This is a genomic window from Nonomuraea pusilla (genome assembly GCF_900109355.1).
GTDB lineage: Bacteria > Actinomycetota > Actinomycetes > Streptosporangiales > Streptosporangiaceae > Nonomuraea > Nonomuraea pusilla.
In genome coordinates, this window is sequence record NZ_FOBF01000018.1 from 1 (window position 1) to 55,815 (window position 55,815).

The 55,815-nt window shown below is 70.8% G+C and carries 55 protein-coding genes (1 of these 55 only partly in view); 21 read left to right on the top strand and 34 right to left on the bottom strand.

All coding sequences use genetic code 11. The features are described from left to right. Nucleotides 1-495 precede the first annotated feature (495 nt). From BMX74_RS30515 to BMX74_RS30530, 4 genes are all read right to left on the bottom strand, one after another. Nucleotides 496-924, bottom strand: a complete 429-nt coding sequence (locus tag BMX74_RS30515; RefSeq protein WP_091104106.1) for a phosphatase domain-containing protein — start codon at nt 922-924, stop codon at nt 496-498. 583 nt (nt 925-1,507) lie between these two features. Further along, nucleotides 1,508-2,953 carry an outer membrane protein assembly factor BamB family protein gene (locus BMX74_RS30520; RefSeq protein ID WP_091104108.1) on the bottom strand — a complete coding sequence of 482 codons (1,446 nt, stop codon included), beginning with the start codon at nt 2,951-2,953 and terminating at the stop codon, nt 1,508-1,510. Between the two features lie 753 nt (nt 2,954-3,706). Beyond that, complete coding sequence (locus tag BMX74_RS30525; protein WP_143078814.1) at nt 3,707-5,167, bottom strand: hypothetical protein; 1,461 nt, start codon at nt 5,165-5,167, stop codon at nt 3,707-3,709. A gap of 57 nt (nt 5,168-5,224) precedes the next feature. Further along, on the bottom strand, nt 5,225-5,689 hold the full coding sequence (locus BMX74_RS30530; RefSeq protein WP_055505335.1) for an Lrp/AsnC family transcriptional regulator: 465 nt from the start codon (nt 5,687-5,689) through the stop codon (nt 5,225-5,227). A 130-nt stretch (nt 5,690-5,819) separates the two neighbouring features. On the opposite strand from BMX74_RS30530, the gene BMX74_RS30535 reads away from it, so the two are divergent. Then, on the top strand, nt 5,820-6,707 hold the full coding sequence (locus BMX74_RS30535; RefSeq protein ID WP_055505334.1) for a phenylalanine 4-monooxygenase: 888 nt from the start codon (nt 5,820-5,822) through the stop codon (nt 6,705-6,707). 33 nt (nt 6,708-6,740) lie between these two features. After that, nucleotides 6,741-7,664 (top strand): serine hydrolase, encoded by a 924-nt coding sequence (locus BMX74_RS30540; protein ID WP_256257355.1) that lies wholly within the window; start codon nt 6,741-6,743, stop codon nt 7,662-7,664. On the opposite strand, the gene BMX74_RS30545 is transcribed toward BMX74_RS30540, so the two are convergent. The 5 genes from BMX74_RS30545 to pstS are packed head-to-tail and all read right to left on the bottom strand — an operon-like array spanning nt 7,633 to nt 12,118. Continuing rightward, complete coding sequence (locus tag BMX74_RS30545) at nt 7,633-8,331, bottom strand: winged helix-turn-helix transcriptional regulator (protein ID WP_063792200.1); 699 nt, start codon at nt 8,329-8,331, stop codon at nt 7,633-7,635. The genes BMX74_RS30540 and BMX74_RS30545 overlap by 32 nt on opposite strands. 26 nt (nt 8,332-8,357) lie before the next feature. Then, nucleotides 8,358-9,134, bottom strand: coding sequence for a phosphate ABC transporter ATP-binding protein PstB (gene pstB, locus BMX74_RS30550; RefSeq protein WP_055505332.1), 777 nt, complete (start codon nt 9,132-9,134; stop codon nt 8,358-8,360). Nucleotides 9,135-9,149: 15 nt separating this feature from the next. Continuing rightward, nucleotides 9,150-10,025 (bottom strand): phosphate ABC transporter permease PstA, encoded by an 876-nt coding sequence (gene pstA / locus BMX74_RS30555; protein ID WP_091104111.1) that lies wholly within the window; start codon nt 10,023-10,025, stop codon nt 9,150-9,152. Beyond that, nucleotides 10,022-11,002 (bottom strand): phosphate ABC transporter permease subunit PstC, encoded by a 981-nt coding sequence (pstC, locus tag BMX74_RS30560; RefSeq protein ID WP_055505330.1) that lies wholly within the window; start codon nt 11,000-11,002, stop codon nt 10,022-10,024. The genes pstA and pstC overlap by 4 nt, the downstream gene beginning before the upstream one ends. A gap of 6 nt (nt 11,003-11,008) precedes the next feature. Further along, nucleotides 11,009-12,118, bottom strand: a complete 1,110-nt coding sequence (gene pstS, locus BMX74_RS30565; RefSeq protein WP_055505329.1) for a phosphate ABC transporter substrate-binding protein PstS — start codon at nt 12,116-12,118, stop codon at nt 11,009-11,011. Nucleotides 12,119-12,237: 119 nt separating this feature from the next. Between pstS and BMX74_RS30570 the strand changes: the two genes are divergently transcribed. Both BMX74_RS30570 and BMX74_RS30575 read left to right on the top strand, forming a co-directional pair. Further along, nucleotides 12,238-12,720 carry a low molecular weight protein-tyrosine-phosphatase gene (locus tag BMX74_RS30570; RefSeq protein WP_055505328.1) on the top strand — a complete coding sequence of 161 codons (483 nt, stop codon included), beginning with the start codon at nt 12,238-12,240 and terminating at the stop codon, nt 12,718-12,720. After that, nucleotides 12,698-13,492: a fructosamine kinase family protein gene (locus BMX74_RS30575; RefSeq protein ID WP_055505327.1), complete on the top strand. Its 795-nt coding sequence runs from the start codon at nt 12,698-12,700 to the stop codon at nt 13,490-13,492. The genes BMX74_RS30570 and BMX74_RS30575 overlap by 23 nt, the downstream gene beginning before the upstream one ends. Here the strand turns inward: BMX74_RS30575 and hisN are convergent. Further along, nucleotides 13,489-14,271, bottom strand: coding sequence for a histidinol-phosphatase (hisN, locus tag BMX74_RS30580; RefSeq protein ID WP_082535245.1), 783 nt, complete (start codon nt 14,269-14,271; stop codon nt 13,489-13,491). The two genes, BMX74_RS30575 and hisN, sit on opposite strands and share 4 nt — an antisense overlap. Nucleotides 14,272-14,357: 86 nt before the next feature. Between hisN and BMX74_RS30585 the strand changes: the two genes are divergently transcribed. Continuing rightward, entirely contained in the window at nt 14,358-14,798 is a 441-nt protein-coding gene (locus BMX74_RS30585; RefSeq protein ID WP_091104112.1) for a DUF4442 domain-containing protein, read from the top strand. A gap of 22 nt (nt 14,799-14,820) precedes the next feature. On the opposite strand, the gene rsgA is transcribed toward BMX74_RS30585, so the two are convergent. Together rsgA and aroA are read right to left on the bottom strand one after the other, a co-directional pair. Next, nucleotides 14,821-15,888: a ribosome small subunit-dependent GTPase A gene (gene rsgA / locus BMX74_RS30590; RefSeq protein ID WP_055505325.1), complete on the bottom strand. Its 1,068-nt coding sequence runs from the start codon at nt 15,886-15,888 to the stop codon at nt 14,821-14,823. A gap of 184 nt (nt 15,889-16,072) precedes the next feature. Further along, the gene (gene aroA / locus BMX74_RS30595) at nt 16,073-17,371 is read right to left on the bottom strand and encodes a 3-phosphoshikimate 1-carboxyvinyltransferase (protein WP_091104114.1); all 1,299 of its coding nucleotides are present in this window, start codon (nt 17,369-17,371) and stop codon (nt 16,073-16,075) included. A gap of 88 nt (nt 17,372-17,459) precedes the next feature. Here aroA and BMX74_RS30600 point away from each other — a divergent pair, with 88 nt between their 5' ends. Both BMX74_RS30600 and BMX74_RS30605 read left to right on the top strand, forming a co-directional pair. Continuing rightward, nucleotides 17,460-18,203, top strand: coding sequence for an SOS response-associated peptidase (locus tag BMX74_RS30600; protein ID WP_091104211.1), 744 nt, complete (start codon nt 17,460-17,462; stop codon nt 18,201-18,203). A 115-nt stretch (nt 18,204-18,318) separates the two neighbouring features. Then, nucleotides 18,319-18,651 (top strand): TraR/DksA family transcriptional regulator, encoded by a 333-nt coding sequence (locus BMX74_RS30605; RefSeq protein WP_055505322.1) that lies wholly within the window; start codon nt 18,319-18,321, stop codon nt 18,649-18,651. A gap of 16 nt (nt 18,652-18,667) precedes the next feature. On the opposite strand, the gene BMX74_RS30610 is transcribed toward BMX74_RS30605, so the two are convergent. Next, nucleotides 18,668-19,408: a class I SAM-dependent methyltransferase gene (locus BMX74_RS30610; RefSeq protein ID WP_055505321.1), complete on the bottom strand. Its 741-nt coding sequence runs from the start codon at nt 19,406-19,408 to the stop codon at nt 18,668-18,670. 231 nt (nt 19,409-19,639) lie between these two features. Here BMX74_RS30610 and BMX74_RS30615 point away from each other — a divergent pair, with 231 nt between their 5' ends. From BMX74_RS30615 to BMX74_RS45925, 7 genes are all read left to right on the top strand, one after another. Beyond that, nucleotides 19,640-20,245, top strand: a complete 606-nt coding sequence (locus BMX74_RS30615) for a sigma-70 family RNA polymerase sigma factor (RefSeq protein WP_055505320.1) — start codon at nt 19,640-19,642, stop codon at nt 20,243-20,245. Beyond that, nucleotides 20,242-20,508 carry a mycothiol system anti-sigma-R factor gene (gene rsrA / locus BMX74_RS30620; protein WP_055505319.1) on the top strand — a complete coding sequence of 89 codons (267 nt, stop codon included), beginning with the start codon at nt 20,242-20,244 and terminating at the stop codon, nt 20,506-20,508. The genes BMX74_RS30615 and rsrA overlap by 4 nt, the downstream gene beginning before the upstream one ends. 10 nt (nt 20,509-20,518) lie before the next feature. After that, entirely contained in the window at nt 20,519-21,457 is a 939-nt protein-coding gene (locus BMX74_RS30625) for an NAD-dependent epimerase/dehydratase family protein (RefSeq protein ID WP_055505318.1), read from the top strand. A 232-nt stretch (nt 21,458-21,689) separates the two neighbouring features. Beyond that, nucleotides 21,690-23,045: an HD-GYP domain-containing protein gene (locus BMX74_RS30630; protein ID WP_055505317.1), complete on the top strand. Its 1,356-nt coding sequence runs from the start codon at nt 21,690-21,692 to the stop codon at nt 23,043-23,045. Next, nucleotides 23,042-24,328, top strand: a complete 1,287-nt coding sequence (locus BMX74_RS30635) for an HD-GYP domain-containing protein (RefSeq protein ID WP_055505316.1) — start codon at nt 23,042-23,044, stop codon at nt 24,326-24,328. Before BMX74_RS30630 ends, BMX74_RS30635 begins: the two co-directional genes overlap by 4 nt. A gap of 180 nt (nt 24,329-24,508) precedes the next feature. Beyond that, the gene (locus tag BMX74_RS30640; protein WP_055505472.1) at nt 24,509-25,888 is read left to right on the top strand and encodes an acetyl-CoA carboxylase biotin carboxylase subunit; all 1,380 of its coding nucleotides are present in this window, start codon (nt 24,509-24,511) and stop codon (nt 25,886-25,888) included. Nucleotides 25,889-25,923: 35 nt separating this feature from the next. Then, a complete protein-coding gene (locus BMX74_RS45925; RefSeq protein WP_143078815.1) occupies nt 25,924-26,136 on the top strand; it encodes a biotin/lipoyl-binding carrier protein in 213 nt (70 codons plus the stop codon). Here BMX74_RS45925 and BMX74_RS30650 read toward each other — a convergent pair. Further along, a complete protein-coding gene (locus BMX74_RS30650; protein ID WP_055505315.1) occupies nt 26,126-26,506 on the bottom strand; it encodes a thioesterase family protein in 381 nt (126 codons plus the stop codon). The two genes, BMX74_RS45925 and BMX74_RS30650, sit on opposite strands and share 11 nt — an antisense overlap. Before the next feature lie 261 nt (nt 26,507-26,767). Between BMX74_RS30650 and BMX74_RS30655 the strand changes: the two genes are divergently transcribed. Beyond that, nucleotides 26,768-28,453, top strand: coding sequence for a serine/threonine-protein kinase (locus BMX74_RS30655; RefSeq protein WP_055505314.1), 1,686 nt, complete (start codon nt 26,768-26,770; stop codon nt 28,451-28,453). A gap of 1 nt (nt 28,454) precedes the next feature. Here the strand turns inward: BMX74_RS30655 and BMX74_RS30660 are convergent, their stop codons facing one another. From BMX74_RS30660 to BMX74_RS30675, 4 genes are read right to left on the bottom strand one after another with little or no spacing between them, the layout of a single operon-like run. Then, a complete protein-coding gene (locus tag BMX74_RS30660; RefSeq protein ID WP_091104115.1) occupies nt 28,455-30,101 on the bottom strand; it encodes an acetolactate synthase in 1,647 nt (548 codons plus the stop codon). A 40-nt stretch (nt 30,102-30,141) separates the two neighbouring features. Next, entirely contained in the window at nt 30,142-30,912 is a 771-nt protein-coding gene (locus BMX74_RS30665; protein ID WP_091104117.1) for a DUF4097 family beta strand repeat-containing protein, read from the bottom strand. After that, nucleotides 30,909-31,562, bottom strand: a complete 654-nt coding sequence (locus BMX74_RS30670; RefSeq protein WP_055505311.1) for a response regulator — start codon at nt 31,560-31,562, stop codon at nt 30,909-30,911. The genes BMX74_RS30665 and BMX74_RS30670 overlap by 4 nt, the downstream gene beginning before the upstream one ends. Continuing rightward, complete coding sequence (locus BMX74_RS30675; RefSeq protein ID WP_091104118.1) at nt 31,553-32,713, bottom strand: sensor histidine kinase; 1,161 nt, start codon at nt 32,711-32,713, stop codon at nt 31,553-31,555. The genes BMX74_RS30670 and BMX74_RS30675 overlap by 10 nt, the downstream gene beginning before the upstream one ends. A 163-nt stretch (nt 32,714-32,876) precedes the next feature. On the opposite strand from BMX74_RS30675, the gene BMX74_RS30680 reads away from it, so the two are divergent. Next, entirely contained in the window at nt 32,877-33,449 is a 573-nt protein-coding gene (locus tag BMX74_RS30680; RefSeq protein ID WP_091104120.1) for a hypothetical protein, read from the top strand. 73 nt (nt 33,450-33,522) lie between these two features. Here the strand turns inward: BMX74_RS30680 and bioD are convergent, their stop codons facing one another. Together bioD and BMX74_RS30690 are read right to left on the bottom strand one after the other, a co-directional pair. Further along, entirely contained in the window at nt 33,523-34,239 is a 717-nt protein-coding gene (bioD, locus tag BMX74_RS30685; RefSeq protein WP_091104121.1) for a dethiobiotin synthase, read from the bottom strand. 71 nt (nt 34,240-34,310) lie between these two features. Further along, nucleotides 34,311-35,030, bottom strand: a complete 720-nt coding sequence (locus BMX74_RS30690; RefSeq protein WP_055505307.1) for a GntR family transcriptional regulator — start codon at nt 35,028-35,030, stop codon at nt 34,311-34,313. Nucleotides 35,031-35,473: 443 nt separating this feature from the next. Between BMX74_RS30690 and BMX74_RS30700 the strand changes: the two genes are divergently transcribed. Then, on the top strand, nt 35,474-36,943 hold the full coding sequence (locus BMX74_RS30700; RefSeq protein ID WP_055505306.1) for a PAS domain-containing sensor histidine kinase: 1,470 nt from the start codon (nt 35,474-35,476) through the stop codon (nt 36,941-36,943). A 49-nt stretch (nt 36,944-36,992) separates the two neighbouring features. On the opposite strand, the gene BMX74_RS30705 is transcribed toward BMX74_RS30700, so the two are convergent. Then, nucleotides 36,993-37,247, bottom strand: coding sequence for a WhiB family transcriptional regulator (locus tag BMX74_RS30705; protein ID WP_055505305.1), 255 nt, complete (start codon nt 37,245-37,247; stop codon nt 36,993-36,995). A 282-nt stretch (nt 37,248-37,529) separates the two neighbouring features. Then, the gene (locus BMX74_RS30710) at nt 37,530-38,495 is read right to left on the bottom strand and encodes a diacylglycerol/lipid kinase family protein (RefSeq protein WP_055505304.1); all 966 of its coding nucleotides are present in this window, start codon (nt 38,493-38,495) and stop codon (nt 37,530-37,532) included. A gap of 109 nt (nt 38,496-38,604) precedes the next feature. Here BMX74_RS30710 and BMX74_RS30715 point away from each other — a divergent pair, with 109 nt between their 5' ends. Next, nucleotides 38,605-38,994: a hypothetical protein gene (locus tag BMX74_RS30715; RefSeq protein WP_055505303.1), complete on the top strand. Its 390-nt coding sequence runs from the start codon at nt 38,605-38,607 to the stop codon at nt 38,992-38,994. 23 nt (nt 38,995-39,017) lie between these two features. Here the strand turns inward: BMX74_RS30715 and BMX74_RS30720 are convergent, their stop codons facing one another. The 3 genes from BMX74_RS30720 to sodN all read right to left on the bottom strand — a co-directional run bounded on the left by BMX74_RS30720 (nt 39,018) and on the right by sodN (nt 40,770). Beyond that, nucleotides 39,018-39,797: an RNA polymerase sigma factor SigF gene (locus tag BMX74_RS30720; RefSeq protein ID WP_176573444.1), complete on the bottom strand. Its 780-nt coding sequence runs from the start codon at nt 39,795-39,797 to the stop codon at nt 39,018-39,020. Between the two features lie 17 nt (nt 39,798-39,814). Beyond that, entirely contained in the window at nt 39,815-40,240 is a 426-nt protein-coding gene (locus BMX74_RS30725; protein ID WP_055505302.1) for an ATP-binding protein, read from the bottom strand. Between the two features lie 128 nt (nt 40,241-40,368). Then, nucleotides 40,369-40,770, bottom strand: a complete 402-nt coding sequence (sodN, locus tag BMX74_RS30730; protein ID WP_055505301.1) for a superoxide dismutase, Ni — start codon at nt 40,768-40,770, stop codon at nt 40,369-40,371. Between the two features lie 90 nt (nt 40,771-40,860). Here sodN and BMX74_RS30735 point away from each other — a divergent pair, with 90 nt between their 5' ends. Continuing rightward, nucleotides 40,861-41,157 (top strand): S24/S26 family peptidase, encoded by a 297-nt coding sequence (locus tag BMX74_RS30735; protein ID WP_055505300.1) that lies wholly within the window; start codon nt 40,861-40,863, stop codon nt 41,155-41,157. Nucleotides 41,158-41,267: 110 nt separating this feature from the next. Here the strand turns inward: BMX74_RS30735 and BMX74_RS30740 are convergent, their stop codons facing one another. From BMX74_RS30740 to BMX74_RS30755, 4 genes are all read right to left on the bottom strand, one after another. Then, a complete protein-coding gene (locus BMX74_RS30740) occupies nt 41,268-41,705 on the bottom strand; it encodes a CGNR zinc finger domain-containing protein (RefSeq protein ID WP_055505299.1) in 438 nt (145 codons plus the stop codon). 75 nt (nt 41,706-41,780) lie between these two features. Beyond that, a complete protein-coding gene (locus tag BMX74_RS30745) occupies nt 41,781-42,581 on the bottom strand; it encodes an amino acid ABC transporter ATP-binding protein (RefSeq protein WP_305728676.1) in 801 nt (266 codons plus the stop codon). A gap of 8 nt (nt 42,582-42,589) precedes the next feature. Further along, entirely contained in the window at nt 42,590-43,489 is a 900-nt protein-coding gene (locus BMX74_RS30750) for an amino acid ABC transporter permease (protein WP_055505298.1), read from the bottom strand. Then, nucleotides 43,486-44,391: an ABC transporter substrate-binding protein gene (locus tag BMX74_RS30755; RefSeq protein WP_055505297.1), complete on the bottom strand. Its 906-nt coding sequence runs from the start codon at nt 44,389-44,391 to the stop codon at nt 43,486-43,488. Before BMX74_RS30755 ends, BMX74_RS30750 begins: the two co-directional genes overlap by 4 nt. A gap of 293 nt (nt 44,392-44,684) precedes the next feature. On the opposite strand from BMX74_RS30755, the gene BMX74_RS30760 reads away from it, so the two are divergent. Both BMX74_RS30760 and BMX74_RS30765 read left to right on the top strand, forming a co-directional pair. Next, on the top strand, nt 44,685-45,896 hold the full coding sequence (locus tag BMX74_RS30760; protein ID WP_055505296.1) for an NAD(P)-dependent malic enzyme: 1,212 nt from the start codon (nt 44,685-44,687) through the stop codon (nt 45,894-45,896). Between the two features lie 227 nt (nt 45,897-46,123). After that, nucleotides 46,124-47,482, top strand: a complete 1,359-nt coding sequence (locus tag BMX74_RS30765) for an NsdA family TPR-like regulatory protein (protein ID WP_091104123.1) — start codon at nt 46,124-46,126, stop codon at nt 47,480-47,482. A gap of 210 nt (nt 47,483-47,692) precedes the next feature. On the opposite strand, the gene BMX74_RS30770 is transcribed toward BMX74_RS30765, so the two are convergent. The 5 genes from BMX74_RS30770 to BMX74_RS30790 form a co-directional block, all read right to left on the bottom strand. Beyond that, on the bottom strand, nt 47,693-49,234 hold the full coding sequence (locus BMX74_RS30770) for a trypsin-like serine peptidase (RefSeq protein WP_091104124.1): 1,542 nt from the start codon (nt 49,232-49,234) through the stop codon (nt 47,693-47,695). 190 nt (nt 49,235-49,424) lie between these two features. Further along, the gene (locus BMX74_RS30775) at nt 49,425-51,038 is read right to left on the bottom strand and encodes a trypsin-like serine peptidase (protein ID WP_055505293.1); all 1,614 of its coding nucleotides are present in this window, start codon (nt 51,036-51,038) and stop codon (nt 49,425-49,427) included. Nucleotides 51,039-51,444: 406 nt separating this feature from the next. Continuing rightward, a complete protein-coding gene (locus tag BMX74_RS30780) occupies nt 51,445-53,046 on the bottom strand; it encodes a trypsin-like serine peptidase (RefSeq protein ID WP_091104126.1) in 1,602 nt (533 codons plus the stop codon). A 458-nt stretch (nt 53,047-53,504) separates the two neighbouring features. Next, entirely contained in the window at nt 53,505-54,668 is a 1,164-nt protein-coding gene (locus tag BMX74_RS30785) for a trypsin-like serine peptidase (RefSeq protein ID WP_055505291.1), read from the bottom strand. Between the two features lie 198 nt (nt 54,669-54,866). Next, nucleotides 54,867-55,815, bottom strand: partial view of a trypsin-like serine peptidase gene (locus BMX74_RS30790; RefSeq protein WP_055505290.1) — the 3' portion only. 137 nt of this gene lie beyond the right edge of the window; the window shows 949 of its 1,086 coding nt (coding positions 138-1,086); its start codon lies off the right edge, out of view — the gene reads right to left on this strand; the stop codon is at nt 54,867-54,869.

Below are 55,815 nucleotides of genomic sequence, written 5' to 3' on the forward strand. Positions count from 1 at the left end.
GTTTAGAGGCGTTGGATGTTGGGGCCGCGGCAGCGGTTGCGGGTGTCGAAGATGAAGGTGCATACCTGTTCGGCCAGGTGGTAGTCGAAGCAGTCGTGGTCGGTGAGGACCACCACGGCGTCCGCGGTCGCCGGGCACTTTGAGTCGCCGGGCACTTTGAGGCGGCGGCAGTGGCGGCGGTTGCTTGGTTGCCGGCTGGTCCGCCGGGTTGGCGTGCCGGTTGCTGGGGTGCTGGGTGGTTGCCAGGCAGGGTGGTGTGTGGTGGCTCGGTTGTTTGGTGGGTGGCCGGATTCGGTAGTTCGACGCTTGGTTGGGGTGCTGGCCTCGTCGAGCGCGCGGGTTTTGTTGGATTGGCGGGCTCTGGTGGTCTTGTGGGGCTGGCCGGTTCTGGCGTCTGGCCTGGTTCTGGTGGCTTGAATTCAGTACTGCTGGTTTGGTTGTTTGGGGCCGCCCGTTGGGGTGGCCCTTTTGCGTTTGTCGGGTGGTGATTTCTGGTCAGGAGAAGTGGGTGACGTAGCGGCGTTGCCAGGGGGTTTCCACTGCGTGTTTGGAGTAGTGCTCGCGGACGTACTTCACGGCTTCGCTGTTCGGGACGCCGTCGAGGACGGCTAGGCAGGCGAGGGCCGTTCCAGTGCGTCCCCGGCCGCCGCCGCAGGCCACCTCGACGCGCTCGCTCGGCGCGCGTTCCCATGCTTCGCGCAGCGCTTCGCGTGCGGCGGCGCGGTCGGAGGGAAGCCAGAAGTCGGGCCAGCAGATCCAGCGGGAGTCCCAGGGGACGGCGGTGGGTTCACGGCCCAGGAGGTAGAGCGCGAAGGTGGGCGTGGGGCCGTCCGGGAGCGGGTTCCTGAGACCGCGGCCGCGTACGAGACGACCGGAGGGCAGTCGCAGGACGCCGGGGGTCGTGGGGTCCCATGGTGTCGTCACGGGGCAGGAGCGTAATGGGTGGGCTGCTCCGATGGCGGGTTGCGGCTGTGGGACCTGCCGAACTTCGCGATCAGCGAAGGGCGAAGGGCGAAGGGCGAAGAGGGGCACGGCCGCTGTTCGGTCAGGGCGGGCCCCCTCGTGTGGCTCGGCATGGCCGCGTCGTGTGGCTCGGCATGGCGGCCGCGTGTGCCTCGGCCTTGCGGCCCGTTCGCGCAGTGCGACCGCCTCGGTCTTGCGGGTGTCCCCGCCGTGCGGCTGTCTCGGCCTTGTTCTTCGGGCTGTGGTCCTGCCGCGACCGCCGCCGCGTGTCTGCCGGGCGGTGCAGGCGCGCTGCGGCGCCCGGAAGCCGACACCTCCGGGCTGCCACCGTCTCGGGGCTGCGCCTCCTGGCTGCCATCGTCTCGGCGGTGGGACTGTGTCGGTGCTGCGGGTTGCGACCGCCCGCGTAGTGCGATCGGCTGGGCGGAACGGTCGCTTTCACGGTGCGACGGCATCCACAGGGTGAGCGCAGTGCATTCCGGGGAGGCGCCGGGCCTGCGTTCCCGTGCGGAGGAGGTTCTGGCGGGTGTTGCTCTGCTGAGGGTCAGTTCTCCTTGGTGTTGACGTAGGTGACGGCGTATTTGCTGGTCACTGAGGTCCAGGGGACGATGATGACCACACCGTTCCGTTCGAAGACGCGGGCGTGCTCGGCCTCCGTGCCGTACTGCTGGGGGAGGGTGGCGATCTCCTCGGCCTTGCCGGTGGCGGCGTTCAGGCGGACCAGGCGTGGGGGGAGGTCGCGGCGGTCGCCGGTCTCCAGGGCGAGCAGGCCCTGGTCGTCGGCACGGACGTAGGTGAGCATCGTGTCCTTCGTGCCGGACGACTCCCACAGCTGCTTGCCGGTCTTGAGGTCGAAGGCCAGCGCCTTGTTGCCGCTGCGCAGCTTCCCCTTGACGTTCTCGGGGAAGGTCGCGAGGTACAGGCGGTCGCCGTGGACGGCGTAGCGGTGCTGCTCGAACATGCCCCTGATGAAGGCGACGGTGTTCATGGCCAGCATGTCCACCTTGCCGGAGGTGAATTCGGCGGTCTTGCCGCTCTTGTCGAAGACGGTGAAGTGGCTCTTGTCGCCGCTCTCCTCGCGCTGGACGACGATCGGGTCGGCGGACAGGACCGTGCTCATGAGGCTGATCTCGCCTATGGGGAAGCGGGCGACCCGCCGGCCGGTGGCCGGGTCGAACGTGGCGACGCCGGTGCCCTTCGTGAAGGCGCAGTCGACGAGGGCGACCACCTGGGTGGGCGCGGCGTTCGTGTCCTTGAGGTGGCAGCCGTCGTCGAGGGAGATGGTCCACTGCTTGCGGCCGTCGGAGAGGCGGTAGCCGGACATGACGTCGTTCAGCTGGACGATCGCGATGTCCTTCGTGGTCATGATGCGGGGGACGTCGAGGGAGTTGGCCAGACGGGACTTCTCCGCAGGGATCTTCGTCTTCCAGGTCAGCTTGCCGGTGGCGGTGTCGATGCCGGCCAGGTGGTCGCACAGGTGGGTGCTGCCGTAGGCGATGGCGGCCTTGCCGCCGGAGAGGTCGGGTGTCGCGCCGCACACCTGCTGGCCGGGGGCGGGGATGCCCCAGGCGCGCTTGCCGGACGCGAGGTCGTAGGCGAGCACGCCGTCTCTCTGGACGCGGATCACCACCTTGTCCGTGAGCCAGCTGCCGTATGCGAGGCCGCTGGTGAAGTCCATGGTGTCGGCGTTGGCCAGGGGGACGGTCCACTCTGCGGAGCCTCCGCCGCCGGAGGCGGACGTCCCGGTGTCACCCATGCCCGCGACGAACCAGGCCGTGCCGGTGCCCACGGCCAGGAGCACCACGACGGCGCCGGCGATCAGCAGCGCGGTCAGGCCCTTGCTGCGGCGGGGCGGCGCCTGGGGTGGCTGGGGTGGCTGGGTGGCGTACGGCTGGGCGTCACCCGGGTGGGCGGCGTGGTACGGCTGGCTCTGGGGCTGCTGCGGCTGGCCGGGGACGGGCGGTGTGCCGTGGGGCGGTGGGGGCTGCACGAGGGTGTCGCCGGGGATCGGGTGAGGCGGCGTCGGCGGTGCCGTTGGGGGGTAGCCGGGGTTGAAGGTCCCACCCGCCTGGTGCGGTGCCGCGGGCGGGTAGGGGGGCTGCGGTCCAGAGGGTGGGATGGGGTAGGGGCTCTGCGGCCCAGGAGGCGGGGCTGCGGCCTGTCCTGGGAACGGGGCGGAGGACGGGCTGTACGGGGTCTGCTGGGGTGACTGGAAGGGCTGGGGGGACGCTGGGCCTGTCGGATAGGCCGCCGTGTGCTGCGGGCCCGGGGTGGCCGGGGGGTATTGGCCGCCGGGCGCCGGGTGCTGCGGGTTCGGAGTGGCCGGGAGGTGTTGGTTGGCGGCGGCCTGGTAGTGCGGGCCCGGGATGGCGGCGGTGGGCGCCGGCTGATGGGCGCCTGGGGTGGCCGGCGGTTGTTGGTTGGCGGATGCCGGGTGCTGCGGGTTCCAAGGGGTGGTGGGTGCTGGGTGACCGGCCCCGGTGGCTGTTGGGTGCTGCGGGTGTGTGGGCGGCAGCGGGTGTTGGGTCGCCGGGGTCGGGGGCGTGGGGTGGCCGTGGGGGGAGCCCGGGGTGGGGGGCCAGGAAGGGGGCTGAGGCGGGCCGTAAGGGGTGGAGTTGTAGGACGGGGCCGGGGTGTACGGGGAGGGTTCGCCCGAGCCGTACGCCGACGGCTGAGGTCCTGGGGCGCTGTTCGGGGCAGGGGCGCCCGACGAGGTGGGGTGGTCGGTCATGGTGGTCTCCGGTTACCCGAGCTGCTCGCGGACGTACGACGCCCACTGCCGTTCGAAGGCGGCCTTGGTCGTCCCGAGGGTCTTGAAGAGGGCGGCTTCGCTGCTGTCACCTGGCGCGCTGTAGGCGGCGAGGACGCCGGCGGCGAGTTTCTCCTCGCCGTACTCCTGCGCGATGTGGCGCATGGCGAGGTGGCCCATGAGGTAGTTGATGCTGACCATGCCCTTGAAGTCCCAGAGGGCGTTGGTGGGCAGTTCGCCGCGGAAGGGCACGGCGAGCTGCCCGGCCAGGTACGCGCGGCCTTCCTGGTAGCGGAGGTTCGAGGTGATGGGGCGTCCGCGGTTGGCGACGTACTCGGCGAAGCCTTCGACGATCCAGTTGGCCTTGCCGAAGAGGGAGAAGTCGGCGCTGTCGAGGCCGGCGACGAGCGCGTGGGCGATTTCGTGCGTGGAGACCTCGAGGATGCCCGCCTGGGTGGCGAAGAAGGGTGAGCGGGTGTCGAGGACGATGCGGCTGCCGCCGACCTTCACGGGGTCGCCGCCGCCTCCCCAGGTCGGCATGGGGATGGTGACGCCTTCCTCGGTGGCCTTCGACTGGCGGAACAGGCCGCCGAGCTGGGCCTTGCCCGCGGTCAGCGCGACCAGGAAGCCGGAGGGGACGGGCGCGGAGCTGTCGCCGTTGGCCTGCCAGTAGCCGAGGGCGCTGCGGGCGGCCCGTGAGACGGTGGGGGCGACGCGGCGGGCGAGGGCGGCGTCCTGCGGCCTGGCCAGGACGAGGCTGGCGCCGGCCTTGACGACGGCGATGTCGGGCCAGATGTCCCAGGGGCCCGGGTAGTACATGGTCTTGGAGCCCTCGTCGTCGCTGATCGGGGGCGGCGCGCCGCCGACCTTGGTGACGACGAGCGGCGCGTTCGCGGACGCCTTGCGCAGGGTCCAGCGGTACCACTCGGACACCGGGCGCAGGTCGATCCCGGCGAACTTGTGGACGAACGCGATGTCCTGGGTGAACGTCACGCCGCGTCCGAAGCTGTCCTCGGCGCGGCCTTCGCGCTGCAGCGTCTTGTACGACACCTCGGCGAGCGGCACTTTGCGCAGGTTGGTGAACACCCTGGTCTGCTGGCGGACGAGGGCGGCGTTCTTCTGGTCGAAGATCGAGGTGAACGCCTTCACGTCGCCGGAGGCGAGGGCCTTGCTGTGGCCGGCGACGAGTTGCGCGATCTCCTGGTCGGTGACGACGACGGTGCCCGGCTCGCCGGACGGGGTGGCGCCGACGGCCTGCTGCTGGCCGGCGCGCTGGCTCCTGATGACGAGGCCGACGCCGGCCCCGACGGCGACGACCAGCACGAGCGAGACGACGCCCAGGGTGACCCACAGCCCCGTCCTGCGTTTGGGGGGAGGCGGCGGGGGCGGGGGAGCCTGCCAGGGCTGCTGCCACTGGGGTGGATACTGCTGCTGATAACCGGGCCCCGTTGTCACTTACACCCCGATAGCCGTGCTCGTTACCGAAAGGGGTAAATCGTAGCAGCGGCCCCTTCAGTCGTTCTTGGTCGCGGCCTCCAGAAGGGGTTCGACGCGGTAGGGGATCTGGCTGGACAGCGCGATCGTGGTGTCGGTGCGCTGCACGGCGGGCGAGGCCAGGATGCGGGCGATGACCTCCTGCAGGTGGTCGGTGCTGCGGGCGACCACCCGGCACAGCAGGTCGTGCTGGCCGCTGGTGCCGTACACCTCGAGGATCTGCGGGAGGGCGCGCAGGGCTTCGACGGCCTCGGCGAGCCGCCCCTGGGCGATCTGCAGGGAGACGAACGCGAGGATGGGGAATCCGGCCTGGGCCGTCGAGACGGTGGGGCCGAAGTCGAGGATCACGCCGCGGGCGGTGAGCTTGTCCACGCGGGCCTGGACGGTGCCTCTGGCCACGCCGAGGAGCCTGGCGAGTTCGGTGAGGCCGACGCGCGGGTGGGCGCGCATGGTGACCAGCAGCCGGACGTCGAGCTCGTCCATCGGGGCGGCCTCCTAGGGGGCTGGGCGATCCGACCAGTCATCGCGCGTTCCATAGGGCGATTCTGAGCGTTTCGCGCAGTTTAGCTGCGCGCTCTTGCCAGCGAAAGCGGATACTTGCTGTTATCTGGGCATGTTTGAGGAAGCGCAGTACTTCGCACCCGTTTCCGAGCAGGAAGATGGGTCGGTGGTGGTGGAGTTGGCCTCGTCCCACCCGGGGTTCGCCGACCCGGTGTACCGGGCGCGGCGCAACGACATCGCCGCCCTGGCGCTGAACTACCGGCCTGGCACCCCCATCCCGGCCGCCGAGTACACCGCGCAGGAGCACGAGATCTGGGCAGTCGTCAGCCGGGAGCTGGCGGTCAAGCACGACAGGTACGCCACCGCCGAGTACCTGGAGGGCGCCGCCAGGCTGGGGCTGCCGCGCGACAGGATCCCCCAGCTGGAGGAGGTCTCCCGGGCGCTGGAGCCGCTCACCGGCTTCCGGTACGTCCCGGCGGCCGGGCTGGTGCCGCTCAGGGACTTCTACGGGGTGCTCGCGGACGGGCTGTTCCACTCGACGCAGTACATCCGCCACCATTCCGTGCCGTTCTACACGCCGGAGCCGGACGTCATCCACGAGGTGATCGGGCACGCCAACGCGCTCGCCCACGACCGGTACGCGGCCCTCTACCGGCTGGCCGGAGCGGCGGCGCGGCGGGTGGAGAGCGAGGAGGCGCTGGAGTTCGTCTCGAAGGTCTTCTGGTTCACCCTGGAGTTCGGGGTGATGCGGGAGCGGGGCGAGCTGCGGGCGTACGGGGCGGGCATCCTGTCGTCGTACGGGGAGATCGAGGAGTTCCGCGGGATGGACATCCGCCCGCTGGACGTGGCCGCCATGGGCACCACTCACTACGACATCACGAAATATCAGGACGTGTTGTTCCAGGCCGACTCGCTCCAGCACCTGGAGGAGGTGGTGGGCGACTTCTGGGCCACCTGCGACGACGATTCCATCGCGAAACTGGTCGCCACCGCCGTCTAGCGCGAGATCGCGATTTGTCGTGATAATGCGGCGATGATCGCAGGCAGGGCGGGGCGGGCGTCAGCACGGCTGGTGGTGACGCTCGCCCTGCTGTCGCCCCTCCTCGCACTCCCGGCCTCCGCCCAGACGCCGGTACGGGGCTCGCTGGCCGTCGTGGCGGAGGAGGCCGCGGTGCGGGAGAGCGCCGGTGTGCGGGCGGGGAAGCGGGCGCCGGTGCCCGCGAAGGAGATCGGCGAGCGGCTCGACCGGTTCCTCGCCGGACGTCCCGGCCCCGTCACCGCCATGGTGGAGGATCTCACGACCGGCCGACGCTACCGCTACCACCGCGGCGAGCGGCTGATCACCGCGAGCGCCGCCAAGGTGCAGATCCTCATGGCGCTGCTGCTCAGGACGCCGTGGCGCAAGCTGTCCGAAGCCACTAGACGCGACGCCGACCTGATGATCCGCTACAGCGACAACCACGCCGCCGACCGGCTCTGGCTGCACATCGGCGGGGCGCCGGGCTTCACGAAGGCGGGGAGGAGGTTCGGGCTGCGCCACACCGAGGGCGTGCCGGGCGCTTGCCTCGACCTGTACTGCTGGGGCATCACGAGGACGTCCGCCGAGGACCAGGTGCGGCTGGTGCGGGCCCTGGTGTCGGACGGCGGGCCGCTGCGGGCCGCCGACCGCGGGCAGGTGCTCAGGCTGATGGGCGCGGTCGTGGACGGCCAGAACTGGGGCGTCGGCGCCGCCGCGTGCAAGGGGGACCGGGTGGCGCTGAAGAACGGCTGGCTGAGGCGCGTCTCCACCGGACGCTGGGCGACGGTCAGCGTCGGCCTGATCCGCGGGAAGGGCGAGAGGCACGACTACGCGGTGGCCGTCCTGACGGAGGGCAGCGCCGAGGTGGGTCACGGCATCGCGACCGTCGAGGGCGTCGCCACCCGGATCATGCAATCGTTTCGGACATGCCGGGCGTGACGAGCCGGTAGCCGACGCCGCGTACGGTCTGGATGAGCCGGTCCTCGTCGTCGCCCAGCCGCGCGCGCAACCGCTTGACGTGCACCGCGATGGTGTTCGTCGACGTGGTCGCGGCGGCGTGCCAGACGTGCCGCATGATCTGCTCGCGCGTCACCGTGCGGTCGGCGTTGCGCATCAGGTACTGCAGCAGCTCGAACTCGCGCAGCGGCAGGTGGACGGTGCGCCCGCCCACCCGCACCTGGTACGCCTGCACGTCCAGCTCGACGCCGCCCACGGACAGCACCGTGCGCGACTCGGGGGAGGCCGCCTGGATGAACGGCAGCAGCTCGGCGACCCGGTAGGGCCTGGCCACGCAGGCGGCGGCGCCCGCCGCGAGCGCGCGCACCGCCTGCTCGGCGTGCCCCTCGCCGACGCCGAGCAGCACCGGCACCGTCCGGGCGACGCGTACCGCCCGGACGAAGTCGACGGCGTCGATCACCGGGAGCGTGGCGGAGACGAGCACCACGTCCGGCTGCAGCGCTCCGGCCTGCAGCAACCCCTGGGCGCCGTCGGGCGCGCCCGTGACGGCGACGCCCTCGCGTTCGAGGGCGGTCGCCAGGTCCTCCACGGCCGCGCCGTCGGGGTCGGCGATGAGCAGTACGGGCTTGGTCCTCGTGTCCCCGTTCATCGTGGATGCCGCCTGCTGGTGGGTCATCAGCCGAAGCGCCCCGTGATGTAGTCCTCGGTGGCCTTCTGTGAGGGGTTGGTGAACATGCGGGAGGTCTCGTCCATCTCGATGACCTTGCCGGGCTCGCCCTGGCCGGCCAGGTTGAAGAACGCGGTCCTGTCGCTCACCCGGGCCGCCTGCTGCATGTTGTGGGTGACGATGACGATCGTGTACTCGTCCTTCAGCTTCGCCATCAGGTCCTCGATGGCGAGCGTCGAGATGGGGTCGAGGGCCGAGCAGGGCTCGTCCATGAGCAGCACCTGCGGCCTGACCGCGATGGCGCGGGCGATGCACAGACGCTGCTGCTGACCGCCGGACAGGCCGGCGCCCGGCTTGTTCAGGCGGTCCTTGACCTCGTTCCAGAGGTTGGCGCCCTTGAGCGACTCCTCGACGACGCCGTCGAGTTCCGACTTGGAGACGCGGCCGTTGAGACGCAGCCCGGCGGCGACGTTCTCGTAGATCGACATGGTGGGGAACGGGTTGGGGCGCTGGAACACCATGCCGATCGACCGGCGCACGGAGACCGGCTCGACGCTGGGGGCGTACAGGTCCTCGCCGTCGAGCAGCACCTTGCCCTCGACCCGGGCGCCGGGGATGACCTCGTGCATGCGGTTGAGGGTGCGCAGGAACGTGGACTTGCCGCATCCCGACGGGCCGATGAAGGCGGTGATCGAGCGGGGCTCGATCGTCATCGAGACGTCCTCGATGGCCTTGTGCGATCCGTAGTAGGCGTGGAGGCCTGAAACCTGGATCTGCTTGGACATTGCGGCGGTTACCCCCTATCGGCCCCTGGCAGGCGCCCGCCACCAGGCGATGAGGCGCGCCACCAGGTTGAGCAGCATGACGATCAGGATGAGCGTGAGGGCTCCGGTCCACGCCCGGTCGATGGCGGTGTCGTTGGGACGGCCCGCCTGGTCGAAGACGAAGAGGGGAAGCCCCATCTGCGGCCCGCTGAACGGGTCGTTGTTGATGGAGTCGGTGAAGAAGACGGTCAGCAGCAGCGGGGCGGTCTCGCCGGCGACGCGGGCGACGGCCAGCATGACGCCGGTGACGATGCCGGTGAACGCCGTCGGCAGCACGACCTTCATGATCGTGCGCCACTTGGAGACGCCCAGCGCGTACGACGCCTCGCGCAGGTCGTTCGGGACGAGGCGGAGCATCTCCTCGGCCGATCTCACCACGGTCGGCATCATGAGGATCGACAGGGCGAGCGCGCCGGCGAAGCCCGAGAACGGCATGCCGAGGAAGAGGATCCAGAACGCCAGGATGAACAGGCCGGAGACGACGGAAGGGACGCCGGTCATGACGTCCACGAAGAAGCTGATGGCCCGGCTCAGCCGGCCGCCGCGACCGTACTCGACCAGGTAGATGGCGGTGAGCAGGCCGATCGGCACGGAGATGAGCGAGGCGAGCAGCACCTGTTCGAGCGTGCCGACGATGGCGTGGTAGGCGCCGCCGCCCGCGTCCCTCGCGCCGATGTTGCGCATCGAGTGGGTGAGGAACTCGAGGTCGAAGCGGGCCAGGCCGTTGGAGATCACGAGCCACAGCACCGAGACGAGCGGCACGACGGCCAGCGCGAACGCCAGATAGACCAGGCCCTGGACGACCCGGTCCTTGATCCGGCGGCTGGTGGAGATGTGTTGGATCGTGGTCATGCTCCAGCCCTCGCGTACTCCTTGCGCCGGTTGATGATCGCCCGGGCGGCCGTGTTGACCAGCAGCGTGATGATGAACAGCACCAGGCCGGAGGCGATCAGCGCGCCGCGGCCGATCGGGGTGGCCTCGCCGAACCCGTTGGCGATGTTGGCGGCGATGCTGTTGGCGTGCGGGGTGAGGATCTCGAAGGTGATGTCGAAGGTCGCGGGGAAGATGAGCGCGACGGCGATGGTCTCGCCCATGGCGCGGCCGAGGCCGAGCATCGCGGCGCTGATCACGCCGGGCCGCCCGAACGGCAGCACCGCCATCCTGATCATCTCCCAGCGGGTGGCGCCGAGGGCGAGCGCGGCCTCCTCGTTCATCTTGGGGGCCTGGAGGAACACCTCACGGGAGATCGCCGCGATGATCGGCAGGATCATGATGGCCAGGACGATGCCGCCGGCCAGCATGGTCTTGCCGCCGATCGCGCCCTCGCCGGCGAACAGGGGGAACCAGCCGAGGTGCTCGTTGAGCCACACCGACGGCTCCTTGAGCAGCGGTACGAGGAAGGCGACGCCCCACAGGCCGTACACGACGCTGGGGACGGCGGCGAGCAGGTCGATCAGGTAGCCGAGGGGGCCGGCCAGCCTGCGCGGCGCGTAGTGGGAGATGAACAGGGCGACGCCCACGGCGATCGGGGTGGCGATGACGAGCGCGAGGGCCGAGCTGAGCACCGTGCCGAAGGCGAGCGCGGCGATGCCGAAGACCTCGCCGCCGTTGGGGTCCCAGATCAGTTCGGTGAGGAAGTTGCCGTTGTTCGCCTGAAGTGCGGGGACGGCCTCGCTGATGAGGAACACGGCGATGGCCGCCATGATCCCCAGCAGGACGATGCCCGCCCCGGTGGAGAGATAGCGGAAGGGCACTTCTCCGCGGCTGCGCCGCGAGGCGGACCGGCCCGTGGCCGGCCCGCCTTCACGGGTACGAACGTTCGTCGTCATCGGGTGTCAGGAGATCGCCTCGACGGCGGCACGGACCTTGGTGAGCAGCTCGCCGGACAGCGGCGCGTAGCCGAGCTCCTTGAGCGCGTTCTGGCCCTCGTCGCTGGCGGTGTAGCCGAGGAAGGACTTCACCAGCTTGGCCTCCTCCGGCTGCAGGCCCTTCTCGCAGGTGATCTCGTACGTCACGAGGACGATCGGGTAGGCGCCCGCGGTCTTGGTGGCGTAGTCGATGCTCAGCTTGAGGTCGTTGCCGGTGCCCTTGACCTCGGCCGTCTCGACGGTCTTGGCGGCGCTCTCGGGGGTCAGCTCGACGAACTCGCCGGCGCCGTTGGCGACCTTGGCCTTCTGCAGCTGGGAGTTCTCGGCGTAGGAGAGCTCGACGTAGCTGACGGCGCCCTCGGTGCCCTTGACGGAGGAGGCGATGCCGTCGGAGCCCTTGGCGCCCTGGCCCTTGGCCTCGGCGGGCCACGCCTTGGCGGGCTCGTACGGCCAGTCGGCGGTGGCGGCGAGGAACTTGGTGAAGTTGTCGCTGGTGCCGGACTCGTCAGCGCGGTGGAACGCCTGGATCGGGGTGGACGGCAGCTTGGCGTCGGGGTTGTCGGCCTTGATGGCCGCGTCGTCCCACTTGGTGATCTTGCCGTTGAAGATGCCGCCGAGCGTCTTGGGGGACAGCTGGAGGCCGTCGACGCCGGGCAGGTTGTAGACGACGGCGATCGGGCCGGTCACCATCGGGATGTTGATGGCCTTGCCGGTCTTGCACCGGGCGTCGGCCGCGGCGGGCTCGCCCTTGTCGTCCTTGAGAGCCGAGTCGGAACCCGCGAAGGCGATCGTGCCCTGGATGAACGCCTGGACGCCGGCGCCCGAGCCGCTGGGCTGGTAGTTGAGGCTGACCCCCGGGTTCTTGGCCTGGAAGTCCTTCTTCCACTGGTCGATCGCGTTGCCCTGGGCAGAGGAGCCGGCGGCGTTGATCGTGCCGCTCAGGCCGTTGTCGTTGCCCGCAGCGGTGGCCGCGGCGGAGCTGGTGCTGCCCGCGGAGGTGTTGTTGTCTGTGCCGCACGCAGCGAGCGAGAGCGCGCCGACGACGGCGACGGCGGCGAGCCGGCCTGCATACTTCACGGTTGGGTTCCTCCCACTTGGTCCTTAGTCGTCATGAACGTATGCAGGCAAAGTGACTGAGATCCCTAGTGAGGGTGAACGGCCGGTGAACGCGCCAGGTCACCCTCATGATGGGATGTATGACCTCTGGGACTTATCGCATCTGCGTGGTGTGCTTGGGCAACATCTGCCGCTCGCCCATGGCCGAGGTGGTGCTGAGGAGGACGCTCGCCGACCACGGGCTGGACCGCCGTGTGGTCGTCGAGAGCGCGGGCACGGGCGGCTGGCACGTGGGCGGGCCCATGGACGCTCGCGCCGAGCGGATGCTCAGGCGCCACGGCTACGACGGCTCGGGGCACCGGGCCAGGCAGTTCACCCGTGACTGGTTCGACCGCTACGACCTGGTCCTCGCGATGGACCGCGACAACCAGGCGTACCTCCGCAGCCTGGCGCCGAAGAACGTGGAGGTGCGGCTGTTCCGCTCGTTCGACCCTGACGCGCAGCCGGGGGCCGAGGTGCCCGACCCGTACTACGGCGGCGACGACGGCTTCGAGGAGGTGCTGACCCTGCTGGAGGCCGCGTCGGAGGGGGTGGCCAGGCATGTGGCGCGTCAGATCGGTTGAGGAGCTCGGCTCGTCGCACGGGTGGCGGCTGCTGCGCGGCGTCCTGGACGACGGGCGGGAGGTGTTCGCGAAGCTCGGGGCCGCGTCCGGGGTGTTCGCCTCGGAGGCGGCCGGGCTGCGGTGGCTGGGCGAGGCCATCGCGGTGCCCGAGGTCGTGGAGGCCGGGCCCGACCGGCTGGTGCTGACATGGGTGCGGCAGGAGCGGCCCTCGCCGGCGGCGGCCGAGCGGTTCGGACGCGACCTGGCGCGGCTGCACCGGGCCGGGGCGGACGCGTTCGGGGCGCCCTGGCCGGGATTCATCGCGGAGCTGCCGATGGACAACGCGCCCGCCCCCGACTGGCCGTCCTTCTACGCCGAACGCCGGGTGCTGCCGTTCCTGGCGCGGGCCGGGCTGCCCGCCGCGGGCGCGGCCGCCGTCGAGCGGGCCGCGGCCCGGTTCGCCGAGGTGGCGGGGCCGCCGGAGCCGCCCGCGCGGATCCACGGCGACCTGTGGAGCGGCAACGTGCTGTGGTCGGGCGGCGCGGCCGTGCTGGTCGACCCGGCCGCGCACGGCGGGCACAGGGAGACCGACCTCGCCATGCTGGAGCTGTTCGGGCTGCCGTACCTCGACCGGGTGCTGGGCGCCTACCGGGAGGAGTTCCCGCTCGCGGACGGGTGGAGGGAGCGGGCGCCGCTGCACCGGCTCCACCCGCTGCTCGTGCACGCCGTGCTGTTCGGCGGGTCGTACCGGGACGCGGTGACGGCGGCGGCCCGGCGGGTGCTGGAGCTCTAGCCGTTGAGGCGCTTCAGCACCTCGGCGTGCAGGACGCCGTTGGTGCACACGAGGCTGCCGCCCTCCAGGCCGCGGACGCCGGAGACGTCGGTCCAGGTGCCGCCCGCCTCCTCCACGATCACGGTGAGCGCCGCCATGTCCCAGGCCGACAGCTCGGGCTCGGCCGACAGGTCCACGGAGCCTTCGGCGACCATCATGTGCGACCAGAAGTCGCCGTACGCGCGGGTGCGCCAGCAGGCCCGGCCGAGGTCGAGGAAGTTGCCGAGCCTGCCTGCCTCCTCCCAGCCGCCGAAGCTGGAGTAGGAGAACGAGGCGTCCTCCAGGCGGGAGACGGAGGAGACCCGCATCCTGGCCGCGTCGTCCAGGTTCCCGCCGGTCCAGGCGCCGGCCCCGGACGCCGCCCACCAGCGCCGGCCGAGCGCGGGCGCCGACACCAGGCCGACGACGACCTCGCCCTGCTCCATGAGCGCGATGAGCGTGGCCCAGACGGGGACGCCGCGGACGTAGTTCTTGGTGCCGTCGATCGGGTCGACGATCCAGGACCTGTCGCCCCGGCCGGTGTCGCCGTACTCCTCGCCGATCACGGCGTCGCCGGGCCGTTCGCGGCTCAGCGTGTCGCGGATCGCCTCCTCCACGGCCCGGTCGGCGTCGCTGACCGGGGTGAGGTCGGGCTTGGTCTCGACCTTGAGGTCGACCGCCCTGAAGCGGCGCATGGTGAGGTCGTCGGCGGCGTCGGCCATGACGTGCGCGAGGCGCAGATCGTCGGTGTAACCCTGCACGGCGGCCACGCTACCGTGCCGGGGCGTGGTGGCGGCACCCCTCCGGCGTTGGCCCCCTTCTGTTACTGGCCAGTAGCATGTGGGGCATGTCCTTCGACGTGGGCGCCTTCCTGCTCCAGTCCGTCCCCTTCGCCCGGACCCTGGGCGTCGTCTTCGACGAGGTCGCCGACGGCCGGGCCACCTGCCGGCTGCCCGACCGTCCCGACCTGCGCAACCACGTGGGCGGGCCGCACGCGGGAGCGCTGTTCACCCTCGCCGAGTCGGCGTCGGGGGCCGCGATGCTCTCGGCGTTCGGCGACCAGCTCGCGCGTGCCGTGCCGCTCGCCACGACCGCCACGATCGCGTACAGGAAGCTCGCCAAGGGCGAGATCTCGGCGCGCGCCCGCCTGCTAGCCGACCGCGACCAGGTGCTGGCCGTGCTCGACGCGGGGGAGCGGCCGGAGTTCGACGTCGCCGTGGACCTCCTCGACGGCGACGGCGTCGTGGTGTCGAGCATGACCGTCACCTGGACGCTGCGCCCGCACTAGACGCCACGCGCGGGCGCGCGGGTCAGGGCGCGTCGCCGGAGGCGGCGGCCCTCGGCGCGTCGTCGGCCGTGCCCTCCCTGCTCCCCAGCAGGCGGCGCAGCGACTCGAGGCGGGCGGGATCGGCGTTGCCCGCCGCCGCCCAGGCGTCGAGCGCGCAGCCCTCGCCCAGGTGGGTGCAGCCCTTCGGGCACTCGACCGTGCCCTCGACCAGGTCGGGGAAGGCCGCCAGCACCGTCTCGACGGACACGTGCGCCAGCCCGAAGCTGCGCACGCCCGGCGTGTCGATGATCCAGCCGCCCTCGGGCAGCTCCAGGGCCACGGCCGAGGTGGAGGTGTGCCGGCCGCGCCCGGTGACCGCGTTCACGTGCGACACCGCGCGGTTGGCGTGCGGGACGAGCGCGTTGACCAGCGTGGACTTGCCCACGCCCGAATGCCCCACCAGGACGCTGACGTGGCCAGCCAAGTGCTCGCGCAGCTCGTCCAGCGAGCCGCCCTTGCGCACGACGACGTGCGGGACGCCCAGCGGCTCGTACAGGGCCACCAGGTCGTCGGGCGGGGCGAGGTCGGACTTCGTGAGGCAGAGCAGCGGCTCGATCTCGGCGTCGTACGCCGCCACCAGGATGCGGTCGATCATGCGGGGCCGCGGCGGCGGGTCGGCCAGCGCCGTCACGATGACGAGCTGGTCGGCGTTGGCCACCACCGGGCGCTCGATGCCGTCGGTGTCGTCGGTGTCGTCGGCCGAACGGCGCAGCATCGAGGTGCGCGGCTCGACCCGCACCACCCGCGCCAGCGTGTCGGGACGCCCCGACACGTCGCCCACCAGGGCCACCCTGTCGCCCACGACGATGCCCTTGCGGCCCAGCTCGCGCGCCTTCATGGCGACCACCAGCCGGCCGCCCTGCCGCGCCTGCCTCCTGTGGCCCGAGCCCTTGCCGCGCTCCTCGACCAGCGTCGTGTAGCGGCCGCGGTCGACCGCGACCACGAAGCCCTCCACGGCGTCCTCGTGGGCAGGACGGATCCGGGTCCGCGGCCGCGAGCCCCTGCCCGGCCTGACCCGTACGTCGTCCTCGTCGTACTGCCGCTTCCTCAGCGGTCCACTCCCCTGCGCTCGCTTCCCCTGCCGGTCGTGCGGGCGCAGCGGCCCGCTCGTGCCGTCCTACGACTGTACGGCCCGCCGCCGGGCGGCCGGGAGCGCGCGGCGCCCGCGGCGGGACGGCGGGGACGTCCCCAGCGAGGTGCCCGGGAACGCCGGGCCGAAACCGGCACGCGCCGCGTCACCGGGATCCCAGCAGCTCCGTCCACATCTGGACGAACTCGGGGAGGGTCTTGCCGGTCGTGGCGACGTTCTCCACCTCGACGCCCGGCACGGCCAGGCCGATCACGGCGCCCGCGGTGGCCATGCGGTGGTCGTCGTAGCTGTGGAAGACGCCGCCGTGCAGCGGGCGCGGCCGGATGACGAGGCCGTCGGCGGTCTCCTCGGCGTCGCCGCCCAGCCGGTTGATCTCGGTGGCGAGCGCGGCGAGCCGGTCGGTCTCGTGGCCGCGCAGGTGGCTGACGCCCCTGATGCGGCTCGGCGTGACGGCCAGCGCGGCCAGCGCGGCGATGGTGGGCGTGAGCTCGCCCACCTCGTGCAGGTCGGCGTCGATGCCCCTGACCTCGCCCGTGCCGGTGGCGACCAGCCGCGCCGCGCCGCCCTCGGGCGACTCCAGCGCGATCGTGGCCCCCATGGACGTGAGCAGCCCGCGCAGCGCGTCGCCCGGCTGGGTGGTCTCCAGCGGCCAGCCGGGGACGGTCACCGTGCCGCCCGTGACGAGGGCCGCCGCGAGGAACGGCGCCGCGTTGGACAGGTCGGGCTCGACCGTCATGTCCCTGGCCGCGATGGGCCCCGGCTCGACCCGCCACACGTCGCGCTCGCGGACGTCGACCGTGACGCCCGCCTCGCGCAGCATCTGCACGGTCATCTCGATGTGCGGCTGCGACGGGACCGGCGGGCCGGCGTGGCGGATCGTCACGCCCTTCTCGAACCGCGCGCCCGTGAGCAGCAGGCCGGAGACGAACTGGGACGAGCCCGACGCGTCGAGCGTGACCTCGCCGCCCGTCAGCGGCCCCTCGACGGTGAACGGCAGCGCGTCGCCCTCGACGCGGGCGCCCAGCGCGCGCAGCGCGTCGAGGATGGGGCCCATGGGGCGCTTGCGCGCGTGCGGGTCGCCGTCGAAGGAGACGGGGCCGTCGGCCAGCGCCGCCATCGGCGGGACGAACCGCATGACCGTGCCGGCCAGGCCCGCGTCGATGCTCACGCCGCCGCGGACCGGGCCGGGCGTGACGTGCCAGTCGGCGGACGCCGCCGTCTCGGACGAGGCGACCAGGGTCGCGCCCAGCGCCCGCAGCGCGGAGACCATGAGGTCGGCGTCGCGGCTGCGCAGCGCCCCGCGCACCACGCCGGGGCCGTCGGCGAGCGCGGCCAGCAGCAGCGCGCGGTTGGTCACCGACTTGGAGCCGGGCAGACGGACGGAGGCGCTGACGGGCGCGGTGGCCGTCGGCGCCGGCCAGTGCGGAACGGGCGTGGTCGGCATGGGAAAAGCCTACTGGGCCTGCGGCACGCGCTCCTCGGCACGCCTGCGAGGCATGCGCGGCGGCGAGCAGGCGTGGCAGTGTGGGGGCATGTGCGGTAGATACGCCTCGGCGCGCAAGAAGCACGAGCTGCTGGAGGAGTTCCAGGTCGAGCAGGACGGCGACCCCGACAAGGAACTCGGCGCCGACTACAACGTGGCGCCGACGAAGAACGTCTACGCCGTGCTCAGCCGCGTCCCTGACGGGGCCGCGCGGGCGGTGCGGCAGCTCAGGGTCGTCCGGTGGGGCCTGGTCCCCGCCTGGGCCAAGGACCCGTCGATCGGGTCGCGGCTGATCAACGCGAGGATCGAGACGGTGGCGGAGAAACCGTCGTACCGGCAGGCGTTCGCCCGGCGCAGGTGCCTGCTCCCCGCCGACGGCTACTTCGAGTGGATGCCGGTGGACGGCGACAAGAAGAAGAAACAGCCGTACTTCATCCACCCGGCCGACGGCGGCGTGCTGGCCATGGCCGGCCTGTACGAGTTCTGGAAGGACAGGTCCAGGGACGACGACGACCCGCTGAAGTGGCTGGTGACCTGCACGGTCATCACCACCGACGCCGAGGACGGCCTGGGCCGCATCCACGACAGGATGCCCATGATGATCGAGAAGGAGCGGTGGGAGGAGTGGCTCGACCCGGCGCTCACCGACACCGCGCAGGCGTCGCGGCTGCTCGTCCCCGCCGAGCCGGGCAGGCTGACCGCCCACCCGGTCTCCACCGACGTCAACAACGTGAGGAACAACGGGCCCGATCTGATCAAGCCGTTGCCGGAAGGGGAGACGGCCCTGTTCTGAGGTGTGAAGCGCGTGCCCGGCGGGCATCCGCTGAGCAAAGCGTGTGCCGGGCAGGACATCCGGGGGGTTCTCGCTCGGCGCGGTAGCCCCTTTTCCCCCCCGGAGGTGCGGGCTCGTGGACCTCGCCACCGCTCGTCAACGGCTTGAGGAGATGCTGGCCGAACTGGACCGCTCGATCGGCGTGCTGCGGGGCGACCCGGCGGGCTCACGCGAGTTCAGCGCCGCCGACGCGGGCGCCGGCCTGACCGACGCCGACCGCGCCCGTGCCATGATCACCGCGGCCACCGCCCAGCGCGCCGCGGTGCTGGAGGCGATCGCGCGCCTGGACGAGGGCGTGTACGGCCGGTGCGCCGACTGCGGCGGGGCCGTGCCCGAGGGCCGCCTGGAGGCCCGGCCGGAGGCCGCCCGCTGCGTGCCCTGCCAGGGCAGGCGCGAACGCCGCCGCTGACCGGGGACACACCCTTTCAGCACTTGCGGGCGCTGGCCACCAGGTGGATGCCGACCGTGTCGTCGTCGTCGGGGTGCGCCTCCAGCTCGGTGCGCACCAGCCAGGTCAGCGAGCGGGCGTCGGAGGCGAGCACGTGGTCGACCGTGGACGGCGACAGCACCGTGCGCGGGCGCACCCACTCGACCTCCAGCCCGGCGCCCATGAGCAGCTCGCGCAGCTGGCCGCTGCTGAAGCAGCGGGTGATGCCGCCGTCGGGCCAGGGCACCAGCATGACCTCGCCGGTCTGCCGCAGGTGCTGCCAGTGCTCCTGCTCGGCCAGGATCGCCATGCCGAGCACCAGGGAGTCGACGCACACCAGCGCCCGGCCGCCCGGACGCAGCACCCTGGCCACGTCGCTCATCGCCGACTCGGCCATCAGCTCGATCGACATGGCGCGCTCCTCGGCGAGCACGGCGTCGACGCACTCGTCGGGCAGGAAGGACAGGTCGTCGGCGCGGACGTGGCGGACCCGTTCGGCGTCGCGCAGGCGCGACTGCGCGTCGGCGGCGCGGCGGAAGTCGAGCACCTCCAGCACGCGGTGCCCGGCCCTGGCGGCCTGCGCGGACCAGCGCCCGCGCCCTCCGGACAGGTCGAGGACGACGGAGGGGGCGGCGGGGAGCCATCGGTTGAGCTGCTCGGCGGCCACCGCGCGGTAGAAGGTCCAGTACGGCCCGAGGGTGCCTGAGCCGTTCAGTTCCTCGGCCGGAATGGGCAGCACACGCGACTCCTGGGTTGCGGAAAACGTCACCAGCCGGTACGTAAGGTCTTCCCCGCACCGGGTCCTTCTTACCTACTATCTTGCGGGAACAGACGCGGGCACGGGCGTGTTGCGACGAGCATGCTCACGATGCTCGAAACCCTCCCCGGTGACCGTCGGGTCGCTGACGAGCGGGTATTCTCCCCTGAGTACGGTGTTCCGCCACAGCAGGCCACCGGTGATCTTAGGGGGGTGGGTCCGGTGCCCGCGACAGGCGCGGAGACATTGGAACAGCGGACCGAGCGATTCGAGCGCGACGTCATGCCGTACCTCGAGCAGCTCTACTCCGCCGCGCTCCGGATGACCCGGAACCCCGCCGACGCGGAGGACCTGTTGCAGGAGACCTTCGCCAAGGCGTTCGCGTCCTTCCACCAGTTCCAGGAGGGCACGAACCTCAAGGCGTGGCTCTACCGGATCCTGACCAACACCTTCATCAACAGCTACCGCAAGAAGCAGCGGGAGCCGAAGCAGTCGGGCACCGAGGAGATCGAGGACTGGCAGCTGGCGCGCGCCGAGTCCCACACCTCCACGGGGCTGAAGTCGGCCGAGGTCGAGGCGCTCGAGCACCTGCCCGACGGCGACATCAAGGAGGCGCTCGCGGCGCTGCCCGAGGAGTTCAGGATCGCGGTCTACCTGGCCGACGTGGAAGGCTTCCCCTACAAGGAGATCGCCGACATCATGGGCACTCCCATCGGCACCGTGATGTCGAGGCTGCACCGGGGTCGCAGGCAGCTCAGAGGCCTCCTTGAGGACTATGCTCGCGAGCGTGGCCTGGTCCCGACGGAGGGATCGAAATGAGCTGTGGCAACCCGCACGACACCGACTGCCGAGAGGTGCTCGAGAAGGTCTACGCCTACCTCGACGGCGAGCTGACCGAGCACGACGTGGCCGACATCAGGGTCCACCTCGACGAGTGCAGCCCCTGCCTGAAGGAGTACGACCTCGACAAGGCGGTCAAGCAGCTGGTGGCCAAGCACTGCGGCTGCGACCCGCTGCCCTCCGACCTTCGCGACAAGGTTCTCGCGCGCATCGCGCAGGTGCGGTCGGAGCTGGCCGACTAGGATCTCCCCCATGCGCGTGCTTGTCACCGGGGGTGCCGGGTTCATCGGGTCCAATCTCGTCGATCGCCTGCTCGTGGAGGGACACGAGGTCGTCGCGGTCGACGACCTGTCCTCCGGCAGCAGGGACAACCTGGCCGAGGCGGCCAGGCACGACCGTTTCCGCCTGCACGAGCTCGACATCCGCGACCCCGCGCTGATCGGGCTCGTCGCGGAGCTGCGGCCGGAGGTCGTCTGCCATCTGGCGGCGCAGATCAGCGTGCGCAAGAGCGTCGCCGATCCGGTGCACGACGCCAGGCTCAACGTCGAGGGCACCGCCTCGGTGCTCACGGCCGCGCACGCGGGCAACACGCGCAAGGTCGTGTTCGCCTCGTCCGTGGCGGTGTACGGGCGGCCGGCCACGATCCCGGTGCCCGGCGACGCCCCCACCGACCCGCGCTCGCCGTACGCCGCCTCGAAGCTGAGCGCCGAGACCTACCTCGCCACCTTCCGCGCGCTGTACGGCATCGAGTACACCACGCTGGTGCTGGCCAACGTCTACGGCCCCCGCCAGTCGCCCGAGGGCGAGGCGGGCGTGGTGTCGATCTTCACCGACGCCCTGCTCAGGGGCACGCCCACGGTCGTCTACGGCGACGGCACCCAGACCCGCGACTACGTCTACGTCGACGACGTCGTCGACGGCTTCGTGCGGGCGTGCGGCTCCGAGGGCAACGGCCGCAGGTTCAACCTCGGCACGGGCATCCAGACCACCGACCGCAGGCTGCACACGATCATCGCCGACGCGGCGGGAGCGGCCGACAAGCCGGGCTTCGCCCAGCCCCGCCTGGGCGACCTGCCCGCCATGGCGGTCGACCCGGTGCCCGCGTTCGAGGGGCTCGGCTGGGAGCCGCGCACCGACCTGCCCACCGGCGTGAAGCAGACGGTGGAGTGGGCGAGGAGTCGCGGCCGGTAGTGGGTTGATTACACTTTGCTTGCGATTTTTCGCTCCGCCGGTGCGGCCACCTCGTCTTCTGTAGCGTGAGCTCCAGACGACGAGGTGGAGGCAAGCGCATGTCGAAGGTTACGGTCGCCCGGCTGTTCACGGCCATCGTGCTGATCACGCCCCTGGTCACGCTGCTCGCCGGCGGTAGCGGCGGGTTCGTCCCGCCGGGGGTGTCCTGGACCTGACGTCCTGAGGGGCCGCAATGCGTGATCTGCCGTGGCCCGCAAGGGTCTACCTGGTCGCCGTGATCGGCACGGCGGCCGTCCTGCTGGCGCACAGCGCGGTCGTCTCCGGTCCTCTGGTCAGGCCCGAGGACCTCGACGTCCTGCTGGTGCTCGCGCTGCTGTTCCTGGTGTGCGAGTCGATGCCGACGCTGCTCAACGTGGAGCAGTTCGCCGTGTCGGTGAGCTTCTCGGCGTCGCTGGCCGCCGTCGTGCTGATCGGCCCCGAGGGCGCCGCGCTCGTGGGCCTGACGGCCACGCTGAGCGTCCGGCCGGGGCTGCCGCTCGTCAAACGGCTGTTCAACGGCGCGCAGTTCGCGATCTGCGGGTACGTGGCCGGATGGGTGTACGAGGGCTGCCGCGGTCAGGTGGGCGTGCCGCAGGTCGACGCGTTCGACGACCTCATCGGCCCGTACGCGGCGGCCACGGCGGTGTTCGTGCCGCTGAACATCGTCCTCACGCTGACCATGATCAGGCTGGCGACGCGGGCGCGCGCGATGGAGCTGCCGCTGCGCGGCATGGCGCAGTTCCTGCTGTCGTACCTGGGGTACGGCACGTTCGGGCTGCTCGTCGCCGGGCTGTGGGCCACCGTCCAGTCGATCTCGGCGGTGCTGGTGCTGCTGCCGCTGTTCGTCGCGCGGTGGGCGTTCGGCCAGTACCACGCGCAGCAGCGCTCGTACGACGCCACGATCGCCGCGCTGTGCCAGGCCGTGGAGACGAAGGACTACTACACGCGGGGCCACTGCACCAGGGTCTCGCTCGCGTCCAGCATGATCGCCAGGGAGATCGGCATGGGCAGGGAGCGGGTGCGCGCCATCCGGTACGCGGGCATGCTGCACGACGTGGGCAAGCTCGGCGTGCCGACGAAGGTGCTGCAGAAGGAGGGGCCGCTCACCGAGGAGGAGTTCGCCGCGATCCAGCTCCACCCCATGCGGGGCCTGGAGATCGTGCGCGGCATCGGCTTCCTCGACGAGGCGTACGCCGGGATCATGCACCACCACGAGCGGCACGACGGCACCGGCTACCCGATGGGGCTGGCCGGCGACGAGATCCCCGAGTTCGCCAAGGTGATCGCGGTGGCCGACGCGTTCGACTCGATGACCTCCGACCGCTCGTACCGAGGGGCGCGGCCGGTGGAGGTGGCGGTCGAGGAGCTGCGCAAGTGCGCGGGCACCCACTTCGACCCGGTGATGGTGGCGGCGTTCATCAGGGCGCTGGAGCGTGAGCCGTGGCAGCCGCCACGCCGCGTCGAGCCGCCGCCCCCCGACGCCGCCGGCACCACCATCAAGGACCACGACGACCCGACGATGCCCATCCAGGTCGTGACCGGGCCATGACCACCACGGAGCGTACGAGGAGGACCGACCGGCCGCGCAGGACGGCGCTGCGCAGGCTCGACTCCGGCCAGCTGCTGCTCATCTGCGCCGCCGGCCTGGTGGCCGTGGCGGGCGTGGCCGACACGGCCGCCGTGGGGCTCGACCGGCCCGAGATCGCCATCGGGTTCGGCGCGCTGATCGCGGTCGGCGAGCTGGCCAGGCTGACCATGCCGGGCAACAGGGAGGTCGCGCCCATCGGCGCGGCGGCCGCGCTCGGCTACACGCTGCTGCTCGACCTCAGCCAGCACCCGCTGCGGCACTCGGCGCTGCAGGTCGTGGCCGTGATCGCGGTCGGCATGGTGGCGGGCGCGCTGCCGCACCTCGCGGTCGGCCGCCCGCCGCGCCTGGACGCGATGGCGCGCCGCCTGCTCACGGGCGCGCTGCTCGCGTTCGCGTTCCGCCCGCTGGCCGACCCGCTCTACCGGCTCACCGAGCCGCCGTCGAGCACCTGGTGGCCGGCGCTGGCCGTGATGGTCACGCTCATCACCGCGGCGCTGCTCCTGGACGTGCTGGTGGCGGCGCTGCTGCGGGCCGAGCAGGTGCGCACGGCCTTCCGGGTGGCGGTGCGCGACGAGCTCAGCATGGCGTTCCCGCTGGGCGCCGCCGTGGCGGCGTCGGGCGTGCTGCTGGCGCTCGCCACCCACAGCATGGACCTCGTCGCGCTGCTCGTCTTCGCCGCGCCGCTGCTGGTCACCCAGGTGGCCTTCCGCAAGTACGCCGGCATCAGGGCGACGTACCTGCAGACCGTGCGGGCGCTGTCACGGGTGACCGAGGTGGGCGGTTACGTCGAGCCCGGCCACTCGCGCAGGGTCAGCCGCCTGGCGCTGGCGGTCGGCAGGGAGCTGGGCATGGCCGAGCCGGAGCTGCTGGAGCTGGAGTACGCCGCGCTCATGCACGACATCGGCCAGCTCTCGCTGCGCGACCCGATCCCGGGCGGGGCCACCGTGCTGGCCGACCCCGAGCAGGCGCGGCGCATCGCCGAGCTGGGCGCCGAGGTGATCAGGCAGACGGGCGTGCTCGACCGGGTGGCCGAGGTGGTGCGCCGTCAGTGCGACCCCGCCGAGGACGACCCGCCGCTGTCGAGCCGTATCATCCGGGTGGCGAACGCGTACGACGACCTGGTGGGGCCGTCGAAGGACCGCGACCGGGCGACGGCGGCGCTCGAACGCCTCCGCCAGTCCGCCGGCTACGACCAGCGGGCGGTCGACGCGCTCGCCAGGGTGATCGACCGCGTGCGGCTGTGACCCGCGCAGGTCGGCACGGCTTTCGCCGGGTTCCCGGCGGTTGTCGGGGCCGCGCAGCGCGGTGTGTCGCTACCGCGTTTCGGGCCGCTCATCATTGTGGGGTTTCTACAGATCACGCTTGACGGTTCCGTGGTTTACGAGGAAAGGACTCCGGAGGCGCGCGGTCGTAAGGTGGTCGGCGTGCTTACTGAGACGCTCGGACCCGTACTGATCGCCAACCGTGGGGAGATCGCGCGGCGGATCATCCGCACGGTCAAGCGGCTGGGGCTGCGCGCCGTCGCGGTGCACTCCGAGGCCGACGCCGACCTGCCGTTCGTCCGCGAGGCAGACGAGGCGGTGCTGATCGGGCCCGCCAACCCCGCGCAGAGCTACCTCGACGCCGCCAAGGTGCTGGAGGCCGCCCGCGCCACCGGCGCGCGGTCGGTGCACCCCGGTTACGGCTTCCTCGCCGAGAACGCCGCGTTCGCGCGGGCCGTCATCGACGCCGGGCTGGTCTGGATCGGGCCCGCGCCCGACGCCATCGACCGCATGGGCGACAAGATCAACGCCAGGAACCTCATGGAGGCCGCGGGTGTGCCGGTCGCGGCGGGCACCCGCGAGCCCGTCACCGACCTCGTCGCGGCGCTCGACGCCGCCGAGGTCATCGGCTACCCCGTCATGGTGAAGACCGCGGGCGGCGGCGGTGGCATCGGCATGAGCGTCGCGCGTGACGACGGCGAGCTGGCCAAGGCGTTCGAGCAGGCCGCGCGGGCCGCGGCGCGGTTCGCCGCGGCGGCCGCCGCGGGCGGCGAGGGCGACGCGCTGGCCGGTCCCGCCGTGCTGCTCGAGCGTTACATCGAGCGGGCCCGCCACGTCGAGGTGCAGATCCTCGGCCTGCCCGACGGCAGGGTGGTGGCGCTCGGCGAGCGCGACTGCTCGGTGCAGCGCCGCCACCAGAAGGTGGTGGAGGAGTCGCCGTCGCCCGGCATCAGCCCCGAGCTGCGCGAGCGCATGCTCGCGGCGGCCTCGCGGGCCGGCGAGGCCGTCGGCTACCTCGGCGCCGGCACCGTCGAGTGCCTGGTCGACGCCGACAGCCAGGACTTCGTGTTCCTGGAGATGAACACCAGGCTCCAGGTGGAGCACCCGGTCACCGAGCTGGTCACCGGGCTCGACCTGGTCGAGCTTCAGCTCCGGGTCGCGGCGGGGGAGACCCCCGACGTGCGCCCGGCGAGCACGGGCCACGCGATCGAGTTCCGCGTCTACGCCGAGGACCCGAAGCGGTTCTTCCCCGGCCCCGGCACGATCACCGCGTGGGACGAGCCCTCGGGCGACGGCGTGCGGGTCGACTCCGGCTACACGGCGGGGAACACGGTGACGCCGTTCTACGACCCGCTCATGGCCAAGCTGTGCGTGTACGGCGCGAACCGTACCGAGGCGCTGGAGCGCGGCCGCAAGGCCGTCGCGCAGTTCGTCGTCGAGGGGCCGAAGAACAATCTGCCGTTCTGTGCAGAGCTGCTGGAGAACGCGGAGTTCGTCAGCGGCGACTACGACACCGGCCTCGTCGCGCGGATGCGCTCCTAAGATGTGTGAGATCCAAGAGAAGAGGGGAGCCCAGGGTGGCTGAGGTACGCGCGGAGATGGTGGCCAACGTCTGGAAGATCGTCGTCAGTGAGGGCGATCAGGTGTCCGAGGGCGACACCCTGGTCATCCTCGAGTCGATGAAGATGGAGATCCCGGTCCTCGCCGAGGACGACGGCGTCGTGGCCCAGATCAAGGTGGCCGAGGGCGACGTCATCCAGGAAGGCGACGTGATCGCCGTCATCGAGTAGCGCGGGCCAGGAACCTCTCCCGGTCCACCACCACGCGTTCGACCGTTCCCCGGCCGACCACGGCGTTCCTGTCGCGCGCCTCGAAGGTGAACACGAGGCGCCGGCCGTCGACCTCGGTCAGCTCGGCGCTGACCTGCACATGCGTGCCCACCGGGCTGGCGGCCAGGTGCTCCAGCTCGGCCCTGGTGCCGACCGACGTCTCGCCGGGGGCGAGGTGCGGGCCCACGGCCTGCACCGTCGCCGCCTCGGCCAGGGCGAGCAGCCGCGGCGTGGCGAGCACGGGCACGTCGCCGCTGCCGACCTTCTGCGCGGTGTCCGATCTCTCCACCATGATGAGCAGCTCCGCGCGGAGCCCAGGGGCGAGCGTCATGCGGTCAGACTACTGCGATCCCCGTTACTGCGATCTCCCGCGACACCCCCTGCGGGATCTCCGCGAAACGCGGACAAGTGCCGCCATAAGGCCGCAGGATAGGGTTTGTACGGCATGAGGCATTTGAGTGGCAGATGGGACCAGTGAGTCGTACACTCACGGAGTTCCGTGACCTCTGTGTTACCTCACCGCGACACAAGTTCGCTTTGTTGGAGAATCCCGGGGTGGGAGAGCACAGAGGCAGGGGGTAGCGGGGGAATCATGGTGGCCCAAGGGACGACGCTGGCGGGGCGATATCGCCTGGACGCCCGCATCGGCGCCGGAGGCATGGGCGAGGTGTGGCGGGGCGAGGACGTCGTCCTCGCCAGGACCGTCGCGGTGAAGGTGCTGCTTCCCGGCCGCATGCAGGACCCGGGGTTCGTCGCCCGCTTCCAGGGGGAAGCCAGGGCGATGGCCACGATCAACCACTCCGGCGTCGTCGACGTCTACGACTACGGGGTGAGCGGCGACAACGTCTACCTGGTGATGAAGTTCGTCGACGGCGAGCCGCTCGACCGGCTGCTCGCCAGGCTCGGACGCATCCCGCCCCAGGCCGCGATGGAACTCATCGCGCAGGCCGCCTCGGCGCTGCAGGCCGTGCACGACCAGGGGATCGTGCACCGCGACGTCAAACCGGGCAACCTGCTCGTGCAGCGCGACGGCACGCTGGTGCTCACCGACTTCGGCATCGCGCGCTCCGACCTGGCCAACCGGCTCACCGACGCCGGCATGGTGCTCGGCACCGCCGCCTACTGCGCGCCCGAGCAGGCCGAGGGCGCCCCCGTCACGCCCGCCGTGGACCTGTACGCGCTCGGCGTCGTCGCGTACGAGTGCCTGGCGGGCCAGCGGCCGTTCGACGGCGACAGCCCCGTCACCATCGCGCTCAAGCACATCCGCGAGACGCCGCCGCCGCTGCCACCCGACATCCCGCAGCCGGTGCGGGCCCTGGTGGAGCGGGCGCTGTCCAAGGACCCGGCGCGGCGTCACCCCACCGCCAGGGCCATGAGCGACGAGGCCAAGGCCATCGCCTCGGGGCAGCTGTCCGAGCCCGCCCCGCAGGCTCCCCCGATGCTGCCGGCTCCGCCGGTGGACTCCTTCCAGACCGGGGCCTACCAGGCGGGGGCGCCGCAGGGGCCGTACGACGGCGCCGGGCAGCAGACGGCGGCCGGGCAGCAGCTCCCGTACCAGACGGGGGCGCAGCAGCCGGTGGGGCCGCAGACCGGCTACCAGCGGGCGGCCACCACCGAGACCGCGCCGGTCGAGCGGCGCGCGGGCAGCCGCAGGGCGGCGAAGGCGCCGCGCAGGACGGGCCTGATCGCCGGGATCGCCGCGGTGGTGGTGCTGGGCGTCGGCGCGGGCGCCGTGGCGCTGACCGGGATGACGACGGGCGACCCCGAGCCGACGGTCGGCCCGCCGACCGCCGCCGCCACCACCCCTACACCGGGCAAGAGACGGACGACCAAGCCGCCGAGGCCCACCACGGCCGACACACAGCCTGCCGAACTTCCCACCCAGGCGCCGCCGGCGAAGCCCACCAGGACCGAGGAGCCCACGGAGGAGCCGACGGACGAGCCCACCAAGTCGCCCACGCCCACCCGCACGCCCACCACGACGAGGTCGCCGTCCTCCTCACCGTCGCCGACGGTGAAGAAGATGCTGGTGCCGAAGGTGGCCGGCCTGCCCTTCCACGAGGGCGAGGAGAAGGTTCAGGCGGCGGGCTTCAAGACGCGCGTGTTCGACGAGACGTCCACCACCAACGGCATGGCGTGCGGCAAGGTCGGCAGGACCGACCCTGCGGCGGGCACGCCCCTGGAGATGGGCAAGGTGGTCACGCTGTACATCATCGACGGTGTCTGCCCCACCGGCGGCGGCTCGTCGCCCAGCACCTCCGCCACTGCGAAGCAGTGACTCAGACGCCCGTGGTGGTGCGCGGGTAGGCGACCTCGGGGTCGGTGGCGATGTTCACCAGGTACGGCACGCCCGAGTCGAACGCCCTGCGCAGCGCCGGGCCGATCTCCGACGGCTTGGTGACCAGCTCGCCGCCGCCGCCCAGCGCGGTGACCACCTGGTCGTAGCGGCACTGCGGCTGCAGCTCGGCGGCGACGTCGTAGCCGTACAGCATCTGCATGGGGTGCTTCTCCAGGCCCCACATGCCGTTGTTGCCGCAGATCATGACGACGGGCAGCCCGTGGCGCACCAGCGTGTCGGCGTCCATCAGGGAGAACCCGGCGGCGCCGTCGCCGAGGAGCAGCACCACCTGCGAGGACGGCCTGGCCAGGCGGGCGGCCATGGAGTAGCCGAGCCCGGTGCCGAGGCACCCGTACGGGCCGGGGTCGAGCCAGTTGCCCGGCTGCCTGGGCTCGACGTACTTGCCGGCGTAGGAGACGAAGTCGCCGCCGTCGCCGATGACGACCGCGTCGTCGTCGAGCACCTTGGCCAGTTCGCCGTAGATGCGCATCGGGTGGATCGGGTCGGAGTCGGACGTCAGCAGCGCGGCGTCGGAGGCGATGGCGGCGGCGGCCGTGTCGGCGAGGCGTGACAGCCACGGCGCGTACCTGTCGGGCTTGACGCCGGCTTCCCCGCAGGCCGTGCCGAGGCTCCACAGCACCACCGACAGGTCGCCCGCGGCGGACGCGGCGGGCCGCATGTGGGTGGCGAGCTGGGACGGCGCGTCGGCGATGTGCACGACCCTGGCGAGCGGCGCGCCGTCCTTGCCGCCGAACCAGCCGTAGCCGAGGCGGAAGTCGAGCGGGGTGCCGACGACGATGACGAGGTCGGCCTGCGAGAAGGCGAGGCCGCGGGCGCGGGTGACGAGCAGCTCGTGCCCGGCGGGCAGGATGCCGCGGCCCTGGCCGTTCGGGATGACGGGCAGCCGCCAGGTCTCGGCGAAGTCGCGGGCGGCCTCCTCGGCGCGGTCCATCCACACGTCGGAGCCGTACACCAGCACGGGGCGCTCGGCCTCGGCGAGGAGCCCGGCGACGGCGGCCAGGTCGTCGGGGTCGGGTTCGAGGGGCGACGGCGTCTGCGTCTGCACCTCGTGCGTGGGCGCGGGCGAGAACAGGTGGTCCATGTAGAAGTCGAGGAACACCGGGCCGCGGTGCGGCGCGACGGCGGTGCGGAAGGCCATCTCGACGTCCTGGCCGACCGAGTCGGCTCCTGACGAGGTGAACGCGAGCTTGGTCACGGGGGCGAGCAGCGGCGGGTGGTCCATCTCCTGCAGCGCTCCGCTGCCCCAGCGCGACTGCGGCGCCCTGCCGCCCATGACGACGACGGGCGAGCCGTTGAAGTGGGCGGTGGCGACGCCGCTGACCCCGTTCGTGATGCCGGGGCCCGCGGTGAGCACGGCCAGCCCCGGCTTCCTCGTCAGCCTGGCGGTGGCCTCGGCGGCGAAGACGGCGCTCTGCTCGTGGCGGACGTCGAGGATGCGCATGCCCTCGTGCACGGCGCCGTCGTAGAGGGGGAAGACGTGCCCTCCCGAGAGCGTGAACATCGTTTCGACCCCGTACGCCTTGGACACGGCGACGGCGGCGTCACCGGCGTGCTTCGCAGACTCCATGCCCGGAACTTACCAACCAGTCACAGGAGTAAACAGGTCTTCACCGGCAGCAGACGAAGACGCTGCCCTCGGGCGCGGTCGCCGTGATCTTCCGTGACGCGGTGCCGGCCTGCTTGACGTCCAGTACGCGCTCTTTCGCCTGGGCTGTGACGTCGTACCAGGCGCGGGGCACGGTCACGGTCACGTCGCCCACGGTGCGCACCACCGCCCTGACCTTCGCGGGCGGGTTGACGAAGCCCACGTTCAGCACGCCCGCTCCGGTCTCGACGTCGGCCTCCTCGCCCAGCAGGTCCATGCCGACGATGTTCCCCGTGCCGCTCCTCGCCCACAGCGAGCCGAGGATTCCCGTGACCTCGATGTTGCCGGAGACGCTGGTGACCCGCACGTCGGCGAAGACGGAGGACACGCGCAGCCCGCCGTGGCGCGCCGAGGCGTCCACGCGGGTCTCCGGCGGCACGTACAGCACCCACAGGCCCTGGCAGATCGGGCCGTCCGGCTGGCGTGCGCCGGGGCACCGGGCGTCGAGGCGCAGGGTGCGGCCGTCCCAGTGCTCGATGATCCTCGGCTTCTCGCCCGACCACCGCACGGTGCGCTGCAGCAGCAGCTCCCCGTCGCGCCCCGCCGTGATGGCGACCTGGGAGACGCCGTCGCCCGCCTCCACCTTCAGGTCGGACAGCGTGAACGGGATGGAGCTGCGCATGTGCTCGGTCGGGGGTTCGGCGGTGGCGAGGACGTGCCACAGGTTCCCGGTGGACAGCGTCAGCGCGACCAGCGTGGCCACCGCCCCCGCCGCCAGCCACAGGGCCCTCACGGCGTGCTCCTGACCTTGAGGAAGCGCAGCACCGCGAGCACCCGCCGGTGGTCGCCCTCGGCGGGCGACAGGTCGAGCTTGGCGAAGATGTTGCCGATGTGCTTGCCCACCGCCCCCTCGCTGAGGACGAGCTCCTGGCCGATGCCGGCGTTCGAGCGGCCCTCCGCCATGAGCTTGAGCACCTCGTGCTCCCTGGGCGTCAGCCGGTCCAGCGGGTCGCTGTGGCCGCGCAGCAGGAGCTGGGCGACCACCTCGGGGTCGAGCACCGTGCCGCCCGCCGCGACCCTGCGCAGCGCGTCGATGAACTCGGAGACGTCCGCCACGCGGTCCTTCAGCAGGTAGCCGACGCTGCCGGTCGCCGAGCCGAGGAGCTGGGCGGCGTAGCGCTCCTCGACGTACTGCGACAGCACCAGCACCGCCAGGTCCGGCCGGGCGCGCCTGAGCACGAGCGCGGCCCGCAGGCCCTCGTCGGTGTGGCCGGGCGGCATGCGCACGTCGGTGATGACTAGGTCGGGTTCGTGCTCGTCCACGGCGCGCAGCAGCCCCTCGGCGTCGTCCACGGCGGCCACGACGCGCATGCCCGAGGCGTCGAGGAGCCTGATCAGCCCCTCGCGCAGCAGCACGGAGTCCTCGGCCAGCACTACTCGCACGGCAGCTCCACCTCGATCGTCGTGGGTCCGCCCGGCGGGCTGGACAGTTCGAACGTCCCGTCCACCGACCTGATCCGCTGGGCCAGGCCGCGCAGCCCGGTGCCGCGGTCGAGCGCGGCGCCGCCCCGCCCGTCGTCGGTGACGGACACCAGCAGCCGCTCGCCCGCGCGCCTGACCCTCACCTCGGCCCGGGTGGCGGAGGCGTGCTTGGCGATGTTCGTCAGCGCCTCCGACACCACGAAGAACGCGACCGCCTCGATCGTCGGCGAGGCGCGGTCGGCGATGTCCACCCGCAGCCGCACCGGGACGGGCGCGCGGGCGGCCACGCCCGACAGGGCCGCGTCGAGCCCCTGGTCGTTGAGCACGGCGGGGTGCAGCCCGCGGACGAAGTCGCGCAGCTCCTTCAACGCCTGCTTGGCCTCCTCGTGCGCCTGCTCGATGGCCGTCCTGGCGGGTTCGGGCAGGTCGGTGAGCGTGGCCCTGGCCAGGCCGAGGTTCATCGCCAGCGACACGAGCCGCTGCTGGGCGCCGTCGTGCAGGTCGCGCTCGATGCGGCGGCGTTCGGCGTCGGCCGCGTCGATGACGCCGGCGCGGCTCTCCGTCAGGGTCTCGATGCGCTGGCCCAGCTCGGCCCGGCTCGGGCCGAGGAGCGTGCGCGCGACGGACAGGTCCAGCGCCGCCATGGCCCTCGCCAGGACCGGCGCGAGCAGCAGGCACACGAGCCCCGCCCCCATGAACGCCGCCACGACGGCCGGCCGCCTCAGGTCGAGGGGGAACTCCAGGGGCGGGGGCTGCAGCCGCGGAGGGATGAACGCCAGCAGCCCCACGAGGGCGGCGCCCCACGCCAGCGCCACCAGGGCGGCGGCCGGGAGACTGACCAGGGGCGAGAGCAGGTGGTAGCCGACCTGCCTCCAGGTGGCCTGGCTGCGCCAGCTCACCGGCGTGCGGACCGGCGGGATGCGCGTGCCGAGGAAGGCGGCGATGCGCGAGCGCTGCACCCGGGTGAACCACGGCACGCCGCGCAGCAGCAGGGGCGGCGCGACCGCCAGCACGAGCGTGAGCCCGCCGAGCGCCGCGGCGACCGGCAGGCCGACCATCACGTGCGCCGTGTCCAGCCACGCTCGGGCCGACCAGGGGCGGGGGACCTTCATGACTCCACCGTATTGACCGTCGCGGGGGACGCGGAATGGGCCTGGTGTGCGGGTGGGTGGTGGGGCCAGCCCCACCCTCCTTCTCCCGCCTTATTCCGATGTTTCCGAACGAAACGGCGGTGGTGGGCGTCTCATCGGACGACACGCGAACAGGGAGGTCCAGATGGTTCAGACGGGAGTCGCCGCGCTGGCCGCGGCGCTGTCACTCGGCGGGCTGCCGCAGGGGACGCTGTTCATGGAGTCGCACCCGCCTGCGCGGCCGTGGGAGACGTACAAGGTCACGGAGTCCGCGCGCCTGCCGCTCCAGCTCAACCCGTGCATGAGGAAGACCCGCTGGGACGCGGGCCGGCTGACGGGCAGGGCCGTGCTCTACACGGCGGAGAACGAGATGAGGTACGAGCAGCTCGTCGTCTACAAGGACGTCCGCCACGCCCGGCTGGCGATGCGCGGCCTGCGGGCCGAGCTGCGCCGCTGCGCCGACGTCGGCAAGGGGCACGACCGCTACCGCTACTTCAGCAAGCCGCTGCGGGTGGGCGACGAGGGCCTGCGCGCGGGAGGCCGCTTCTTCGAGAACGGCGAGCAGGCCGTCGCCGTGCGCCGCGGCGCCGCGCTCTACCTGGTCGGCGAGTCGGCGTACCCGTCGAGGAGCCTGCCCCTGCGCTCCTTCCGCGGTCTCGTGGACCAGGCGGAACGCATGACGGTGAAGATCTGCGAGCTGCCGAGGTCGGCCTGCTGACCGTGGCCCGGCCGCCCGGAGGCGGGTCCGGCCGGGACACGGCGTGCGGCGCTGGAAGGGGCCGCCGCGCCCCTCAGGGCTCCAGGCTCTGGCGGAAGCGGGCGGGGTCGAACGAGCCGCCCAGGGGCGCGGCCAGGCCGCCGCGCGCCACCTCCGCGAACGCCTCGCGCTCCAGCGCCGCCGCCCCCGCCGGCAGCACGCCCGCCAGCGGGCGGGCAGCCAGCATCTCCAGGTCCGCGACGTTGCTCCGCTCGACGAGGCCCGGCCTGTCCGGCCAGGACCCGATCACCACCCCGGCCAGGTCGAGCCCGCGGTGGGCCAGCGCCTCCAGCGTGAGCGCCGCCTGGTTGACGGCGTCCGCCCCGGCCCCGGCGACGACGAGGACCTGCGCGTTCAGCAGCCTCGCCAGGTCGGCGATCGTCGCGCCGTCCTCGTCGTAGCGGGTCAGCAGCCCGCCGGTGCCCTCCACGAGCACCAGGCGGTTGCTCTCGGCCAGTTCCCGTACGAACCGCGCCGCCCGCGTCAGCGACACCGCGGGCACGCCCTCCAGCCGGGCGGCGGCCGCGGGGGAGAGCGGCTCGGCGAACCGGCCCAGCTCGAACGTCGTGGTGACGCCGGACAGCCGGATCACGTCGTCCAGGTCGCCGCCCCGGCCGGGCGGCGCGCCGGTCTGCGCCGGCTTGACCACCGCGACGCTCGCCCCGCGCGCCACGGCCAGTGCCGCGAGGGCGGCGCACACCACCGTCTTGCCCACTCCGCTGCCGGTGCCCGAGACGACGAGAACGCTCATCGGGCCAGCCTAGACAGGCCGCCCCTTCGGCGGGGGAGCGGCCCGCCAGGGACGGCGGTCAGGGACGGCGGTCAGGGACGGCGCAGGCGGGTGACGAACTTGTACCTGTCGCCCCGGTAGAGCGACTGCGCCCACTCCACGGGGTTGCCGTCGGCGTCGAAGGCGTGGCGGGTCAGGAGGAGCATGGGCAGCCCGACGTCCACGCCGAGCGCCTTGGCGTCGTACGGCGTGGCGAGCACGGTCTCGATGATCTCCTCGGCGTCGGTGAGGCGCACGTTGTAGGCGTTGTGCAGGGTCTCGTACAGGGAGGAGTGCACTTCGAGCTCGCGCCGCAGCCGGGGGAAGCGCCGCGCGGACAGGTGGGTGGTGTCGATCGAGACGGGCTCGCCGTTGGCCAGGCGCAGCCGGTGGATGCGCAGGACGCGGCCGCCCGGGTTGATGGCCAGGCGGCGGGCGAGCGCCTCGTCGGCCGTGATGTAGCCGATCTCCAGGATCTTCGTGTCGGGTTCGAGCCCCGCGGTGCGCAGGTCGCCGATGTACGACGTGAGCTGCAGCACCTGCGCCACCTTGGGCTGGGCCACGAACGTGCCCTTGCCCTGGATGCGCAGCAGCCGCCCCTCGACGACGAGCTCGGTCAGCGCCTGCCTGACGGTGGTGCGGGAGGTCTCGAAGCGCACGGCGAGGGCGCGCTCCGGGGGCAGCGCGGTGCCCGGGGACAGGCTCTTGGTGAGTTCGAGCAGGCTCCGTTTGACGTCGTAGTACTTGGGTACCCTGGGGCCTTCGTCTGTCACGCTCTCACCTTCACTTCTGCCACGGCGGTGAGGGCGTGTGTGGTCACCGCTAGATCATCGGAACTCAGATTGGCCCGAGCGGTCAACCGCAGGCAAGCGCGGGCTGCGGCCCCGACTGCCGCCGCGCGCGCGAGCCGGGGCGGCTCAGGCTGATGGTGAAGGATAACCGCAGCGGTCGGCGCCGCCGAAACCGAGCCCCCGGCCTCGCTGCGGGGGACCGTCGTGCCGGTCACCGTGCGGGTCACCGTGACCCTCCCTTCCGGCCCGCGCGCCCGGCCGCCCGGATCGCGCGGGATGTGACGCTTCTCACAATGTGAGATGCCGGAAAAGGCGCGATCGAGTGCGCCCTTCCGCGTCCCTGCCGGGTGTCCAGCGCGTCCATCCAGGCATTCAATCAGGGGGTCGGTTTGGTTCTGGCGGTGGAAAGCACGCATGATGCAGACGTGCCGACTCTCAGCGACCTCGTCGCCCGCCACACCGCACTCGACGCGGCGGACCTCGACTGGCTGCACTCGCTGGTCTCCGACTGGCAGCTGCTGGCCGACCTGTCGTTCGCCGACCTCATCCTGTGGGCGCCCCTGCTGGGGGAGAGCGGCTGGATCGCGATCGCGCAGATGCGGCCCACCACGGGCCCCACCGTCTACCACGACGACGTCGTCGGCAGCATCGTGGCCAAGGGCGAGCGCCCGCTCATCGACACCGCGTGGGACGAGCGCCGCATCTGCCGCGAGGGCGACCCCGACTGGTCCACGGGCGTCCCGGTGCGTGAGGAGACCATCCCGGTGCGCAGGGCGGTCGAGGGCGGAGAGGGCCGCTTCCTCGGCGTCATCCAGCGCTCCACGAACCTGTCGTCGGCGCGCACCCCGTCCAGGCTGGAGCTGACCTACCTGCAGAGCGCCTCCGACCTGGCGCAGATGGTGGCCGAGGGGCGCTTCCCGTTCTCCGGCGAGGAGCCGATCCTGGTCCGCTCGCCCCGCGTCGGCGACGGCCTGCTGAGGCTCGACAGGGCCGGCCGCGTCACGTACGCCTCGCCGAACGCGCTGTCGGCGTACCGGAGGCTGGGCCTGCACGCCGATCTGGTCGGCGCCGAGCTGGGGCGCGTGACGGCGCAGCTGTGCTACTCCGACGAGCCCATCAACGAGGACCTGATGATCGTCGCGAGCGGGCGCGCGGCGAAGGAGACCGAGGTCGAGGCGGGCGGCACCACCGTGCAGCTCAGGGCGATCCCCCTGGTGGTGGGCGGCGGGCGCATCGGCGCGCTGGTGCTCATCAGGGACGTCACCGAGCTGCGCCGCCGCGAGCGCGAGCTGATGACCAAGGACGCCACCATCCGCGAGATCCACCACCGGGTGAAGAACAACCTGCAGACGGTGGCCGCGCTGCTGCGGCTGCAGGCCAGGCGGCTGCGGGTGCCAGAAGGGCGCGAGGCGCTGGAGGAGGCGGTGCGCCGCGTCGGCTCGATCGCCATCGTGCACGAGACGCTGTCGCACGCGCCCGAGGAGTTCGTGGACTTCGACGAGATCGCCGACCGGGTGATCGCCATGGCCGGAGAGGTGTCGGCGGCGGAGGCCGCGGTCATGCCGCGGCGGGTGGGGGCGTTCGGCGTGCTGCCGTCGCTCATCGCGACGCCGCTCGCGATGGCGCTGACCGAGCTGCTGCAGAACGCCATGCAGCACGGCCGCCCCAGGCGGCTGGAGGTGGTGGTGGAGTCGGCTCACGACCGGTTGAACGTCACGGTGTGGGACGACGGAAGGGGTCTGCCAGAAGGCTTCGACCTCGACAGCTCCACCAGCCTGGGGCTGCAGATCGTCCGCACCCTGGTCGAGGGGGAGCTGTCGGGGAAGCTGTCGATCGAGCCTCGCGAGGGAGGGGGCACGGAGGTCGCGCTCTCGATCCCGTTGCCCGCCGCGTGAACCGCCCGCACCCGGTTCCCGCGGCGAGCGGGAGTGATCGGACGGACGGTCAGGCGGTGGCGCGGGCGCGCTGGCGGGCGGTGCGGCGCTTGAGCGCGCGGCGCTCGTCCTCGCTGAGGCCGCCCCAGACGCCGGCGTCCTGGCCGGACTCAAGCGCCCACTTCAGGCACGCGTCGACGGCCGGGCAGGAGCGGCAGACCTGCTTGGCCTCTTCGATCTGCATCAGGGCCGGACCGGTGTTGCCGATCGGGAAGAACAGCTCGGGGTCCACGTCACGGCAGGCAGCTCGGTGGCGCCAGTCCATGCGTCCACTCCTTAGTAGATGGAGCCTCTGGTCGGCTCCGTGCGGCTACTACTTTGTGAAGAGTTTCACTAACTACCGCGAACAAGGACCCGGAGCCTTGGTGGGGGACCGGGTCTTCTTCTCCGCGATGACCTCTGAAGGACCTCGGGGTTTGTTAAAGGTCCTACGTTCCGACGTCACTGTCGAGATTGTCAGCCACGCAGAGTGCACGCAAGAGGGTTGACGCGAAGTTTTGCCGGTTATGGCTGTCGGATGCGTCACACAATGACCGAATGTAACCGGCTAGACCAGAACTTGTAACGCGTGCGGTGTAGAGCGGAATGTCACTTTTTCCCGCTCGCCCAGGTAGTCGCCGTCCAGCTGGAAGGCCACGGGGCGGTCGGCCGACAGCGTGAACTCGGCCTCGTCGTGCAGCTGCACCAGATGCCTTCCCGACGGAAGCCGGTCACCCTCCGTGAGCATCTGGCGGATCAGCGGCGCGAGCGCCAGCGGGCCCATCCGCTGGAGCCCCAGCAGGTCGAGCCCCGTCTCGAAGCTCGCCCACGGCGTGGGCGTGACCGGGCGCGTGCCCACGTACGTCCACGGCGAGGTGTTCGTGACGATCGTCAGGAACAGCCCCTCGACCGCGGGGATGCCGGGGCCGGTCAGCGTCATCGCGGGATGCCGCTTGTCCGTGGCCAGATAGTGCCGCAGAGCCGTGTTCACATACCGAGCGGGGGTAGCCTTCCTCCCCGTACCCCTCAGGCCCTCCACGGCCCGTACAACCTCGGCGTCGTACCCCATGCCCGCGCAGAAGGTGAAGTAGCGCGACTGGTCCTCCCACAGCGCCCGCCCGAGGCCCACCGTCCTGCGCCGCCCCTCGCGCAGCGCCTCCAGCACCGCGCCCGTGGCCTCCACCGGGTCGTTCGGCAGGCCGAGCGCGCGGGCGAAGACGTTCGCGCTGCCGCCCGGGATGACGATCAGCGCGGGCCGGCGCGCGCTCGGGTCGGCGTCGCCCGACACGTCCTCGCCGGACTCCGGGTTGAGCAGGCCGTTCACGGTCTCGTTGATCGTGCCGTCGCCGCCGAGCACGGCCACGACGTCGTACCCCTTCGCGCGGGCGGTGCCGGCCAGCGCCGCCGCGTGCCCCCGGTAGGCGGTCTCCTCGACGGCCAGCTCGACGGCCGCGCCCAGCGCCCGGATCAGGACGTCCCTCGTCCGGGCGTTCGTCGTGGTGGCCTTCGGGTTGACCAGCAGCATCGCGCGCATGCCGCCAGCGTATCCGCTGGCCGTTGCCGGTTTATCGGCCGAACGTCCGATTCCTTGCCGCTTCCTTGCCGCGGGCCCGACCGGCGCCGGAGGTGGATAGGGTTTGCCTGTGTCGAAGCGTCCGTTGAGCTTGGTCGTCGCCGCGGCGATCGTCGCCCTCGAAGGGCTCGTCGCGCTGGGTCTCGGCGTGTACGTCGCCGTGGAGACCCTGGTGGGCAGGCCCGACGACCTGACGAGCGCGCTGGCCGAGGCCGCGTTCGGCCTGCTGGTCGGCGCCGGGCTGCTCTGGGTCGCCTGGGGCGGCCTGCTGAGGATGGAACGGTGGGGCCGCTCGCCCGCCGTGGTGGCCCAGATCTTCCTGCTGCCCGTCGCCTTCACCCTCGTGCGGTCGGGCCAGCCGCTGATCGGGGTCCCGGTCGGCGTGGCCGCGCTCGCGGCCCTGGTGGCGCTGCTCACGCGCGCCACCACCCGCGCGCTCTACGGCGACCAGGAGACCTGACCGGCCGGGGCTCGCCGGCCGGGTCAGTCCTCGGCGGTGAGGCCCTCGCGCAGCTGGGCGAGCGTGCGGGCCAGCAGCCGCGACACGTGCATCTGCGAGATGCCCAGCTCCGTCGCGATCTGCGACTGCGTCATGTTGCCGAAGAAGCGCAGCAGCAGGATGCGCTTCTCACGCGGCGGCAGCCGTTCGAGCAGCGGCTTGAGCGACTCGCGGTACTCCACGCCCTCCAGCGACTCGTCGACGATGCCGAGCGAGTCGGACACCGCGGGCGCGTCGTCGTCGCCCGAGTCGGGGGCGTCGAGCGAGACGGTGGAGTAGGCGTTGGCCGACTCCAGGCCCTCCAGCACCTCCTCCTCGGTCATCTTGAGGTAGGAGGCCAGCTCGGCCACGGTGGGGGCGCGGCCCTCGCGCTGCGACAGGTCGCTGATCGCCTTGGTGAGCGACAGCTTGAGCTCCTGGAGCCTGCGCGGCACCCGGACGGCCCAGCCCTTGTCGCGGAAGTGGCGCTTGATCTCGCCCACGATCGTGGGCGTGGCGTACGTGGAGAACTCGACGCCCCGGTTGAGGTCGAAGCGGTCGATGGACTTGATCAGGCCGATGGTGGCGACCTGGGTGAGGTCGTCGAGCCACTCGCCCCTGTTGCGGAAGCGGCGGGCCAGGTACTCCACCAGGGGGAGGTGGAGCTCCACCAGCTCGTCCCTGATGCGCTGGCGGCGTGGCTCCTCGGGACCCAGCTCGGCCAGCTCGGCGAAGAGCATGCGGGCGCGCACCCTGTCGGGCACGGCGTGTTCGCTGGTGGCCATGGCTCCAGTCCTTTCCGTCACGCCGGCCTCGCCGCGCCTCGGCGCTTACGCAGGACGATCGCCATGCGATCGGTGGAGTCGGTCACCGCGTCGACGTCGTCGGCCAAGGCGGTCAGCACCATCCAGGCGAAGTCGTCGCGCTTGGGCGCGGAACTGCCGACCGTCGCCACCTCGACCCTGACCTGCATCTCCTGCCCGGTCAGCTCGAACTCGGCCACCAGGTCGGTGCCGGGCACCGCCTCGCTCAGCAGCATCGCGCACGCCTCGTCCACGGCGATGCGGAGATCCTCGATCTCGTCCAGGGTGAAGTCAAGCCGCGCGGCCAGCCCGGCGGTAGCCGTACGCAGCACGGACAGGTAGGCGCTCGCGGCGGGGAGCCGGATGCTCACCACGTCGCGGATGCCGGCTTCGCCCCCCGCGCGCGTCTCGGTTTCCTCGGTCACGTTCCTCCTCGCGTTTCCAGCGCTGACTGCAACTTACCGCCCCTGAGAGGTGCTTGGCGGATTCAGACTCGCCCGCAACGGAAAAGGCTCTGTGCGGTCTGTGACCGCACAGAGCCGTTTGTGCCGGTTCAGGCGGCCTTGGTCTCCCAGAAGATCTTCGAAATCTCGTCGATCTTGCCCAGCAGCTCCTGCGCCTTGTCGACGTCGACGGTGCCCTTGGCGCCCGCCGCGCCCGCGAGCTTCGTGGCGTCCCAGAACAGCTGGTGGAGCTGGGGGTACTGCTCCAGGTGCGGCGGCTTGAAGTAGTCGGTCCAGAGCACCCAGAGGTGGTGCTTGACCAGCTCGGCGCGCTCCTCCTTGATGGTGAGCGCGCGGGCGCGGAAGACAGGGTCCTCGTTGGCCGCGTACTTCTCCATGATCGCCTTGACCGACTCGGCCTCGATGCGGGCCTGCGCGGGGTCGTAGACACCGCAGGGCAGGTCGCAGTGCGCCGAAGCGACATGCTTGGGTCGTAGCAGTCGTGCGAGCATCGGAAAGGTCCTTCCTTGATGCTGAATCAGCTTGGTCCACAACCGACCTTACTCGGGTCCGCACGCCCGCGAGGTAGGGGGTCACAGCCCATGAGAGTGCGTGTCGAAGGCGATTCGATGCGTCCGGCGCTGCTGCCGGGAGACTGGCTGCTCGTCCGCCGGGGGGCGGCCGTGCGGCCCGGCGACATCGTCGTGGCCAGGCTGCCCGGCGACCCCGGGCGGCTCATCGTGAAACGCGCGGGCTGGCACGGCGCCGACGGCTGGTGGCTGGAGAGCGACAACCAGCGCGCACCTGGCCGTCGCGACAGCTGGGACTTCGGCCCCGTCACCGACATCGTGGGCCGGGTCGTGCTGCGTTACTGGCCGCCGCGCAGGCGCGCCCGGTAGGCCCTGCCGGGTCACCGGCGGTCGCGGCCGGTCGCGGCCGGTCACCGGCGGGCGCGGACGGTCGTGGCGCTACCGGCCGTCGCGCAGGCGGGCGCGGGCCGGTCGTGGTGCTATCGGCCGTCGCGCAGGCGGGCGCGGTAGGCGGCCACGTTCGCGCGGCTGGCGCAGCGCGGCGAGCAGTAGCGGCGCGAACGGTTGGAGGAGGTGTCGAGGAAGGCGCGCCCGCAGCGGGGCTCCCGGCAGCGGCCGAGCCGGTCGGCGCCCAGCTCCGCCACCACGGCGGCCAGCCCCATGACGGCGCTGGCCGCGGCCTCCTCGTCGGCCGCCAGGTGCAGGTGCCAGCCCTGCCCGTCGTGCCTGGCCAGGCGCGGGCGCACCGGGTAGCGCGCCAGCAGGGCGTTCAGCCGGGCCGCGACGTCGTCGGGGTCGTCCCTGTCCGCCGCGTCGAAGACGGCGGACAGCTCCTCGCGCAGGCCGCGCAGCTCGGCGGGCGGGCCGGGATCGTTGACGAGGAGGACCGTCCACTCGGCGTAAGAGGTCAGGTCCACCCCCGACTACTACCACGCCCCGGTCAATCCTCCGGCCCCGGCTGTGCCCACGGCCCTGTCACCCCTCCGGCCCGGTCAATCCTCCGGCCGCAGCACCCTGGACAGGAAGGCGCGGGTGCGCTCGTGCTTCGGATCGCCGATCACCTGCGAGGGCGGGCCCTCCTCGACGACCACGCCGCCGTCCATGAAGACCACCCGGTCGGCGACCTCCCTGGCGAAGCCCATCTCGTGCGTCACCACGACCATCGTCATGCCGTCGAGCGCGAGCTCGCGCATCACGCCCAGCACCTCGCCGACCAGCTCGGGGTCGAGCGCGGACGTCGGCTCGTCGAAGAGCATCAGCTTGGGCTCCATGGCCAGCGCCCTGGCGATCGCCACGCGCTGCTGCTGGCCGCCCGACAGCTGCGAGGGGTAGGAGTCGCACCTGTCGCCCAGGCCCACCCGGGTCAGCAGCTCCCTGCCCCGCTCCATGGCCGACGCCTTGGCTTGCCGTTTCACCCTGATCGGCGCCTCGACGACGTTCTCCAGGGCCGTCATGTGCGGGAAGAGGTTGAAGCGCTGGAACACCATGCCGATGTCCCTGCGCTGCGCCGCGACCTCCTTCTCACGCAGCTCGTGGAGCTTGTCGCCGCGCTGGCGGTAGCCCATGAGCTGGCCGTTGACCCACAGCCGCCCGGCGTTGATCTTCTCCAGGTGGTTGAGGCAGCGCAGGAAGGTGGACTTGCCCGAGCCCGAGGGGCCGATGACGCAGACGACCTCGCCGTTGCGCACCTCCAGGTCGATGCCCTTCAGCACCTCCAGCTGGCCGAAGCTCTTCCACACCTGCTCGGCCTTGACCATCACCTCGCCCATGACCTCGCCCGTGACTTCGTCCATGACCTCGCTCACGGCGCGCCCCCGATCCTGGACATCCGCGCGCGGAGCCCCATCCTCGACTGCTGGGAGCCCCTCGCGTAGTGCCGCTCCAGGTAGTACTGGCCGACCATCATCAGCGACGACAGGATCAGGTACCAGATGCACACCATGACGAGCATCGGGATGACCTGGTACGTCGAGGCGTAGATGGTCTGCGCGGTGAAGGTCAGCTCCAGGTACGGCACCGCGGCCACCAGCGAGGTGTTCTTCAGCATCGAGATGGCCTCGTTGCCGGTGGGCGGCACGATGACGCGCATGGCCTGCGGCAGCACGACCCTGCGCATGGTCTGCATCCGGGTCATGCCGAGGGCCTGCGACGCCTCGTTCTGGCCGGGATCGACGGACAGGATGCCCGCCCTGATGATCTCGGCCATGTACGCGGCCTCGTTCAGCACCAGGCCGAGCGCCGCCGCCATGGCCGCGCTGTAGAGCGCGTTCGTCTGCGCGGTGACGAACTCGGGGCCGAACGGGATGCCGAGCCCGAGCTTGGGGAACAGGGCCCCGATGTTTCCCCAGATGAGGAGCTGGGTGTAGAGCGGCGTGCCGCGGAACACCCACAGGTAGAGCCAGGACGCGCCGCGCATCAGCGGGTTCGGCGACAGCCGCATCAGCGCGAGCACGATGCCGAACAGCACGCCGCCCACCATGGCGACCAGCGTCAGCCAGATGGTGTTGCGCACGCCGTTCAGCACGGGCGGCGAGAGGAAGTACTTCCACTGCTCCGCCCAGTTGTAGGCCGTGTTGGTGACGATGTTGTTCACCAGCATCGCGGCCAGCACGACGATGACCGCGGCCGCGACCCACCTGCCCGGGTGGCGGACGGGCACGGCCCGGATCAGACCGGGCCGGTTCCCCTGCTTCTCCGTCATGACGCGCCGTTGATCACCGGCTCGGTGATGGCGCCGTCGCCCACGCCGTACTTGTCGAGGATCGACTTGTACGTGCCGTCGGCGATGAGGGCCTTGAGCGCCCCCTGGACGGCCTCCTTCATCGTGCCGGAGTTCTTGCCGATGGCGTAGCCGTACGGCGCGGTGTCGTAGGCCGTGCCGAGGATCTCCAGCTTGTCGCCGGTCTGCTTGACCGCGTAGCCGATGATCGGCGAGTCGGCGAGCATGCCGTCGATCTTGCCGGACACCAGGTCGGCGTTGACCTCGGTCTGCTGCTTGCGCACGACGACGTCGATCTTGGGCTTGCCGGCGTCCTCGCACTTCTTGCTGCGGGCGTTGATGTCGTCGACCTGGACGGTGCCCTGCTGGACGCCGATCTTCTTGCCGCACGGCTCCTCGACGTTGAGCTGCTTCGGGTTGCCCTTCAGCGTGGCCCAGGAGGTGCCGGCCGAGTAGTACGTGACGAAGTCGACGACCTTCTCGCGCTCCTTGTTGTCGGTGAAGGACGACACGCCCATCTCGTACTTGCCCGACTGGATGCCGGGGATGATCGTGTCAAATCCCGCATTCTGGAACTCGGCGGTCAGGCCGAGCTTCTGCGCCACCGCCTTGGCCAGATCCACGTCCCAGCCGACGATCTGCTGCGTGGCCGGGTCGACCGACTCGTTCGGCGGGTACGACGCGTCCGTGCCGACGATCAACTTGCCGTCAGACTTGATCGCGTCGGGCACCTGGGCGGCCAGTGAGTTCTCCGGCGACGCGGGAGGCGCCGCCGCCGAGGGGGATGCGGTGGTGGTGTCGCCGCCGCACGCGCTGAGGGTCCAGACGGTGGTCAAAGCAAGCGCGCCGAGAGCGATCCGGCGATGGGTGGGCCAGAGGGCCATGGACGGCCTCCTTGAAGTCTTACGGCACGAAACGTTTGATTCGTGCAGTTTAAAGGGGTGGTGGCTGCGGGCCGTCATCTGGGATTTAACGATGCGTCAACAGAACGGAGTCGGGTCCGACACCGACCCGTCTCTCCATGCACCGTCTCACCATGTGGCACTATGGGGAGACGGGTGACCCCCGTAACCCCCCTCCCGGAACGATCGCGAGGGGAACATCTGGCAGCTACAGACGCCATCTCCTCTCGCGCCGTCCGCCGAAGGTCCTTCCGTTCATGACTACAGGGGTCGCTGTGGCTGCCACGCCCGCATCACCGTCCGCATCACCGTCGTCTCCGTCCCTCGAGACCCTCGACCTCGATCCCGCGTTCGCCCTCCACCGCGGCGGGAAGATCGAGATCCGCTCCACGATCCCCGTCCGCGACGCCGACGACCTGTCGCTGGCCTACACCCCCGGCGTGGCCAAGGTCTGCACCGCCATCGCCGAGACGCCCTCGCTGGTCAACGACTACACCTGGGTCTCCAACGTGGTCGCCGTCGTCTCCGACGGCACCGCCGTGCTCGGCCTCGGCGACATCGGCCCGGCCGCCGCCATGCCCGTCATGGAGGGCAAGGCGCTGCTGTTCAAGGAGTTCGGCGGCGTGGACGCCGTGCCCATCTGCCTCGACTGCACCGACGTCGACGCCCTCGTCGAGACCGTGGTCAGGCTCGCGCCGTCGTTCGGCGGCATCAACCTGGAGGACATCAGCGCGCCGCGCTGCTTCGAGGTCGAGGCGCGCCTGCGCGAGCTGCTCGACATCCCGGTCTTCCACGACGACCAGCACGGCACCGCCATCGTGGCGCTCGCCGCGCTGAAGAACGCCGCCCGCCTCACCGGCCGCTCCCTCGGCGACCTGCGCGCCGTCGTGGCCGGCGCGGGCGCCTCCGGCGTCGCCGTGAGCCGCATCCTCCTGGAGGCCGGCATCGGCGACATCGCCGTGGCCGACTCCAAGGGGATCATCCACGAGGGCCGCGACGGGCTCAACGACGTCAAGCGCGCACTCGCCCGCGACACCAACCGGGCCGGGCACAGCGGCTCCACCGAGCAGGCGCTCGCCGGCGCCGACGTGTTCGTGGGGCTCTCCGGCTCCACCGTGAGCGAGCAGGCCGTCGCCTCCATGGCGTCCGGCTCCATCGTCTTCGCGCTGTCCAACCCCAACCCAGAGATCGCCCCCGACGTCGCCGCCAGGCACGCCACGGTCGTCGCCACCGGACGCTCCGACTTCCCCAACCAGATCAACAACGTGCTGGCGTTCCCCGGCGTCTTCCGCGGCGCCCTCGACGTCAGGGCCACCGCCATCACCGAGAACATGAAGGTGGCCGCCGCCAACGCGCTCGCCGCCGTCGTCGGCGACGACCTCGCCGCCGACTACGTCATCCCGAGCCCGTTCGACCGGCGCGTGGCCCCTGCCGTCACAGCCGCCGTCGCCGACCAGGCCAGGGCCGACGGCGTCGCGCGCCGCTGAAGCCTCCGGCAGGCGGGGCCCCGGCGGGCCCCGCCTGCACCTTTTCCCGAGGTAGCCGGTGTTTTGCGCATGCATGGGCATCCCATGGGTATAAGCGGGATCTGCACGACCCGCCGCTGATGGAGCTCAGGTGAAGTCAGAGAACTGCCATGACGTATGTACGCAGCGTGCTATAACAAAGGCTCTCTGTAAGGAAGCGGGCGCCGGCTCCCGCGACGAGGAGAGCGATGGAACGCGAGCCGAACCGACTGCTACAGCAGCTCATCGCGGAGGCGGGCTTCTCCCACAAAGGACTTGCCAGGCGCCTCAACGACCTGGGCGCCGCACGAGGCACGCCCGGACTCAAATATGACCACAGCTCGGTGCTGCGCTGGATCGGTGGCCAGCGCCCGCGCGACCCCGTCCCCGGCCTCCTCACCGAGGTCTTCGCGCTGCGCCTGGGCAGACCGGTCACACCCGAGGACCTCGGCATGCCCGCCACCATCAGCCCCCTCGATCTCGGTCAGGAGTTCACGCACACGTGGCAGGAGGGGATCGCGACCGTGACGGCGCTGTGGCGGGCCGACGTGGAGCGGCGAAGGTTCCTCATCGACTCGACGTTCGCGATAGGGGCAGGCTCCGTGGGAGCGATGCGCTGGCTGACGTCCCCACCCGAAGGCCGGCCCACCGGCAGGGGCGCGCGCCGGGTCGGCACCGCCGACATCGCCGCGATCCACGAGGTCACCAGGTCCTTCGGCGAGCTCGACAACAGGTTCGGCAGCGGGCGGGTGCGCTCGTCGGTCGTCAAGTATCTCGACACCGCCGTCACGCCGCTGCTCAAGAACGGCTCCTACGGCGAGGCGACCGGCAGGAGCCTCGTCACCGCCGCCGCCGAGCTCACCAGGCTCGCCGGGTGGATGGCGTACGACATGGAGCAGCACGGCCTCGCCCAGCGCTACCTCATCCAGGCGCTGCGCCTGGCCAGGGGCGCCGACGACCACGCGCTCGGCGGCGAGATCCTCGCCGGCATGGCGCACCAGGCCGTCTACATGGGCCAGCACGCCCACGCCCTCGACCTGGCCAGAGCCGCGCAACTGTCCGCCGGCCGCGCCGGAGTGCACACCCTGCTCGCCTCGGCGCACGTCCTGGAGGCCCACGCCCACGCCGGGCTCGGCGACGCCCGCGCCTGCGCCGCCTCCCTGCACGCGGCCGAACTCGCCTTCGGCCGCCGCCGCCCCGGCGACGAACCCGACTGGCTCGGCTACTTCGACGAGGCGTACCTGGCGGCCAAGTTCGCCCACTGCTTCCGCGACCTGGGGGAGGGGCGGCACGCCGTCCTGCAGGCGCGCCGCTCCCTCGACATGGACCACCGGTACGTCCGCGGGCGCATGTTCAACCTGTCGCTGCTGTCGGCCGGGCTGCTGCAGTGCGGCGAGCTGGAGGAGGCCTGCGCCGTGGCGGGGCAGGCGCTGCGGCTCGGCGGGGAACTGCAGTCCGCCAGGACCCGCTCGTACGCGGCCGACCTGCGGCGACGGCTCGAACCGTACAAGGACGAACCGTGCGTGGCAGCCCTCCGCGAGAGCACCAGAGAACTCACCGCCGTCTGACGGACGCACCGGCACCCGGGGGACGTGTGGCCGTTTCAGCGAGAAGCGGAAGCGCCCAGGGGACATGCGGTCGTCTCCGCGGGAAGCGGAAGCGCCCGGGGACGTGCGGCCGTTTCCCTGGAAAGCGGAAGCGCCCGGGGGACGTGGCCGTTCCTGCGGAAAGCGAAGCGCCCGGGAGCCTGCACGGCTCCCGGGCGCTCGGCACCTCTCCTACTGGAGCAGCTCGCCGTTCGGGCCGACGATCTTCTTCGTCTCGGCGTAGCTCGCCTTGTCGTACACCGCGGCCGTCTCGCCGTCGAAGTACGCGGAGCTGATGTAGTCCACCCGGTCGTTGCCGTCCTGGTCGTGGAACATGCTGGTCACGCCGTTGACGTAGCCGGTGCGCTTGCCGTTGTCGTACCGCATGAGCCAGGGGCCGCCGTCGGCGCCGCCCGTCATGGAGCACTTCAGCACCTGGTGCTCCTCGACCCTGAACGTGTTGACCTGGTACGCCTTGTTGGCGGTGACGCCGGAGCACCACTTCGGCGTCACACCGGAGTAGGGCTTGTCACCGTCGGGGTGGCGGTCGGCGGGGTAACCGAACACGGTGACCTTCTGCCCGCGTGGCTGGTTCCACGCGAACCCCTGCCCACCCACGACATCCCCGAGCCGCCCGGTGTCCTTGGCGACGCCGATGTAGTAGTGGTCGCGGAAGTAGCGGACCGTCTTGCCCGCCTTGACCCACTGCTTCACGTAGTAGTGGGTCTCGTACCAGGCGGTCTCGGTGCCGTTCTTGTCCTTCTGGACGTCGAGCCAGCCCAGGAACTTGCCGTCGGCCTTCTCGGCCGCCAGCTTCTTGTACGCCTCCTGGCTGATCGGCGTCGGCCCGGACTGCTCGTACTGCTCGCCGTTCTTGTTGTCGGCCGTGGCCTTCGGCGCGGCCTCGTAGTCGGCCTTCGTCACCTCGACCTTGGTGAGGATCTTCTCGCCCGAGTAGTCGTGGCCCACCTTCTCAGGCGTGGCGTCGAAGTCCTTCGACCAGTACGGTCCCGCGGAGCCGTACTTGGCGAAGCCCGCGTCGTACTCGTCCTTCTTGATCTCTTCGTTCTTGACCCACTTGTCGCCCGCCCACTCGGCGAACTCGCCCTTCCCGACCTCCTTCTGGCCGACCAGGGAGAAGCCGTTGTGCACCGCGACGAAGGCGTAGTCGCCGTCGTAGTCGTCATAGACGTCGAGGTCGTAGGCGGTGAAGGCGTAGGCGCCGACGTACACGCCCCAGGGCGCCTTGCCCTGGTAGTAGCCGGGCACGAAGACCCACTTCTGGAAGACGTCCTTGCCGTTCTCGTAAACGCAGTGGCCGGCCGTCGCGACCAGGTTGCGGTGCCTGGACTGGATGGCGGTGGCCGAGCACCAGTTGTACCGGCCCTTGCTGTCGAGGAAGAAGACCTTGCCGATGGTCTTCGGCAGGTTGACGTTGCCCGACTTGGAGGCCTTGGGGGCGCCGGTCGGCGCGGTCATGCCGGGCTTGCCGTCGGGGACGTCCTTGCTCTGGGTGGCGACGACCTTGGTGACGTCCTTGGCGTCCCAGTGGTACTGGGCGGCCTTGCGGAGGGCGGCGCCGTTGGCGTCGAGCCAGAAGGCGGCGGCGCCGTACGCGTCGGCGGGCTTGGGCACCAGGTCGTCGGTGACCCACTGGGGGGCGGCGCCGGCGGGGACGGCGAGGGCGGCGGCGCTCAGGCCGGCGGCGGCGAGGGGGATGAGGAGGCGCTTCACAGGAGACTCCACAGAGTTAACAAAGAGGGGGTTAAGACCCTATCGGCGCAACGATCACGCTGGTACCGGCATCTGGAAATCTTGGAAAAGTCCCAGGAAAGGCCGAAGGGCCCGGCAGAAGCCGAGCCCTTCGGGTAATGCTGGGGTTCGAGCGGAGGTTTGGACCCTCAACCCGAGGTCATTCCCAAGATCAGCTGTCGCCCTTGGGGATGATGCTGCCGGACGCCATGTTCGCGGCGGCGGAGTACACCGCAGCGGTCTCACCGTCGAAGTACGGCGAGGACATGTAGTCCCAGCGGTCGTTGCTGTCCGTGTCGTACAGAACGCTGGTGACGCCGTTGACGTAGCCCATGCGCTTGGCGTTGCTGTACTTGAGGAGCCACGGGGCGCCGTTGTAGCCGCCGGTGACGGCGCACTTCAGCGACACGTGCTCCTCGATCTTCAGGCTGGCGACCTTGGTGGCCTTCGCACCGGTCTTGCCGTAGCACCACTTCGGCGTGACGCCGGAGTAGGGCTTCGAGCCGTCAGGGTGCTTGGCGTACGGGTAGCCGAAGGTGCGGACGATCTGGCCGGTCGGCTGGTTCCACGCGAAGCCCTGGCCACCGACGTTGTCGCCGAGCTTACCGACGTCCTTGATCTGGTGGACGACGATGTAGTACGCGCCGACCCAGTACACTTCCTTGGTGGTCGACTTGACCCACTTCTTGATGTAGTACTGCTGCTTGAACCAGCTGATCTCCTGACCAGCAGCGTTCTTCTCAGCCCAGAGCTTGCCGAGGTACTTGCCGTCGGCCTTCTCCGCGAGGAGCTTCTTGTACTCCTCCTGGCTGATCGCCATCTTGCTCGCGGCCGTGGGGCCCTCGAACTTGGCGTTGTTGTCCAGACCGGCGGGCGCCTTGTTGTAGTCGAACTCCGTGACCTCAACGGCGGTCAGCTTGACGCCGTCGATGCCGGTCGCGGTGTAGTACTTCAGGGCCTCCGCACCGGTGGTCACCGACGCGGGCTTGGCGACCGTCTCAGGAGAAGAGGTGATGCTCTCCTTCTGGAACGGGCCGTTCTCGCCGTACTTGGAGACACCGGCGGAGTACTCGTCCGCGGTGATCTCCTTCTTGTCGATGAACTTCTCGCCCTTGTAGGCGTCGTACTCGGTCTTGGTGACCTGCTTCGGCGCGTTGAGCACGCCGCCGACACCGTTGTACACGGTGACGAACGCGTAGTCGCGGTCGAAGTCCTCGTAGTTCGAGAAGTCGTAGTGGGTGAAGGCCTGCTTACCCACGTAGATGCCCCAAGGAGCCTTGCCCTGGTAGTAACCGGGCACGAACACCCAGCGGGACACGACCTCGTCGTTGCCGGCGATGTCGTAGACGCAGTGACCAGCCGTGGCAACCAGGTTGCGGTAGTTCGACTGGATCGAGGTGCCGGAGCACCAGTACAGCTTGCCGTCGCGACCCTCGAAGAAGACCTTACCGATGGACTTCGGCAGGTTCACGTTCTGGGACTTGACAGCGACCTTCTTCTCGGCGCCGATGGGCTCCTTCAGGCCGGGCTTGCCGTCAGCGACGTACCCGCCCTTCTGGACCACCTTCGGGACGTCCTTGTTGTCCCAGTAGTAGGCCGTCGCGCCCTTGAGGGCGGCGTAGTCCGACTTGGTCCAGAAGTCGAGGATCTCGGCGGCCTTCTGCTCGCTAGCGGCGAGAGCGGCGCCGTCGACGTCCGGGTCGGCCTGGGCGGCACCGGCGAGGCCGGCAGCCAGCAGACCAGTGGCGAGCAGGGCGCCACCGGCGGGGAGGAGGATGCGCTTCAAGGTAACTCCTTGCGCTGTCGTGGAACGCTTCTTGCGTCCCATGCGTCAGTAAAGGGATAGCCAGGAACATACAGTGTCGATCTTGAGAACCGGAAGCCGGTTTGAGAGGAAAAGATGCGACAAGGCGGGCGTTACCGTTCCGTGATGTTTAGACAGGCGAAGCGCGGGATCTAGAGAAGGTCGGCCTTGACGCCGTTTGGCCTGATCAACATAAGCCCGTTGTTAATGGGGCGAGCGGGGCGGAAGCGGCGCCGCCGATCGCCCGCCCGCGACAATGTGATGCAGATCACAGTCGCCGGATGGCACCGTCTGAGGCTCTCGTGCGTCCAAACGGCTTCACATTCGAATGGAATGCCGAAGGGCCCGGCGGAGCGCCGGGCCCTTCAGTTCACGCGGAGCGGTCGGATCAGACGAGCTTGCCGGACCACGAGTTCGCAGCGGCCTTGTAGACCACCGCGGTCTCACCGTCGAAGTACGGCGAGGAGATGTAGTCCACGCGGTTGTTGCCGTCCTGGTCGTTGAAGGTGCTCGTGACACCGTTCACGTAGCCGAGGCGCTTGGCGTTGCTGTACTTGAGGAGCCAGGGGCCGCCGTCGGCGCCCTCGGTCATCGCGCACTTGAGCGCGACGTGCTCCTCGATCTTCTTGGCGGCCGAACCCACCAGCTTCTTGGTGGTCTTGCCGTAGCACCACTTCGGCGTGATGCCGGTGTAGTTCTTGTGGCCGTCGGGGTGCGGCGCGGCCGGGTAGCCGAACACGCGCACGTACTTGCCGGTGGGCTGGTTCCAGGCGAAGCCCTGGCCGCCGACGTTGTCACCGAGGCGACCGGCGTCCTTGAGCTCGTTCACCACGATGTAGAAGGCGCCGACCCAGTAGACCTCCTTGGTCGTCGACTTCACCCACTTCTTGATGTAGTACTGCTGCTTGTACCAGGCGGTCTCGGCGCCGTTCTTGTCCTTGTCGGCCCAGAGCTTGCCGAGGAACTTGCCGTCGGCCTTCTCGGCCTGGAGCTTCTTGTACTCCTCCTGGCTGATCGCCATCTTGCTGGCGGTGGTGGGGCCGACGAACTTGGCGTTGTTGTCCAGGCCGTCGGGCGCCTTGTTGTAGTCGTACTCCGTGACCTCGGCGGCCGTCAGCTTCACGCCGTCGATGCCGGTCGCGGTGTAGTACTTCAGGGCGTCCTCGGCGGTCTTGACGGCCTCGGGCTTGCCGACCGTCTCAGGAGCGGAGGTCAGGCTCTCCTTCTGGAACGGGCCGTTCTCGCCGTACTTGGAGACGCCGGCGGAGTACTCCTCGGCCGTGATCTCCTTCTTGTCGACGAACTTCTCGCCGTTGTAGGCGTCGTACTCGCTCTTCGTGACCTGCTTCGGCTTGGCGAAGTTGCCCGTCACACCGTTGTAGACGGTGACGAACGCGTAGTCGCGGTCGTAGTCCTCGTAGACGTCGAAGTCGTAGTGCGTGAAGGCCTGCTTGCCGACGTAGATGCCCCACGGGGCCTTGCCCTGGTAGTAGCCGGGGACGAAGACCCACTTCGACATGACGTCAGAGTTGGCGCCCGTGTCGTACACGCAGTGGCCGGCCGTGGCGACCAGGTTGCGGTAGTTCGACTGGATCGAGGTGGCGGAGCACCACTTCTTCTCGCCCTTGCCGTTGACGAAGAACACCTTGCCGATGGTCTTCGGCATGTTGACGTTCTGCGACTTGGCGGAGGTCTTCTTCTCCTGGCCGATCGGGGGCGTCGTGCCGGGCTTGGTGTCGGCGCTGTAGCCGCCCTTGCTCTGCAGCTTGGAGACGTCGGCGTTGTCCCAGATGTTGGACTGGGTCGCGGCCTTCAGGGCAGCACCGTTGTTCTCGGCCCAGAACTGGGCGATGGCCTTGGCGTTGGCCGCGCTGGTCGCCATCGGGTCGGAGGCGACGTCGCTGTCGGCCGAGGCCGCACCGGCGAGGCCGGCGGCCAGCAGGCCGGTAGCCAGGAGGGCGCCACCGGCGGGGATGAGGATGCGCTTCAAGGGAACTGCTCCTTGCTCTGTCGTGGGTCGCAACATGCGTCCCATGCGTCAGTAAAGGGATAGCAAGGAACATAGCGAGCGATCTCCGCAGGTGAAACCCGAAGTGGGGCATCCGGAATGGGTCACGATCGGCGTTATCGTGCTGTTACCTGTCAGAGATCTTAGCGGGCAGTGATCGACAAGCTACGTTTTCGCTGGACAGGCGGCGACTCCTTCGGATCGGACAAAAGGGATGTCCGTGATCGTTCACGAAGCGTAGTCAGCAGGATGTGACTTAGATCACAGGAACCGAATGGAACCGGGTTGCGTCTAATCCGGCCTGATCCTCACAGGTGATCTTCAGGAAAGCGGCGAAATGCCGGGTCCGGGAAGCGCGAAGCCCCCTGGGACCGGTCTGGCGGACGGTCCCAGGGGGCTTCGCGGAAGAGGGTTTCGGGCCTTACCCGGAGGGCTTTCCGTTACTTGTAGAGCTCTCCGTTCGGACCGACGATCTTGCCGGACCAGACGTTCTTGGCCGCGTTGTACACGGCGGCCGTCTCACCGTCGAAGTACGGCGAGGTGATGTAGTCGACGCGGTCGTTGCCGTCCTGGTCGGCGAAGGTGCTGGTCACGCCGTTGACGTAGCCGAGGCGCTTGGCGTTGTTGTAGTTCAGCAGCCAGGGGCCGCCGTCGTAACCGGGCGTCACGGCGCACTTGAGGCCGATGTGCTCCTCGATCTTCAGCCAGCTCGCGCCCAGGGCCTTCGCCGTCGTGCCGCCGTAGCAGTACTTGGGCGTCACGCCGCTGTACGGCCGGCTGCCGTCGGGGTGCGGCGCGGCCGGGTAGCCGAAGGTGCGCACGGGCTTGCCGGTGGGCTGGTTCCAGGCGAAGCCCTGGCCGCCGACGTTGTCGCCGAGGCGGCCCGCGTCCTTCGACAGCAGGATGTAGTACCGACCGCCCCAGGAGCGCTTGGGGCCGGTGAAACGCTCGAAGTCCTTGCGGTCCACCTGCTTGACGCCGTTGAACTGGATGCCGTTGTAGACGGTGACGAACGCGTAGTCGCGGTCGTAGTCCTCGTAGGCGTCGAAGTCGTAGTGGGTGAAGGCCTGCTTGCCGACGTAGATGCCCCACGGGGCCTTGCCCTGGTAGTAGCCCGGGACGAAGACCCAGTTGTCGAGCACCGCCTTGTTGCTCTCGGTGTCGTAGACGCAGTGGCCCGCGGTGGCGACCAGGTTGCGGTAGTTCGACTGGATCGAGGTGGCCGAGCACCAGCGGAACTTGCCGGAACCGTCCACGAAGAAGACCTTGCCGATGGTCTTGGGGAGGTTCACGTTCTGGGAGTTGCCGGACGGGCGGCTCTCGCCGGTGGGGGCCGTGGTGCCGGGGGAGCCGTCGGGCGTGTATCCGCCCTTGGAGACCAGCTTCCTGACCTCGTTCGAGTCCCAGGTGTACTGCGTCGCGGCGCGGAGCGCGGCGCCGTTCGAGGCGATCCAGAAGGACGCGACGGAGGCGGCCTCGGCGGTGTTGCCGGCCATCGGGTCGTGCGTGACGTCCCCGTCGGCCTGGGCGGCGCCCGTCATGCCGGCGGCGAGGAGGCCGGTGGCCAGGAGGGCGCCGCCGGCGGGGAGAAGGATTCGCTTCAAGGTGACTCCAGGTTGCGCTGACGTGGGGGCTCCAGGCCCCCGGAACTCAGCAAAATGGACAAGCCTGGAACCTACAGCGCTGACTGTGATCACGTGAAATTCCGGATCTGGGAAGTCAAGGGGGGCGGCCGGGTCGTGATCGTTCTGAGATCGACGGAGCCCCTGATCGCCCAGCGCGACGAAGGAGTCGCTTATGAGTTAGGTCACATTTGCGGGGGTGGTCTGCGCCGCCGCCCGCTTGTAGACCTCGCCGGTCAGCGTGTCGAAGTACGGCGAGGACACCGCGTCGTACGCCCCCTTGGCGTCGCGGTTCCAGGTCAGGCTGTTGACGCCGCTGAGGCCGCCGAGCCGCCGGTTCTGGTCGTAGTCGATGAGCCAGGGGCCGCCGCTCGCGCCCGGACTGAAGTCGCACGGCTGGAGCTGGACGCCCTTCTGCAGGTCGCGGCTCGGGGCGACGGTCCAGCGCGTCGTGCCCTGGCAGGTGCGCAGCACCTTGCCGTCGAACGGGCGGGTGCCGTCCGGCTGCGCGCCGGCCGGGTAGCCGAAGGCGGCGACCGTGTACGTGGACGGCTTCCTGTTGAGCTCCAGACCCTGGCCGCCGACGTTGTCCTGGAGCCGGCCGACGTCCTGCATGACGTAGTGGCCGTCCTTGCCGGCCCAGACGAAGCCGCGGTGGACGGTCACGAAGGCGTAGTCGTAGTCGTAGTCGCCCTTGCCCGGCCAGTCCTCGTGCATGCTGATCGAGGCGCCGACGTAGATGCCGTCGGGCGTCTCACCGGTGGGCCCCGGGTTGGGAACGAAGATCCAGTACTCGGCGGGCCTGCCCTGCTGCGGGTCGTACGCGCAGTGGCCGGCGGTGGCGACGACGCTGCGGTTCTTCGCGGCGACGGCGCTGGCCGAGCACCAGTACTCCTTGCCGCCGAAGCGGAAGAAGACCTTGCCCATCGTCTTGGCGGCGCCGCCGTTGCGCGGGGCGGTGGCGGTGACGTCCTGGAGGAGGGCGTACTGCTGGCGCGTGACCGACGAGCGCGCGGTCGGGCCGGCGGTGGCGGCGGCCGAGGACGTGGGCGCGGCCCCCGAGCCGGGTGTGGCGGGGCTGTAGCTGTCGGCCTTCTTGAGCCGGTCGGGCATCCAGTAGTCGGCGACC

What these genes read in the sequence shown, in the direction of transcription:
- BMX74_RS30660 (WP_091104115.1), bottom strand. Translation starts at nt 30,101, where the DNA reads ATGGAGTCTGCGAAGCACGCCGGTGACGCCGCCGTCGCCGTGTCCAAG.
- BMX74_RS30530 (WP_055505335.1), bottom strand. Translation starts at nt 5,689, where the DNA reads ATGGACGAGCTCGACGTCCGGCTGCTGGTCACCATGCGCGCCCACCCG.
- BMX74_RS30650 (WP_055505315.1), bottom strand. Translation starts at nt 26,506, where the DNA reads ATGACGCTCGCCCCTGGGCTCCGCGCGGAGCTGCTCATCATGGTGGAG.
- BMX74_RS30750 (WP_055505298.1), bottom strand. Translation starts at nt 43,489, where the DNA reads ATGACGGAGAAGCAGGGGAACCGGCCCGGTCTGATCCGGGCCGTGCCC.
- BMX74_RS30625 (WP_055505318.1), top strand. Translation starts at nt 20,519, where the DNA reads ATGCGCGTGCTTGTCACCGGGGGTGCCGGGTTCATCGGGTCCAATCTC.
- BMX74_RS30680 (WP_091104120.1), top strand. Translation starts at nt 32,877, where the DNA reads ATGGTTCAGACGGGAGTCGCCGCGCTGGCCGCGGCGCTGTCACTCGGC.
- aroA (WP_091104114.1), bottom strand. Translation starts at nt 17,371, where the DNA reads ATGCCGACCACGCCCGTTCCGCACTGGCCGGCGCCGACGGCCACCGCG.
- BMX74_RS30675 (WP_091104118.1), bottom strand. Translation starts at nt 32,713, where the DNA reads ATGAAGGTCCCCCGCCCCTGGTCGGCCCGAGCGTGGCTGGACACGGCG.
- BMX74_RS30575 (WP_055505327.1), top strand. Translation starts at nt 12,698, where the DNA reads ATGTGGCGCGTCAGATCGGTTGAGGAGCTCGGCTCGTCGCACGGGTGG.
- pstB (WP_055505332.1), bottom strand. Translation starts at nt 9,134, where the DNA reads ATGTCCAAGCAGATCCAGGTTTCAGGCCTCCACGCCTACTACGGATCG.
- BMX74_RS30635 (WP_055505316.1), top strand. Translation starts at nt 23,042, where the DNA reads ATGACCACCACGGAGCGTACGAGGAGGACCGACCGGCCGCGCAGGACG.
- BMX74_RS30630 (WP_055505317.1), top strand. Translation starts at nt 21,690, where the DNA reads ATGCGTGATCTGCCGTGGCCCGCAAGGGTCTACCTGGTCGCCGTGATC.
- BMX74_RS30540 (WP_256257355.1), top strand. Translation starts at nt 6,741, where the DNA reads ATGATCGCAGGCAGGGCGGGGCGGGCGTCAGCACGGCTGGTGGTGACG.
- pstA (WP_091104111.1), bottom strand. Translation starts at nt 10,025, where the DNA reads ATGACCACGATCCAACACATCTCCACCAGCCGCCGGATCAAGGACCGG.
- BMX74_RS30570 (WP_055505328.1), top strand. Translation starts at nt 12,238, where the DNA reads ATGACCTCTGGGACTTATCGCATCTGCGTGGTGTGCTTGGGCAACATC.
- BMX74_RS30535 (WP_055505334.1), top strand. Translation starts at nt 5,820, where the DNA reads ATGTTTGAGGAAGCGCAGTACTTCGCACCCGTTTCCGAGCAGGAAGAT.
- BMX74_RS30755 (WP_055505297.1), bottom strand. Translation starts at nt 44,391, where the DNA reads ATGGCCCTCTGGCCCACCCATCGCCGGATCGCTCTCGGCGCGCTTGCT.
- BMX74_RS30720 (WP_176573444.1), bottom strand. Translation starts at nt 39,797, where the DNA reads ATGGCCACCAGCGAACACGCCGTGCCCGACAGGGTGCGCGCCCGCATG.
- BMX74_RS30765 (WP_091104123.1), top strand. Translation starts at nt 46,124, where the DNA reads ATGGAACGCGAGCCGAACCGACTGCTACAGCAGCTCATCGCGGAGGCG.
- BMX74_RS30735 (WP_055505300.1), top strand. Translation starts at nt 40,861, where the DNA reads ATGAGAGTGCGTGTCGAAGGCGATTCGATGCGTCCGGCGCTGCTGCCG.
- BMX74_RS30545 (WP_063792200.1), bottom strand. Translation starts at nt 8,331, where the DNA reads ATGAACGGGGACACGAGGACCAAGCCCGTACTGCTCATCGCCGACCCC.
- BMX74_RS30600 (WP_091104211.1), top strand. Translation starts at nt 17,460, where the DNA reads ATGTGCGGTAGATACGCCTCGGCGCGCAAGAAGCACGAGCTGCTGGAG.
- pstC (WP_055505330.1), bottom strand. Translation starts at nt 11,002, where the DNA reads ATGACGACGAACGTTCGTACCCGTGAAGGCGGGCCGGCCACGGGCCGG.
- BMX74_RS30710 (WP_055505304.1), bottom strand. Translation starts at nt 38,495, where the DNA reads ATGCGCGCGATGCTGCTGGTCAACCCGAAGGCCACCACGACGAACGCC.
- BMX74_RS30745 (WP_305728676.1), bottom strand. Translation starts at nt 42,581, where the DNA reads ATGGACGAAGTCACGGGCGAGGTCATGGGCGAGGTGATGGTCAAGGCC.
- BMX74_RS30705 (WP_055505305.1), bottom strand. Translation starts at nt 37,247, where the DNA reads ATGGACTGGCGCCACCGAGCTGCCTGCCGTGACGTGGACCCCGAGCTG.
- rsrA (WP_055505319.1), top strand. Translation starts at nt 20,242, where the DNA reads ATGAGCTGTGGCAACCCGCACGACACCGACTGCCGAGAGGTGCTCGAG.
- BMX74_RS30585 (WP_091104112.1), top strand. Translation starts at nt 14,358, where the DNA reads ATGTCCTTCGACGTGGGCGCCTTCCTGCTCCAGTCCGTCCCCTTCGCC.
- BMX74_RS30655 (WP_055505314.1), top strand. Translation starts at nt 26,768, where the DNA reads ATGGTGGCCCAAGGGACGACGCTGGCGGGGCGATATCGCCTGGACGCC.
- bioD (WP_091104121.1), bottom strand. Translation starts at nt 34,239, where the DNA reads ATGAGCGTTCTCGTCGTCTCGGGCACCGGCAGCGGAGTGGGCAAGACG.
- sodN (WP_055505301.1), bottom strand. Translation starts at nt 40,770, where the DNA reads ATGCTCGCACGACTGCTACGACCCAAGCATGTCGCTTCGGCGCACTGC.